General features: G+C 59.7%; 50 protein-coding genes and 4 pseudogenes (1 of these 54 only partly in view). 32 read left to right on the top strand and 22 right to left on the bottom strand.

Annotated features, from left to right (window positions below):
- The 11 genes from AFK24_RS05435 to AFK24_RS05385 form a co-directional block, all read left to right on the top strand.
- On the top strand, positions 1-156 hold the final stretch of the coding sequence (locus tag AFK24_RS05435) for a LysR family transcriptional regulator (RefSeq protein ID WP_065832264.1). The gene continues 750 nt to the left of window position 1, outside the view; only the last 156 of its 906 coding nucleotides appear in the window; the start codon falls outside the window, past its left edge; it ends in the stop codon at positions 154-156.
- 122 nt (positions 157-278) lie between these two features.
- The gene (locus tag AFK24_RS05430) at positions 279-1,175 is read left to right on the top strand and encodes a LysR family transcriptional regulator (protein WP_080482043.1); all 897 of its coding nucleotides are present in this window, start codon (positions 279-281) and stop codon (positions 1,173-1,175) included.
- 3 nt (positions 1,176-1,178) lie between these two features.
- The gene (locus AFK24_RS05425) at positions 1,179-2,081 is read left to right on the top strand and encodes a LysR family transcriptional regulator (protein ID WP_065832263.1); all 903 of its coding nucleotides are present in this window, start codon (positions 1,179-1,181) and stop codon (positions 2,079-2,081) included.
- Between the two features lie 163 nt (positions 2,082-2,244).
- A complete protein-coding gene (locus AFK24_RS05420; RefSeq protein ID WP_065832262.1) occupies positions 2,245-2,874 on the top strand; it encodes a glutathione S-transferase family protein in 630 nt (209 codons plus the stop codon).
- Between the two features lie 52 nt (positions 2,875-2,926).
- A complete protein-coding gene (locus AFK24_RS05415; RefSeq protein ID WP_065832261.1) occupies positions 2,927-4,981 on the top strand; it encodes a pyridoxamine 5'-phosphate oxidase family protein in 2,055 nt (684 codons plus the stop codon).
- Positions 4,982-5,175: 194 nt separating this feature from the next.
- Positions 5,176-8,172, top strand: coding sequence for a xanthine dehydrogenase family protein molybdopterin-binding subunit (locus tag AFK24_RS05410; protein WP_065832260.1), 2,997 nt, complete (start codon positions 5,176-5,178; stop codon positions 8,170-8,172).
- Positions 8,169-8,975, top strand: coding sequence for an FAD binding domain-containing protein (locus AFK24_RS05405; RefSeq protein ID WP_065832259.1), 807 nt, complete (start codon positions 8,169-8,171; stop codon positions 8,973-8,975). The genes AFK24_RS05410 and AFK24_RS05405 overlap by 4 nt, the downstream gene beginning before the upstream one ends.
- A gap of 2 nt (positions 8,976-8,977) precedes the next feature.
- Positions 8,978-9,484 (top strand): (2Fe-2S)-binding protein, encoded by a 507-nt coding sequence (locus AFK24_RS05400; RefSeq protein WP_065832258.1) that lies wholly within the window; start codon positions 8,978-8,980, stop codon positions 9,482-9,484.
- A complete protein-coding gene (locus AFK24_RS05395) occupies positions 9,484-11,022 on the top strand; it encodes an AMP-binding protein (protein WP_065832257.1) in 1,539 nt (512 codons plus the stop codon). The genes AFK24_RS05400 and AFK24_RS05395 overlap by 1 nt, the downstream gene beginning before the upstream one ends.
- Positions 11,023-11,041: 19 nt before the next feature.
- Positions 11,042-11,845 carry an enoyl-CoA hydratase/isomerase family protein gene (locus AFK24_RS05390; RefSeq protein WP_065832256.1) on the top strand — a complete coding sequence of 268 codons (804 nt, stop codon included), beginning with the start codon at positions 11,042-11,044 and terminating at the stop codon, positions 11,843-11,845.
- Between the two features lie 114 nt (positions 11,846-11,959).
- On the top strand, positions 11,960-13,321 hold the full coding sequence (locus tag AFK24_RS05385; RefSeq protein WP_240500336.1) for an MFS transporter: 1,362 nt from the start codon (positions 11,960-11,962) through the stop codon (positions 13,319-13,321).
- Here the strand turns inward: AFK24_RS05385 and AFK24_RS05380 are convergent.
- A complete protein-coding gene (locus AFK24_RS05380) occupies positions 13,314-14,123 on the bottom strand; it encodes an alpha/beta fold hydrolase (protein ID WP_065832255.1) in 810 nt (269 codons plus the stop codon). The genes AFK24_RS05385 and AFK24_RS05380 overlap by 8 nt on opposite strands.
- Positions 14,124-14,401: 278 nt before the next feature.
- Here AFK24_RS05380 and AFK24_RS05375 point away from each other — a divergent pair, with 278 nt between their 5' ends.
- Positions 14,402-15,256, top strand: a complete 855-nt coding sequence (locus AFK24_RS05375) for an AraC family transcriptional regulator (RefSeq protein WP_065832254.1) — start codon at positions 14,402-14,404, stop codon at positions 15,254-15,256.
- A 133-nt stretch (positions 15,257-15,389) separates the two neighbouring features.
- The gene (locus AFK24_RS05370; protein WP_065832253.1) at positions 15,390-16,052 is read left to right on the top strand and encodes an NADPH-dependent F420 reductase; all 663 of its coding nucleotides are present in this window, start codon (positions 15,390-15,392) and stop codon (positions 16,050-16,052) included.
- 57 nt (positions 16,053-16,109) lie between these two features.
- Here AFK24_RS05370 and AFK24_RS05365 read toward each other — a convergent pair whose 3' ends face one another.
- The 12 genes from AFK24_RS05365 to AFK24_RS05310 form a co-directional block, all read right to left on the bottom strand.
- On the bottom strand, positions 16,110-16,541 hold the full coding sequence (locus AFK24_RS05365) for a hypothetical protein (RefSeq protein WP_065832252.1): 432 nt from the start codon (positions 16,539-16,541) through the stop codon (positions 16,110-16,112).
- Positions 16,542-16,676: 135 nt separating this feature from the next.
- Positions 16,677-18,185 carry a sensor domain-containing diguanylate cyclase gene (locus AFK24_RS05360; protein ID WP_065832251.1) on the bottom strand — a complete coding sequence of 503 codons (1,509 nt, stop codon included), beginning with the start codon at positions 18,183-18,185 and terminating at the stop codon, positions 16,677-16,679.
- A 265-nt stretch (positions 18,186-18,450) separates the two neighbouring features.
- A complete protein-coding gene (locus AFK24_RS05355) occupies positions 18,451-19,215 on the bottom strand; it encodes a hypothetical protein (protein ID WP_065832250.1) in 765 nt (254 codons plus the stop codon).
- Between the two features lie 75 nt (positions 19,216-19,290).
- Positions 19,291-20,118, bottom strand: a complete 828-nt coding sequence (locus AFK24_RS05350) for an amidohydrolase family protein (RefSeq protein WP_065832249.1) — start codon at positions 20,116-20,118, stop codon at positions 19,291-19,293.
- The gene (locus AFK24_RS05345; RefSeq protein WP_065832248.1) at positions 20,111-21,139 is read right to left on the bottom strand and encodes an NAD(P)-dependent oxidoreductase; all 1,029 of its coding nucleotides are present in this window, start codon (positions 21,137-21,139) and stop codon (positions 20,111-20,113) included. The genes AFK24_RS05350 and AFK24_RS05345 overlap by 8 nt, the downstream gene beginning before the upstream one ends.
- Before the next feature lie 14 nt (positions 21,140-21,153).
- Complete coding sequence (locus AFK24_RS05340; protein WP_065832247.1) at positions 21,154-22,197, bottom strand: LacI family DNA-binding transcriptional regulator; 1,044 nt, start codon at positions 22,195-22,197, stop codon at positions 21,154-21,156.
- Positions 22,198-22,206: 9 nt separating this feature from the next.
- Positions 22,207-24,150, bottom strand: coding sequence for a TRAP transporter large permease subunit (locus AFK24_RS05335; protein ID WP_139110450.1), 1,944 nt, complete (start codon positions 24,148-24,150; stop codon positions 22,207-22,209).
- 70 nt (positions 24,151-24,220) lie between these two features.
- On the bottom strand, positions 24,221-25,237 hold the full coding sequence (locus AFK24_RS05330; RefSeq protein WP_065832246.1) for a TRAP transporter substrate-binding protein: 1,017 nt from the start codon (positions 25,235-25,237) through the stop codon (positions 24,221-24,223).
- A gap of 419 nt (positions 25,238-25,656) precedes the next feature.
- The gene (locus AFK24_RS05325) at positions 25,657-26,238 is read right to left on the bottom strand and encodes a HupE/UreJ family protein (protein WP_080482042.1); all 582 of its coding nucleotides are present in this window, start codon (positions 26,236-26,238) and stop codon (positions 25,657-25,659) included.
- Positions 26,239-26,311: 73 nt separating this feature from the next.
- Positions 26,312-27,847 (bottom strand): amidase, encoded by a 1,536-nt coding sequence (locus AFK24_RS05320; protein ID WP_065832245.1) that lies wholly within the window; start codon positions 27,845-27,847, stop codon positions 26,312-26,314.
- Between the two features lie 214 nt (positions 27,848-28,061).
- Positions 28,062-28,694 (bottom strand): ANTAR domain-containing response regulator, encoded by a 633-nt coding sequence (locus AFK24_RS05315; protein WP_065832244.1) that lies wholly within the window; start codon positions 28,692-28,694, stop codon positions 28,062-28,064.
- The gene (locus AFK24_RS05310) at positions 28,691-29,839 is read right to left on the bottom strand and encodes a transporter substrate-binding domain-containing protein (RefSeq protein ID WP_065832243.1); all 1,149 of its coding nucleotides are present in this window, start codon (positions 29,837-29,839) and stop codon (positions 28,691-28,693) included. The genes AFK24_RS05315 and AFK24_RS05310 overlap by 4 nt, the downstream gene beginning before the upstream one ends.
- A 687-nt stretch (positions 29,840-30,526) precedes the next feature.
- On the opposite strand from AFK24_RS05310, the gene urtA reads away from it, so the two are divergent.
- From urtA to AFK24_RS05250, 11 genes are all read left to right on the top strand, one after another.
- Positions 30,527-31,708 carry an urea ABC transporter substrate-binding protein gene (gene urtA, locus AFK24_RS05300; protein WP_065832241.1) on the top strand — a complete coding sequence of 394 codons (1,182 nt, stop codon included), beginning with the start codon at positions 30,527-30,529 and terminating at the stop codon, positions 31,706-31,708.
- A gap of 79 nt (positions 31,709-31,787) precedes the next feature.
- The gene (gene urtB, locus AFK24_RS05295; RefSeq protein WP_065832240.1) at positions 31,788-32,690 is read left to right on the top strand and encodes an urea ABC transporter permease subunit UrtB; all 903 of its coding nucleotides are present in this window, start codon (positions 31,788-31,790) and stop codon (positions 32,688-32,690) included.
- A 1-nt stretch (position 32,691) separates the two neighbouring features.
- Positions 32,692-33,831: an urea ABC transporter permease subunit UrtC gene (gene urtC, locus AFK24_RS05290; protein ID WP_065832239.1), complete on the top strand. Its 1,140-nt coding sequence runs from the start codon at positions 32,692-32,694 to the stop codon at positions 33,829-33,831.
- Complete coding sequence (urtD, locus tag AFK24_RS05285; protein ID WP_065832238.1) at positions 33,831-34,568, top strand: urea ABC transporter ATP-binding protein UrtD; 738 nt, start codon at positions 33,831-33,833, stop codon at positions 34,566-34,568. Before urtC ends, urtD begins: the two co-directional genes overlap by 1 nt.
- A 2-nt stretch (positions 34,569-34,570) precedes the next feature.
- Positions 34,571-35,260, top strand: a complete 690-nt coding sequence (gene urtE, locus AFK24_RS05280; protein WP_020292439.1) for an urea ABC transporter ATP-binding subunit UrtE — start codon at positions 34,571-34,573, stop codon at positions 35,258-35,260.
- Between the two features lie 23 nt (positions 35,261-35,283).
- Positions 35,284-35,724 (top strand): urease accessory protein UreE, encoded by a 441-nt coding sequence (gene ureE / locus AFK24_RS05275; RefSeq protein WP_065832237.1) that lies wholly within the window; start codon positions 35,284-35,286, stop codon positions 35,722-35,724.
- Positions 35,721-36,452: an urease accessory protein UreF gene (locus tag AFK24_RS05270; RefSeq protein ID WP_080482041.1), complete on the top strand. Its 732-nt coding sequence runs from the start codon at positions 35,721-35,723 to the stop codon at positions 36,450-36,452. Before ureE ends, AFK24_RS05270 begins: the two co-directional genes overlap by 4 nt.
- Before the next feature lie 42 nt (positions 36,453-36,494).
- Positions 36,495-37,190 (top strand): urease subunit beta, encoded by a 696-nt coding sequence (locus AFK24_RS05265; RefSeq protein WP_065832236.1) that lies wholly within the window; start codon positions 36,495-36,497, stop codon positions 37,188-37,190.
- A 3-nt stretch (positions 37,191-37,193) separates the two neighbouring features.
- Positions 37,194-38,906 carry an urease subunit alpha gene (gene ureC, locus AFK24_RS05260; RefSeq protein WP_065832235.1) on the top strand — a complete coding sequence of 571 codons (1,713 nt, stop codon included), beginning with the start codon at positions 37,194-37,196 and terminating at the stop codon, positions 38,904-38,906.
- 24 nt (positions 38,907-38,930) lie between these two features.
- Entirely contained in the window at positions 38,931-39,590 is a 660-nt protein-coding gene (gene ureG, locus AFK24_RS05255; protein ID WP_065832234.1) for an urease accessory protein UreG, read from the top strand.
- Complete coding sequence (locus tag AFK24_RS05250) at positions 39,587-40,465, top strand: urease accessory protein UreD (protein ID WP_065832233.1); 879 nt, start codon at positions 39,587-39,589, stop codon at positions 40,463-40,465. Before ureG ends, AFK24_RS05250 begins: the two co-directional genes overlap by 4 nt.
- 96 nt (positions 40,466-40,561) lie before the next feature.
- Here AFK24_RS05250 and AFK24_RS05245 read toward each other — a convergent pair.
- Positions 40,562-41,972, bottom strand: a pseudogene (locus AFK24_RS05245) (amidase).
- Positions 41,973-42,073: 101 nt separating this feature from the next.
- Here AFK24_RS05245 and AFK24_RS05240 point away from each other — a divergent pair.
- Positions 42,074-42,652 carry a TetR/AcrR family transcriptional regulator gene (locus tag AFK24_RS05240; RefSeq protein ID WP_065832232.1) on the top strand — a complete coding sequence of 193 codons (579 nt, stop codon included), beginning with the start codon at positions 42,074-42,076 and terminating at the stop codon, positions 42,650-42,652.
- 33 nt (positions 42,653-42,685) lie between these two features.
- Here AFK24_RS05240 and AFK24_RS05235 read toward each other — a convergent pair whose 3' ends face one another.
- Positions 42,686-43,456, bottom strand: a complete 771-nt coding sequence (locus AFK24_RS05235) for a class I SAM-dependent methyltransferase (RefSeq protein WP_065832231.1) — start codon at positions 43,454-43,456, stop codon at positions 42,686-42,688.
- 191 nt (positions 43,457-43,647) lie between these two features.
- Here AFK24_RS05235 and AFK24_RS31955 point away from each other — a divergent pair.
- Both AFK24_RS31955 and AFK24_RS31950 read left to right on the top strand, forming a co-directional pair.
- Positions 43,648-44,448 (top strand): annotated as a pseudogene (locus tag AFK24_RS31955) (MCP four helix bundle domain-containing protein); the annotation flags it as partial.
- Positions 44,443-45,306, top strand: coding sequence for a methyl-accepting chemotaxis protein (locus tag AFK24_RS31950; RefSeq protein ID WP_430962145.1), 864 nt, complete (start codon positions 44,443-44,445; stop codon positions 45,304-45,306). The pseudogene AFK24_RS31955 and the gene AFK24_RS31950, both read left to right, overlap by 6 nt.
- 42 nt (positions 45,307-45,348) lie before the next feature.
- Here AFK24_RS31950 and AFK24_RS05225 read toward each other — a convergent pair whose 3' ends face one another.
- On the bottom strand, positions 45,349-45,717 hold the full coding sequence (locus tag AFK24_RS05225; RefSeq protein WP_240500335.1) for a LysR substrate-binding domain-containing protein: 369 nt from the start codon (positions 45,715-45,717) through the stop codon (positions 45,349-45,351).
- 154 nt (positions 45,718-45,871) lie between these two features.
- Here AFK24_RS05225 and AFK24_RS05220 point away from each other — a divergent pair, with 154 nt between their 5' ends.
- Complete coding sequence (locus AFK24_RS05220; RefSeq protein ID WP_276204937.1) at positions 45,872-47,263, top strand: MFS transporter; 1,392 nt, start codon at positions 45,872-45,874, stop codon at positions 47,261-47,263.
- Between the two features lie 32 nt (positions 47,264-47,295).
- Here AFK24_RS05220 and AFK24_RS05215 read toward each other — a convergent pair whose 3' ends face one another.
- Positions 47,296-48,525, bottom strand: coding sequence for an MFS transporter (locus tag AFK24_RS05215; RefSeq protein ID WP_065832229.1), 1,230 nt, complete (start codon positions 48,523-48,525; stop codon positions 47,296-47,298).
- 237 nt (positions 48,526-48,762) lie between these two features.
- Between AFK24_RS05215 and AFK24_RS05210 the strand changes: the two genes are divergently transcribed.
- From AFK24_RS05210 to AFK24_RS05200, 3 genes are all read left to right on the top strand, one after another.
- Positions 48,763-49,290, top strand: coding sequence for a sigma-70 family RNA polymerase sigma factor (locus AFK24_RS05210; RefSeq protein ID WP_065832228.1), 528 nt, complete (start codon positions 48,763-48,765; stop codon positions 49,288-49,290).
- A 5-nt stretch (positions 49,291-49,295) separates the two neighbouring features.
- Entirely contained in the window at positions 49,296-50,255 is a 960-nt protein-coding gene (locus tag AFK24_RS05205) for a FecR domain-containing protein (protein WP_065832227.1), read from the top strand.
- A 100-nt stretch (positions 50,256-50,355) separates the two neighbouring features.
- Positions 50,356-52,785, top strand: a complete 2,430-nt coding sequence (locus AFK24_RS05200; RefSeq protein ID WP_065832226.1) for a TonB-dependent siderophore receptor — start codon at positions 50,356-50,358, stop codon at positions 52,783-52,785.
- 100 nt (positions 52,786-52,885) lie between these two features.
- On the opposite strand, the gene AFK24_RS05195 is transcribed toward AFK24_RS05200, so the two are convergent.
- Positions 52,886-54,187, bottom strand: a complete 1,302-nt coding sequence (locus AFK24_RS05195) for an Nramp family divalent metal transporter (RefSeq protein WP_065832225.1) — start codon at positions 54,185-54,187, stop codon at positions 52,886-52,888.
- A gap of 311 nt (positions 54,188-54,498) precedes the next feature.
- Between AFK24_RS05195 and AFK24_RS05190 the strand changes: the two genes are divergently transcribed.
- Positions 54,499-54,777, top strand: coding sequence for a hypothetical protein (locus AFK24_RS05190; RefSeq protein WP_065832224.1), 279 nt, complete (start codon positions 54,499-54,501; stop codon positions 54,775-54,777).
- Positions 54,778-54,855: 78 nt separating this feature from the next.
- On the opposite strand, the pseudogene AFK24_RS05185 reads toward AFK24_RS05190, so the two are convergent.
- The 4 genes and pseudogenes from AFK24_RS05185 to AFK24_RS05170 form a co-directional block, all read right to left on the bottom strand.
- A pseudogene (locus AFK24_RS05185) lies at positions 54,856-55,458 on the bottom strand (CoA transferase); the annotation flags it as partial.
- Between the two features lies 1 nt (position 55,459).
- Positions 55,460-55,993, bottom strand: a pseudogene (locus AFK24_RS05180) (FAD binding domain-containing protein); the annotation flags it as partial.
- The gene (locus AFK24_RS05175) at positions 55,993-56,676 is read right to left on the bottom strand and encodes a (2Fe-2S)-binding protein (RefSeq protein ID WP_065832454.1); all 684 of its coding nucleotides are present in this window, start codon (positions 56,674-56,676) and stop codon (positions 55,993-55,995) included. The pseudogene AFK24_RS05180 and the gene AFK24_RS05175, both read right to left, overlap by 1 nt.
- Before the next feature lie 43 nt (positions 56,677-56,719).
- Positions 56,720-57,499 (bottom strand): carboxymuconolactone decarboxylase family protein, encoded by a 780-nt coding sequence (locus AFK24_RS05170; protein WP_065832223.1) that lies wholly within the window; start codon positions 57,497-57,499, stop codon positions 56,720-56,722.
- Between the last annotated feature and the right edge of the window lie 172 nt (positions 57,500-57,671).

Here is a 57,671-nt window from a genome sequence, read left to right as displayed (position 1 = left end):
GATGGCACGCTGATCCGGCTGCTGCCGGGCTGGAAGCTGCCGGATGCCAATGTCGTGGCACTGACCCATCAACGTGAGGGGCTGCCCGCTCGAACCCGCAACTTCTTACGTTTCCTCCAGGACCAATTCGTCCCGCAACCACCCTGGTGGCAATGAGCAGCCACCCCCCCCTCAATCTTTCTAGAGCTGCGAAATGCACACAGTCATCAGCCAGACAAACTAATCTTCTCTTCCTGCTGATGCTTAATGCGGAGATGGCCGTGGACAGGTTCCAGGAAATGAAAGTGCTGTTGGCCGTTACCGAGGCGAAGAGTTTCGGCGGTGGGGGCAAGATTTTGGGCATGTCGCCGTCAAGTGTGACACGCGCCATCGCTGCTTTGGAGAGCCGACTTGGCACGCTGCTGCTCGCACGCAATTCGCGCACGCTTCGGCTAACCGAAGCCGGCCGGCGTTATGTGGAGGACTGCAAGCGCATATTGCTGGAGCTCGAAGAGGCAGAAGAGCTTGCCTCCGGCAGCAGCCTGCGCGCGCGGGGTAGCTTGACGGTTACCGCACCCGTGATGTTCGGCGAGTTGTTCCTGATTCCGCTGATTGCGGAATATCTGACGGCGCACACCGAAGTTGCTGTCAATGCCCTGCTGGTGGATCGCCTGGTGAGCATGGCCGACGAGGGGGTGGATGTCGCCATACGAATCGGACAGCTCCCCGAAGGAAGTTTCCATGCGCTGAAGGTGGGGGAAATTCGCTCGGTAATCTGTGCCGCACCCGCGTTTCTTGATCGCGTCGGCCGCCCCGCTCATCCGCAGGATATGCAGGGCGCGGCGGTTGTCATGTCCTCTGCCAGCAGCTTGCTGACCCACTGGCAGTTCGGCGGCCCGGATGAGGCCATTGTGCTCACTCCGCAACCCCGTCTGGTGGTCAGTTCCAATCAGGCGGCCATCAACGCCGCGCGTTTGGGGTGGGGCTTTACCCGCGTTCTTTCCTATCAGGTAGCGGACGCCGTGGCCAAGGGTGAGCTTGAGATTGTGCTTGCGGAATTTGGTACCCCGCCATTGCCGGTGCATATCCTTTACCAGAGCGGCAGGCAGGTTTCGGCCAGGGTGCGGACCTTTGTCGACCACTGTTACAGCAGGCTTGCGGACGATTCGGCCTTGCAACAACCGGGGACGCCGTAACTGATGAGCCGCTACCGGCAGATAGAAGTCTTCGCCGCAGTGGTCCAGGCGGGCAGCCTGGCATCGGCGGCGCGCAGCCTCGCTTTGTCGCCGGCCACCATCATCCGCACAGTAACAGCACTGGAAACACGCCTGGGAACCATACTGTTGTTGCGCGGCCCCCGTGGGATAAGCCTGAGCCGTGCGGGTGAACAGTTCGCCGCCAGTTGTCGGCTTATCCTGGAGGAAACCGCCGAGGCCGAGCGGTCGGCCGCAGGGCTGCATAGCCGCCCCACCGGCAAGTTGACGGTCGCGTTACCCTTGCTGATGGCCAACCAGGTGTTCACACCATTGGCAGTGGAATACCTGGATACATTCCCCGACGTGCAACTGCTGACCCTCGCCCGCGAAAGCATGCCCAAGCTGCTGGAGGAAGGTATCGATGTCGCGCTGGTGGTCGGTCATCTTCCCGACTCATCCAATTTCGCCGTATCGATCGGCACAGTCAGGCCGATCATCTGCGGCTCGCCTGCCTACCTTGCCCAATGGGGACGACCCGAAACGGCCGATGATCTGCGCACGCATCGGACCATCCTCGCGACATCGACAGGTCACGGGCCCGACTGGCGTTTGCACGGCGACACCTCCATGCACACGGTCAGGACGAGGCAAATTCTTACCTGCACGACTCAGCAGGGCGCGATCCACGCCGCAGCTTGCGGACTGGGGCTGATCCACTGCATGAGCTACGAGGTCCATCAGGAGCTGCAATCCGGGCGGCTTGAACCCGTATTGCAAGCCTTCACGGCGCCCGATCTGCCGGCGCAGCTTATCTACCGTGAAGGACGTAAAGCCAGCGCACGGGTGCGCACCTTCATCGACTTTGCAGTGCCGCGTCTACGCCTTCATCCGGCTTTGCAGGCCTGACAACCGCCAGGCGGCCCCGGGCGTCTTTGTTGCAGAAACTGAAATCATGGATTGCCCGTCATGGTGATTCTGCTCTGCCGCATCCAGGCGCAGCATGCCGTATCAACACAGCCCGACCGGCTTGCTGCGGCAAGCCCCACCCACTGGATACGGAGTTTCCGACATGCCTCAACACGCGATCAAACTGTACCGCCACCCACTTTCCGGTCACGCCCACCGTGTGGAACTGTTGCTCTCGCTGCTTGAGCTGCCGACCGAGCTGGTGTTCGTCGACCTCGCCAAAGGCGCGCACAAGCAAGCCGAGTTCCTCAAACTGAGCCCATTCGGCCAAGTGCCAGTGATCGATGACAACGGTACCGTGCTCAGCGATTCCAACGCGATTCTGGTCTACCTGGCAAAAACCTACGGCGGCGGTCGCTGGCTGCCGGAGGATCCCGTCGCGGCGGCACGGGTGCAACGCTGGCTGTCGGTGGCTGCCGGTCAGGTGGCATTCGGTCCCGCTGCGGCGCGCCTGATCACCGTTTTTGGTGCGTCGCTCAATGCTGAAGAAGTCATCAACCGCGCCCACACTTTGTTCAAGATGATGGAAACGGAGCTGGGCACGGCGAAGTTCCTCACTGGCGAAGCGCCAACCATCGCCGATATCGCCAACTACGCCTATATCGCCCATGCGCCAGAAGGGAATGTATCGCTCCAGGACTACCCGAACCTGCGCGCCTGGCTGGCGAGGGTTGAAGCGCTTCCGGGGTTCGTGCCCATGCAGTCCACCGCCGCTGGCCTGTTGGCGAGCTGAACCCGGATCAAGGCTGCCGGCACGCTCCGGCAGCCACAAGGAGTGCCCGTTCATGGAAACCCTCCCTAAACACCGCCGTTCGCCCTGGCATGCCGGTGAGCGCGCGCTGCAACAAAAGATCGGCGCATCGGACCGCATGGAGGCCGCCGGCCAGAAGTTCATCCGCGATTACCTCCCCGACCAGCATCGGGATTTCTATCACCAGCTGCCTTTCATGATCGTCGGCGCGGTGGATGCCGAGAATCGTCCCTGGGCGACTCTGATCGAGGGACCGGAAGGCTTTGTCTCCACCCCCGATCCGAAACACCTTAGCCTCGATATCGCGCCAGATCCGCAAGACCCGGCCGCATCTGGGCTGCAAACCGGCAATGCCATCGGCATGCTCGGCATCGAGCTGCACACGCGACGCAGAAATCGTATCAACGGGGTAATCACCCAGGCGTCGGAGCGAGGCCTGGAAATCGCCGTCGAACATGCGTTCGGCAACTGCCCGCAGTACATCCAGCGCCGCTCCTATACGCGACTTTCCAGTGTGGCCGTCAAGCCGCCACGCCAGGACCTCGCTTCGCTGGATCTGCGCGCTGTCGAGATGATCAATAACGCCGACACCTTCTTCGTCGCCAGCTACGTGGTGCACGACGACCAGCAGCGCTCGGTCGACGTCTCGCATCGCGGTGGGAGGCCTGGATTTATCAAGGTGCAAGGCAATCGTCTGGTCATCCCTGACTACGCCGGCAACCTGCACTTCAACACTCTGGGCAATCTGCAGCTCAACCCCAAGGCCGGTCTGCTGTTCGTCGACTTCAGCAACGGCGACGTGCTGCAGCTCAGCGGACGTACCGAGTTGATTTTGGAGAGTCCAATGATCAACGCTTTCGAGGGGGCCGAGCGCCTGTGGACCTTCGATGTGGAGCAGGTCGTGCATCGTCCGGGGGCGGTCTCGCTGCGTTGGCAGTTTCAGGAATTTGCGCCCACCAGCCTGATGACCGGCACATGGGCCGATGCCGACCAACGTCTGCGGGAAATCGAGCGACGTCGGCAATGGCATCAATGGCGCGTGGTGCGCGTGGAGCAGGAAGCCACGGACATCCGTTCGCTGTATATCGAAGCACTGGATGGCGCGGCGGTGACCTTTCTCCCTGGGCAACACATCCCGATTCGCATTCAGCCAAACGGCAGTGAAGTGCTGATCAGAACCTATAGCGTGTCCAGCGCCCCTTCCGATAACCATCTGCGCATCAGCGTCAAGGTCCAGGGCCCTGCCTCGCGCTATTTGCATGAGCAGCTGCACGTAGGCGACGTACTGGAAATTCGCCATCCGTTGGGCAGTTTTACCCTGAAGACCGACAGCGAAAGGCCCGTCGTGCTGATCGGCGCCGGCGTAGGTATTACGCCGTTGTTATCCATGGCAAGGGAGCTGGTGGCGCAGATCGACAAGCAGCAGCGGAGTCAGCCCGTCTACCTGTTTCAAGGCGGTAAAAGCCTGCACGACCTGCCCTTTCAAAACGAGCTCCAGCAACTCAAGCAGCGTGCATCAGGCCTCCTGCACCTGTGGCGCGCGTTGAGCAACGCTGGCGAGAGCGCGCAGTTGGGCGTGGATTTCGAGGTGCCGGGGCGCCTGACTCTCAAGCACATCAAAGCTAACCTGCTGCTCGACGACTACGACTTCTACCTGTGCGGCCCGGCAAGTTTTACCCAGGACATGTACGACGGTTTACGCAGCCTGAATATCCCTGACCTGCGTATCCATGCCGAAGCCTTTGGCCCCTCGACACTAGAGCGCCACGGCGATGCACAGCGACCAATCCTGATTCAGCCACCACCCGCCAGCGGGCCGGTGCCAGTGTACTTCGCAACCTCCGCCAAGGAAGCGCGCTGGACCCCGCAAGCCGGCAGTCTCCTGGAACTGGCGGAGAGCCGTGGCCTGAACCCCGACTTCAGTTGTCGCGGCGGGTCGTGCGGCACCTGCAGGACGCGGCGCATCAGCGGCCAGGTCCACTACCCCAACCCGCCGGCAGAACTGCCGGAAGACGATATGGTGCTGATCTGCTGCGCGGTGCCCGCAGAGAGCGAAAGCGGCATCCAGCCTCTGGTTCTGGATCTCTAGTGAGGAAATGACGTTTTGACTTGCCGCTGACGAAGTCCGTACTGACGACTATCAGACTCCAGGGCAAATTTTCCGACTCCCGCGCGGAACTCCGTCAGCCAAGGCAAGGCATTGTGCGGTCCCATTGTTCACACTCGGCTCTAAAGCAATCGCACGTTCAATGACTGCGATGCATAAAAACAAGAGCCCGGAACATGAACAGTCATCCGCCTGATACCCAAGCCAACACCGGTCATATCGGCGCCCGGCAAGCGCGTGTCGAAGATGCCGCCCTGCTGCGCGGTCTGGAGCGATATGCCGACGATGCGGCCATCCCGCCCGGTACCTTGCATGCGGCAATCGTCCGCTCGCCCCATGCCCATGCCCGTATTACCGCCATCGATTTCACCACCGCGCTGACCATGAAAGGCGTCCATGGCGTACTGGTCGGCGAAGACGTCAAACGCTGGGCGCTGCCGTTTCCGGTTGGCGTGCGTCAACCCATGGAGCATTGGTGCATTGCTGTCGACAAGGTGCGGTACGTCGGCGAGCCGGTTGCGGTGGTGATTGCCGAGAATCGTTATCTGGCCGAGGACGCCATCGAAGCGGTGCGCGTTGATTATGAGCCGCTGCCGCCGATCATCGATCCCGAGGCAGCGACCGGTGAACAGGCGCCGTTGCTCCACGAAGCTGTCGGGAGCAACGTTGTCAACGAACGTCATTTTCGCTACGGCGAGCCCGAACAGGCTTTCGAGTCCGCAGCCCATCGAATCTCGCTGAAGATTCAGTATCCGCGCAGCTCCTGTACGCCAATCGAATGTTATGTGGTCCTCGCGCAATTTGAGCGCACCACAGGCGTGTATGACGTCATGGCCAATTTCCAGGGTCCGTACGCGCTGCATACGGTAATGGCCCGAGCCTTGAACGTGCCCGGCAATCGTCTGCGTCTGCGCACCCCCAAGGACTCCGGTGGCAGCTTCGGCATCAAGCAGGGAGTCTTTCCCTATGTGGTGATGATGGGCCTGGCCGCTCGCAAGGTCGGTGCGCCGGTGAAGTGGGTCGAGGATCGTCTGGAACACTTGCAGGGCGCTTCATCTGCCACCAACCGCGTCACTGAAATCGAAGCGGCGGTGGACGCCGATGGTCGGGTGACTGCCTTGCGCTATGACCAGATTGATGACTGCGGAGCCTACCTGCGCGCCCCGGAACCGGCCACGTTCTATCGCATGCACGGCAACCTAACCGGGGCCTACGCCGTACGCAATCTGCTGGTCCGCAACCGGGTGGTACTGACCAACAAAACCCCTACCGGCCTGAACCGTGGTTTCGGTGGGCCACAAGTCTATTTCGCCCTGGAGCGACTGATGCAGCACATCGCCGTGCAGCTCAAGCTCGATCCTCTGGAAGTGATTCGCCGCAATCTGGTGCCTGCCGACGCCTTCCCCTACCGGGCCGCAGCCGGCGCGTTGCTGGATTCCGGCGATTACCAGGCGGGCATCGCCCTGGCGGTCAACGATGGCGGGCTGGCCGAACTGATCCAGCGCCGCGCCAAGGCGCGCGCCGAAGGCCGGATCTACGGCATCGGCTATGCCGCTGTGGTCGAACCGTCGATATCCAACATGGGCTACATCACCACCGCCATGACCGTTGAAGAGCGCGGCAAGGCCGGTCCGAAAAACGGTGCGGTGAGCACCGCCACCATCACGGTCGGGCCGCTGGGTGACGTGACGGTGCATGTGTCCTCCACGCCTCAGGGCCAGGGCCATCAGACCGCCGTCGCACAAGTGGTGGCCGAAGTGCTGGGCGTGACCCTGGAATCGATCATCGTCAACGTCGAGCTCGACACCCAGAAAGACGCCTGGTCGATTGCCTCGGGCAACTACTCCAGTCGCTTTGCCGGGGCCGTGGCCGGCGTGGTGTATCAGGCGGCAATCAAGATCCGTGATCGTCTGGCCAGGCTTGCCGCCGTGCAACTCAAGGTTGACGCCCAGGACGTGCGCTTTGCCGGTGGCAAGGTCTTCGTGGTGGACGGTCCTGGCGCGCCCTTTCACCGGATCGCCGGTGCAGCGCACTGGGCACCGGGCTTGCTGCCTGAGGGTGAGTCCGGCGGCATGCGTGAAACGGCATTCTGGTCGCCGCCGCAGTTGACCGCGCCAGATGACGCGGACCTGGTCAACAGCTCACTGTGCTACGGGTTCGTCTTCGATATCTGCGCCCTGGAAATCGATCCGGTCACCGGCGCCATCCATATCGATCGCTACATCACCAGTCACGACGCCGGACGCATGCTCAACCCCGACCTGGTGGACGGCCAGATCCGTGGCGGTTTCACCCAGGGGCTGGGCGCCGCACTGATGGAAGAATTCGCCTACGGCGCCGATGGCAGTTTCCTGTCCGGCACCTTCGCCGACTATCTGGTGCCCACCGCCCCGGAAGTCATCGAGCCGCTGATCCTGCACATGGAAACGCCCTCGCCCTTCACCCCGTTGGGGGCCAAGGGCGTCGGCGAAGGCAACAACATGAGCACGCCGGTGTGCATCGCCAATGCCGTGGCCGATGCGTTGGGTCGTGACGACATCCGCCTGCCGCTGACACCGTCACGGGTGCGCACCCTGATCGGCATCGACGAGCCACCGCGGCCCGCAGGCATGGAACAGGACGACAGCTTCCCGGCCGAACCCGCCGGTGGCTCGGCCCTGCGCGCCAGCGATTCGGTGGTGATTCCCGCCACGCCGCAACAGGTATTCGACACCCTGCTGGATCCGCAAACCCTCAAGGCGATCATTCCCGGCTGCCATGCACTGGAACTGGAAGGCGAAAACCGCTACAGCGCCGATGTCACGGTGGGCGTCGGCATGATTCGTGCGCGTTTCGAGGCCAAGGTGGCCCTCAGTGATCTGGACCCGCCGCACTCCCTGCGCCTGTCCGGCTCGGGCAACAGCTCGATGGGATCGGCCATCGGCCACGCCAAAGTGCGTTTCGTCGAACTGGAAAATGGCCAGACAAGCCTTGAATACCACTATCAGGTTTCGGTCAGCGGCAAGGTCGCAGCGGTGGGCGGACGCATGCTGCAAGGTGCTTCGAAAGTCATCATCGGTCAGATATTCACCCGTCTTTCCCAGCGGGTCACCGGCCAGGCAATCAGCGACAGCTGGTGGACTCGCTTGAAAGCCACCCTTTCCGCGCTGTTGGGCAAGGGAGGTGCGCAATGAAGCCGGCCTCGTTCGACTACGTACGCGCCAGCAGCCGTAGCGAGGTGCTCGATCTGCTCGCCGAATATGGCCAGGAGGCCCGAATCATTGCCGGCGGCCAGTCGCTGATGGCGGTGCTGAACATGCGCCTGGCCCAGCCAAAACTGCTGATCGACATCAACCACGTGCCAGACCTTAACTTCATCGAGCGGCGCCAGGATTGCCTGGCGGTGGGCGCAGCGGTACGCCAGGCGCAATTGCTGGAGCGCCCGTCATTAACCGATGAAGTGCCGCTGCTGGCCCTGGCCATGCCGTGGATCGGGCATTTCCAGACCCGCAATCGCGGCACCGTCTGCGGGTCCGTCGCCCACGCCGACCCCAGCGCCGAATTGCCGTTGTGTCTGGTCACCCTGGGCGGGGAAATCATTCTGCAATCGAAAAAAGGTCAGCGCAGCGTCAAAGCCAGCGAGTTCTTCCAGGGAATCCTGACTACCGACAAGCGTGCCGACGAGCTGGTGGTCGAGGTGCGCTTCCCCCTCAAGCGTGAAGGAATTACCTACCGTTTCCAGGAAATCGCCATGCGTCACGGTGATTTCGCCATGGTCGCCCTGGCGGCGGCGATAGGTGAGGAACAAGTGGAATTCGGCATCGGTGGCGTCAGCGACCGGCCGCAGCATCGACGCCTGGCCCGTGGCGCGACGCTCAAGGATGCATTGAACGAAGTGGCCTGGTCGCTGGACGCTCAGGACGATGTACACGCCAGCGCTGCCTATCGTCGGCAACTGGTTCGCGAATTGGGGCAGCGCCTCATTGAAGGAGTCTGATCATGCGCGTCAATGCCGACCAAGCCTTTCTCATCAACCTGAAACTCAACGGCCGCGACCGTCAAGCAAGCACCGAACCACGCACCCAATTGTGTGATTTCCTGCGCCACGATCTGGGCGCTACCGGCGTGCACGTGGGCTGTGAACATGGTGTCTGCGGTGCCTGCACTGTGCTGGTGGACGGCGTGGCCATGCGCTCGTGCCTGATGCTGGCGGTGCAGAGCCATGAGCGACGCATTGATACCGTGGAATCGCTGGCCGAGGACGATGTGCTCAGCGATCTGCAGCAGGCATTCCGCCGTCATCACGCCCTGCAGTGCGGCTTTTGCACGGCGGGCATTCTCATGTCCTGCGTGGACTTCCTCGAACGGGTACCCGCCCCCGACGAGACCCAGGTTCGCGACATGCTGTCCGGGCATCTGTGCCGTTGCACCGGCTACACCGGCATGGTCCGGGCTGTTCTTGAAGTGGCATCACAACGTCAAACGAACCAGGAGGTAAAACAATAATGTTCGATCTCGGACGCAGCTTCCTCGCTGCCGTCGAACGCCGTCCCGATGCAGTGGCGGTCAGCGATGCAGCCCTGAAAAAAACCTACCAGCAGTGGTTCATCGATATTCAACGTGCCGCCCACGGCCTGGAACGCCTGGGTCTGAAACGCGGTGACCGGATGCTGGTGGCGATGCAAAACCGCTGGCAGATGGCGACCCTGCACTGGGCTTGCCAATTCGCCGGGATCGTCGTGACCCCGCTGAACTGGCGCTCCACTGGCGAAGAACTGACCCATTGCATCACCGATGCGCAGGTCAAGGCCATCGCCTATGACGACGCCACCGCTGCGGCGCTAGCCGCCTGTCCCTGCGCCACCGCCCTGCCGCGTATTGCCAGTGGCGAGCGTGTGGCAGCGGGTGACCTGAGCTTCGAGGAGCTATGTGCGCAAGCCCCGGCATCCACCATCCTGCGCGCCACGGCCGAGGACTTTTCCCTGCTGCTCTATACCTCCGGGACCACCAGCAAGCCCAAGGGCGTACCACGCCGCCACCGTGCCGAGCGTGCGGCAGCCGTGGCCCATGTAGCGCAGAATCTGTACCGGCATGACGAATGCACGCTGGGCGTGATGCCCCTGTATCACACCATGGGCGTGCGCTCGCTGCTGTCCATGGCCTTGATCGACGGACATTTCGTCTGTGTGCCGCGCTTCGATGCGGAGGCAACCCTGCAAGCCATCGAGCAGCAGCAGGTGAGCAACCTGTACCTGGTGCCGACCCTGTTTCATATGCTCATCGAGCATCCGGGCTTTCGCAAGGAACGGGTCGCCAGCGTGAAAAAAATCGGCTTTGCCGGTGCGCCCATGAGTGACGGATTGATGAAGCGCGTCGAGCAGGCGTTCGAGCCGGAATTGTTCGTCAATCATTACGGCTGTTCGGAAATCTACACTTTCACCATCGACCAGCACGCCCATCACAAACCGGGTTCTTCCGGTCGGGGTGCGCTCAATCAGCGCATCCGCATCGTGCCAATGGATACCACAGATCCGAGCATCGCGACCCGCCAGGGTGAGGAAGGCCAGATCATTGCCGACCTGGCCAGCGACGAAGCCTTCGAGGGCTATCTGAACCGCCCGGATGCCACAGCCAAGGCGCTGCATGATGGCTGGTACTTCACCGGTGATATCGGCTACTTCGATGCAGACGGCGACCTTTTCGTCACTGGCCGGGTCGACGACCTGATCATCACCGGCGGCGAAAATGTCAGCCCGGTGGAAATCGAAAGCCTGCTGTCTCTGCACCCCGCCGTTGAAGAAGTTGTGGTGGTCGGTCTGCCGGACGAGCAGTGGGGCAAGATCATCGCCGCCTTCATCAAGCTGCGCTGCGCCGTCAGCCAGGCCGAACTCGATGCGCACTGCATCGCCTCGGGGCTGGCCAAATTCAAGCGTCCGCGTCATTACCAGTTTATCGATCAAATCCCGAAATCGCCGGTCGGCAAGGTGTTGCGTCGCGTGCTGCTCGAAGAGCATCAGGCAAAAACCTTGAAGACCGCGTGCTAATCCCCAGGAGGACATTCACATGCAACTGCAATCGATCCAGCAATTTCTCGACACCGAGTTCGATGGCTTCCAGGTCGTGGTCGACACGGCCCGGCAGCGCGCCGACATCATTCTCAACCGCCCACCGCTGAACGTGATCGCCATGCCCCAGCGCGATGTGCTACGCCAGGTGTTCGAGGCCCTCGATGAACATCCGGGAGTCCGGGTTATCGTGCTGCGCGCGGAAGGTGAGCACTTTTCCAGTGGCGGTGATATCAAGGGCTTTCTTGAGGCCTCGCCGGAGCATGTCTCCAAGCTGGCCTGGAATGTGGCAGCGCCCGCCCGCTGCGAGAAGCCGGTGATTGTCGCCAATCGCGGCTACACCTTTGGCGTAGGCTTCGAGCTGTCCCTGGCCTGTGATTTCCGCGTCGCCTCGGAGACCACCCGCTACGCACTGCCGGAACAGAACCTGGGGCAGATTCCCGGCTCGGGTGGCTCTGCCCGCCTGCAGAAAATGATCGGCATCACCCGCACCAAGCACATGGTCATGCGTGCCAAGCGCATCAGCGGGCAACAGGCCTACAACTGGGGTATCGCCACAGAATGTGTCCCGGACAACGAGCTGGAAAACACTGTCGACGCTCTGGTGGAAGAACTGTGCCGCTTCTCGCCCCTGGCCCAGCGCACCGCCAAGCGTCTGATCAACGACAACGAAAACTCGCCGCTGACCGTGGCCATCGAGATGGAAGGCCATTGCTACAGCCGCCTGCGCAGCTCCCAGGATTTCAAGGAAGGCGTCGAGGCGTTTCATGGCAAACGAGCGGCCGTGTTCAAGGGCGAATGACAGATCCTGCGCGGGCGATACCGGTGCAGCAGCGAGGCTGCTGCACCGCCCTCTTCACCAGTGCTTGTTTGAGCATGTTTCTCCCTGATAACTATAAAAATCGGAGTCACTGTCATGGCAACAATCGATACCAGCACCACGACGCACTCAACCGCCTCCCCGCCGGACGCTCCCGCCGCAGGCTATCTGCCCGCACGCAAGGCATTGCTGGCAGGCTTCGCTTCGACATTCGGCTGGGCGCTGGACCTGTTTGACCTGTTCATCCTGCTGTACGTAGCGCCCATCATCGGCCGACTGTTTTTCCCGTCGGACACGCCAACCCTTTCCCTGGCCGCCGTCTACGCATCGTTTGCAGTGGCGCTGCTGGTGCGTCCGCTGGGCTCGGCGATCTTTGGTGCCTATGCAGACAAGCACGGGCGCAAGCGCGCGCTGATGGTGTCGATGGTGGGCGTCGGCATTTCCACGGCGCTGTTCGGCGTGCTGCCAACCCTGGCCCAGGTCGGCGTCATTGCGCCGGTGCTGTTTTTGATCCTGCGGATCGTGCAGGGAATTTTCGTCGGCGGCATCGTGGCCTCGACTCACACCATTGGCACCGAATCCATCTCGCCGCGCTACCGGGGCCTGATGTCCGGCCTGATTGGCGGCGCCGGGGCCGGCATGGGTTCGTTGCTGGCATCGTTCGCCTACCTGGTGCTTTCCGAAGTCTTTCCCGGCGCCGAATTCGATGTGTGGGGCTGGCGCTGCATGTTTTTCTGCGGGCTGATCAGCACCGTGTTCGGCCTGCTGATGTTTCGCTTTCTGGAGGAGACGCCGGTATGGCGCCAACTGCAGGAAACGCGCAAGAACTCCCCGGCGAAACCGACGCAGTCTCCGCTCAAGCGCCTGTTCGGCATGGAATACCGCAAGGTCATGCTGATCAACCTGCTGATCACCTTTGGTGGCGGCGCCACCTATTACCTGGCCTGCGGTTACTTGCCGACGCTGCTCAACGTGGTCGCCAAAGTTCCCCACACCGAGACGTCACAACTGTTGATGTACGGCTCGCTGAGCACCATCGTCGGCTCACTCGTGTTCGGCTATGTCAGCGACCTGATAGGTCGAAAAAAGACCTTCATTGTTCTGGGCGTGCTCAATCTTGTCGGCCTGCCGCTGATGTTTCTTCACGTCGCCGAGCCCGGCTCGCTGCTGCGAACCGCGCTGTATTGCTCGGGCATCGCCTTCATGGGTGGGGCGATCATTGCGCCGATCCTGATCTTCCTCAACGAACGCTTTGCGACCGAGCTGCGCGCCAGCGGCACCGGGCTGTCGTGGAATATCGGCTTCGCCCTGGGCGGGACCATGCCGACCTTCGTTTCCCTGGCCAGCAGCAGCCCGGCACAGATTCCTCAGGTGCTGGCGATTTTCGCCGTCGTGCTGTCACTCATCTATCTGGTCGGTAGCCTGGTGGTGCCGGAAACCAAGGGCAACTTCAATTGAAGGCTGGGAAATCCGGCAACGCCAGAACGAAGTCGCTGATCAGCTGCAAGGTCTGCTCGGTGGCTTCGCGCTGGGGAAAGTGCTGGCAATCGTCCAGCAGGACACAGCGACACGCTGCGCCCACATGACGTTCGATGACCGCCAACTGCTCGGCCGTGGCGTATTGATCGTCACGGCCCTGGATAACCAGCAAGGGCCGGGTAATGTCCTTGAGCCGCGCCACCAGCGGGTCAAGGCTGAAATCCGGGTGCAGCCAGCTATCGCTCCAGCCATGGAATGCGCCAGGTGTGTTATCACCATGGTGACGCGTCAGTTGCTCCCGCAACGAGCCTGTATGCCACAGCGCGGTGGTCTGGCGCACGCCCGCGAGGGTTTGCGCTTCGACCAGCACGTGGGGAGCCAGGGCGATGCTGCCCCGCACCCGGGGATCATTGAGCGCGGCGTAAGACAACACAATGGACGCCCCATCGCTATGGCCCAGCAAAACTACATCGTGCAGCGCCAATGCATCCAGCAGACGGGCCAGTTCCGCCGGACCGTCATGGCTCAGATAGTCAAGGCCGCGAGGCAGCGTCACCGGGCTGGATCGACCGTAACCCTGGCGACTGTAGACCAGTACCCCGCAACCGGTGGCGCTGCGCAACCGCTCGGGGAAGTCGCGCCACTGAGCAGCGCAGCCCAGGCCTTCGTGCAGCAGCACCAGAGTCGGTCGTCCGGCAAGGATTCCTGGCAGGTGCCGGTATTCAAGGTAGATCTCGCCGAGCGCAAGGCGGTCGGTATTGGCAACGGATTCACAAGACATGAGGAAACTGACACTGAAAACGAGACCCGAAGATTACCGCAGTCGCTTTGGATCAGGTGAACCGGCATGCAACTTCCGGGCGTGCAGGCCATTGAGCAGAAGATCGCCCTGCCAACCAAATCTGTCTGGACGCGGGCCTTGGTCTACGGGATATTAAACCTTGGCCGAGCTGTAGAACTGCGATGATCAGCGCCACGCCAGACAGAACAACGACTGCCCTACTCCTTCGGTGCAGCCGCAAAATAACAGCCGCTTCGAGCGAGCGAGGGAGTTACCCAATGTCGATTGCCCAACGAGTGTTTCACGGAAAGTTTGGCCGTGTCGCGTTGCTCAACATGGATCGGGCCTTGGTGACTCACACCCATTCCGAATGCCACGTGCTGGTCAAGGTTTCCGGGGAGGACACCTACTTCAATGTCAATGGACGCCGAGTCCCCCTGGCGGACCGCAGCGCAGTGCTGGTCAATGCCTGGGAGCCGCATTTCTATGACCCGCAACCCGGGGCCGGCAATACCCTGATCCTGGCGCTGTACATCGAACCGGCATGGCTGGCCACCGCCCAGCAATCGCTGGCGCTGAGCGCACGGCCGGACTTCTTCCCGCATCCGTGTATCGACCTGTCGCTGCAGATCCGCACCCTGGCCGATATCCTGATTGCCGAGATGCACGGCTACGGGTTGGTGCCCAAGGAGCGCATCGAGTTCCTGCTGTTCGACTTCCTGATCCAGTTGATCGAAGACTTTTCCCAGTGGCGGCAACTATGGCGCCAGGGTGCGCCGAGCCATGGTGAGTTTCGCGACGCACGCATCCGCCGTGGTACGGCTTACTTGCTCGAACATCTTGAAGAACCCGACCTGATCGACAATGCGGCGCGTGCCAGTGGATTGTCCAGAGCGCACTTCTTCGCACTGTTCAAGAAAGATACCGGCATGACGCCGACCCTGATGGTCAACGACGCCCGCATGCGCCGCGCGTTCACCTGGCTGGAGCGCGAGCGTAGCGGCACTCTCGGGCTGCTGTCGGACAGTCTCGGGTTCTCTGAGCAAGGCCATTTCACCCGCTTCTTTCGCCAGCACATCGGCGCTTCACCGAGCCAATACCAGCGCGTGGTGGACAGCTACGCCAGCAGTTGATGTGCCCCGCCCGCTACGATGCGCGATCCAGCATTCAACACTCCTGGTAGCGAGACTCAGTAACCGATGACTATTTATCCATGCCGGGTGGGCAATCATCATCGTTGCTCCTTACCAACAGCGGAGCAACGACATGCGTATCGGAATCATTGGAGCAGGTTTCATCGGGCGTGCAGTGGCGCAATTGGTTATCGCGGCAGGACACGAGGCGATGCTCAGCAACTCCCGTGGGCCACAGACGCTGAGCAGCGTGGTCAGTGACATTCCTGGCAGTCAGGCTGGCACTATCGAGGACGCGGCAAACTTTGGCGAAGTTATACTCGTGGCCATTCCCTTTGAGCACTACAGAAGCATTCCAGCCGACTGGCTAAAAGGCAAAATCGTGCTGGATGCCAACAACTACTACCCGGAACGCGACGGTCATATCGCCGCTCTCGACCGATTCGAAACCACCACCAGCCGCCTGCTCGCCGGGCATCTGCCCCACTCCCGGGTGGTCAAGGTGTTCAATGCGATCCTCGCCGATGACCTACTACAGCACTCACGTCCGAAAGCAGCACCCGACCGCCGCGCATTGCCTGTAGCGGCGGATGATCCGGCGGCGAAGACGCTGGTGATCAAGTTGCTGGACGACCTTGGATTCGACTCGGTAGACGCGGGTAGCCTGGATGAAAGCTGGCGATTCGAACGCGCTAAACCCGCCTACTGCATCCCGCTGAATAAGGAGGGCCTGAAGGTCGCGCTGGCTGCGGCCCAGCGGCAGGTCGAATTGCCCCACGGATCATGGCGCCACTGAAGATCGGACAATCGACTGGATCCAGACAACACCGGGGGCTGACGTAGACATGGCGGACTAGGCCAGTCGCCCCCACGTCTGAACCAGCCCGACAAGATGGGCAACACCGAAAACGATGCAGACCGCCGAGCTGATCACAATGAATCGGCTGCTTCGGCCGGTATCTTTCAGCAGCAAAGGCCCGGCGAAACCGCGTAGCAGATAGATGAGTGTAATGACGCTCAGCGCTGGGCGCAGCAGCGGTAATGGGCGAATCACCGCCGCGCCGGACAAGGCGTAGGCAGCCCAGACCATCAGGACCAGCGCGATTCCAATCGTGATTATTGCCGGAAATGCTCTTCCCGCCTCCGCCGCGCGAATAAAGCGTTTGCCCGCGCCGGCAAGCCGGTACCCGGCAGGGCCCGCAATGACAACCCCCACATGTAAAACGGCAGCCCCGGCGCTAAATGCTGCACTGATGATCAGTGCCAGATTGTATTCGTCGCCCACGTGGTTCTCCTTCCCTGGATAGCCGAGACAGGTGCATCTCGGAAGCGACTCACATCGCCATTAACCCGGGATTGTAGACATCCTCAACCGATGTGCAGCCAGGTCCGAAGCTTTTATTGCGCCTCGCCAGTAGTATCAACCATCAACCATCAACCGATTACGACCGGCTGCCTTCGCTCTATACAGGGCCTGGTCTGCTGCTTCGATCAGTTCAAGTTGTCGGCCCAGGAGCTGCGCCCCCGGCTTGGACGCCACACCAATACTGGCCGTAACCCTTTCGAATGGGCTTTCACCATGCAGAATGTTTAGATCCATTAGCGTCTGCAGAATATGCTCTGCAACAATAATGGCGCCTGTAAGATCAGTGTTTGGCAGGATGACAGCCAGTTCTTCGCCGCCATAACGCGCGACGAAATCCGAAGGGCGCTTCAGGCAACATCTGATTGCCTCGCTTACCGCCTTAATGCACTCATCACCGGCGACATGTCCATAAGTATCATTAAAACGTTTGAAATGATCGATATCAATCATCAACAGCGCAAGCATGCTGCCTTCACGGTGGGCACGATTTGTTTCGGAGGCCAACGTTTCGTCAAAGGTTCTGCGGTTGGCGATGCCTGTCAGTTGATCTCTGGAAGCAAGCACTTTAAGTTGTTTGTTGATTTCAAGAAGCGCCTCACGGGCCTCCGTCAAATCAGATTCAGCCTCGATCCTGCGTTTAATATCTTTAATCAAAAGCCAACCGATGCCGCTTACAGCAAACAGCAAGACCAACACCACTCCAGCTGAAAGTAGAGACTCGCTCCGCCATGCGGTCAGTGCCTCGCTCTTTCCGATTGCCACAGTCGTCACCAGCGGCAGACTCTCATTTCGACGGAATGCATAGAGCCGCTCTACACCATCGAGACTGGAAACATAAGATGCAGTTCCAACCGAACGATCGACCAGGTACCGCGTATATAACGGCGAGGTGGAGAAGTTGCGCTCCATGTCCTGCTCTCTAAATGGATAACGCACCAGCATCTGGCCATCCGTATACGTCAACCCGATGGCACCATCCTGTCCTACATCGATTTTTCCGAACAAGTCCAGGAAGTTTCTGATCCCCAAAGTGACAGCCACTACACCTGCGAACTGACCTTGTCGATTGTCAATGCGTCTGCTGACGGTAATGACCCAGTTATGCGTAGAGCGACTGCGAATGGGCGGACCGATAAAGGCCTCCCTTGATGGGTCATTTTGATGATGGATGAAAAACGCCCGATCACTGCTATTGGCAAACGGTGCCTTTTCTTCACCGGTGGATGCCATGAGCCATTCGCCATTTTGGCCATAAATAGTAATACCATTAACTTGGGCTAGCAGATATTGTTGTTCGCTCACCAACTTGCGAATGCGTTCGATTTGCGCCACATCAATTTTTTCGTTCTCCAAGCGCTCTACCAGGCCAAGCAATAGCATCGAACTCTGTTTGATAACGCTCTCAGAGTAGGTATCCAGAGCCTGGGTCAGGTTGAGGCTATTGACTTTCACCTCATTAAGCGCGCGTTCTCTGGACGCCCATACCGTCCACGCGGTCAGTAACGCCAAGGAGAAACAAACGACAAAAACGAGAGTGACAGCAAGACGGATACCATTTTTCAAGTGCGCACCTGACGGAAAGTTCTACATCCAAGTTGAACCGAGCCTGTTACCCGACCGCAGCCAGGTGAGAGCGCGAGCATATTACGTTACCTGTAGCGGTCCGTTGCTGAAAAATACTACAACTACTGTCGTCCATTAGTTGAAAAGACATGCAACGTGCGAGATGCAGAGACAGTAGCCCATTACGAAGCGCTGATCTCCGGCTTGATTGTGGATGACCACCAAAGTCTGGCGCTTTTTCTTCGGGCTTGATTGCCGCGCCTTGTTACCGTCTAGCCAACAACCTTGCCAACACGAAAGTTGCCACGACAGCCAGCACGACGGCGGTAGTGATAGACGCAAACGCGCCCCACTGCAGAATTGAGCTTTTGAGGGTCAGGTAGAACCCCACCACGCCAACAGCGCCAATGGCGTTGCCTCGGACGATTGCACTCAGTTCGTGGCGCCCGCCCTGGACGTGGGCGAACACTGCAAGCGGCCAGGCGATCACCGGGATCGGCGCCAGCAGCCCACTGAACAGCGGCCCGAGCCACTTTGCGCTTGCGGTAATAGCCAAGAGCAGCAGTGTGGCCGTCAACATTCGCATCGGGATGACCCAACGCGGCACCGGGACATAGGGCGCGGCGCTGGTCTGCGCTTGTTTCGAGGTGGCAACTATTATAAGGATGACTAGCAGCAGCGTAGCAATGACGGACAGTGCCAGCAATCCCAAACGGCTCATCAACAAGGCAGTTGCAGCGTAAAACACCACGGCCGCAATGCAGCCAGGCAACGCCGAAACTCTCAGGGTCACCAGGAGGTAAAACAAATAAGTCGCCTGGATCGCCGCCAGCCCGGCCAATGCCCCTGGTACTGCCGCCGACGCAAATGCCGCTCCCTGCTCAAGGCTGAGAAACAGCATGACCAGCGCCGAAGTGATGGGCAGTCCCGATAGAAGCCCGCCGATTTGCGTGCCCCAACGCTTGGCAGCCAACGAGATAGCCAGCATCAGCGCGGGTGTGATGAATAACTTGAGGTAGAAGGCAGTCATGGAGAGGTACGTCAAAGCTAAAGGTCTGGAGGAGCCTATAGTTTTCAAGCGCTGTTTGCCTGACGAATTGGTTCGCTATAGCGGTTTGAATCCATACAACCTGGCTGGATTGTCCACCAGAATCCGGCGTCGAACGTTGTCATCAAGTGCCCACTCACTGAGCAAATCCAGCATGGCCAGGTCATCGGGCGCGGGGCTGCGGCCCGGATGTGGCCAATTGCTTGCCCAAAGACAGCGTTCAGGAAATGCCTGGACCAATGTTCGCGCCAGCACGCTCACGTCGTCGTAATGCGGCGGTCCTGACTTCGACGTCTCGTAGGGCGCGGACACTTTGACCCAGACCTTGCCCGAATCCAGCAGGCTCAACAGGCTTTTGAATCCTGCGTGATCAATGCCGACCGGCTCGAGAAACTTGCCGGTGTGGTCGATGCTCACCAGACTTGGCAATGCGCGGATACGCGCCTCGAAGTCGTGCAATTGTCGACCGTCGACCTGAAGATTGATCACCCAACCCAGCTCGGCGATCCGCGCGGATATCGGCTCCAGCGCGTCCCAACCCAAGGCTCCCGACGCATCGGGAATCAGCATGAAGCGCACGCCGCGCACGCCCGCGCTGTGGAGCCTGGCCAAGGCTTCGTCGCTGGTTTCGGGCGCAATGACAGCGATTGCCCGCGCAGCGTCCCCCGCTTGCGCCAAGGCATCAAGCAGGCAACCCATATCGAAACCGTAGCCATTGGCCTGGACCAGTAACGCACGCTCCAGACCCAGACGCCGCTGCACATGCTGGTAATCACTCCAGCTCGCGCGGGCGATGCGTTGTTTCAAGGGAAAACGTTCAGGCTCGTAAATATGCACGTGGCAATCGCAAGCGCCCGGCATCGGGCTCAAAGATGATTCACTCATGGGACAGCTCCACGCTTGGGTTGCTTTTCACGCCGAACAGGCGCGAGGCCCGGCTGGCGTGTTCGAGGTTGACTGCATCGGAGGGGACTTTGCCGGCCAGCAATGCCTGGACCTGGCGAACGGTGTCCATCGCCTGATGCTCGCTGGCCTGGGGGGTAAGGCCGCCAATGTGCGGGTTGGCGATGACTTTCGGGTGAGCCGCGATTGCCGGTGTCGGCATCTGATCTTCGGCGCGTCCAACATCCAGCGCGCAACCGGCGATGACCTGCTCGTCGAGGGCGGCGACCAGCGCTTGCTCATCGACCAGTTCGCCACGGGATGCATTGATGAAAAACGCGTGGGGCTGCATGGTCTGGAATGCCCAGCGGCCGAACAGGTTCGCGGTTTCAGGGGTGGCCGGCGCCAGGCAGACGACGTAGTCAGAGGCCGCTGTCACCTCTGCGAACGACGCCTGTCTGATCCCCGGTTCATGGGCCGAGACAAATGGATCGCAGATCAGCACATTCATTTCAAAAGCGCGTGCCATGGTTGCCAGTTTCCTGCCGATAAAACCGTAGCCGACGATGCCCAGGGTCGAGCCGCGCAGTTCCCGGCCCATGGTGACTGCGGGGATCTTGCCTTGCCAGTAACCAGCAGCGGCGCGACTGATACCGCGACTCAGATCGATCATCACGCCCATGACCCATTCGCTTACCGAAGTATCGAAACCGGGGGTGGCGCGGGTCACCAGCACGCCATGGGCACTCGCGGCCTCGACGTCGATATTGCGGATATCCACCGCCACCCGACAAAACGCCGCCAGGCCCGGCAATTGTTCGAACAACTGCGCGGGTGCAGCCGTTTCGCGACTGGACACTATGATCTGGCACCCTTGCGCCGCCTCAATCAACTCGTCAACCTGCAACAGGTGACGCGAAGTATTGAGCTTGACCGTGGCGCACTCGCGTAATTGGTCAAGTGCACGCTTGCTGTAATAGTTTTCCAGGGTTTGAGGTGAGTGCGTCAGGAATATCTTGGTCATGTCATTCAGTCCCTTTACGAATTTGCCGGAGCGGCTACCGACTGCCGGCACACCAGGTCGGGTTGGAAAATCAGGTTGACCGGGGTTTGCTCCATCTGCCGGGAGCGCGCCACCACGCGTTGCACCATGGCATCAGCCATCGCATCGAGCGGCATTGCTACCGAGGTCAGGCCGGGGTTGGTGAACGCCGCGATAGACAAGCCGTCCATGCCCACCACCGAAATATCCTGAGGCACGCGCAGGCCGGCCTGATGCAAGCCAGACATGAGACCGATGGCGAGCAAGTCGTTGACCGTGACAATGCCGGTGGGCATCGGGCGCATGGCTTTGATCTGGCTGGCCATGGCAAAGCCCAGGCTGGCCAGCTCGGAATCGCCGAAGATCTCGGCCACCTGGCCTTCGACCACTTCGCTGCTGTCCTGCAATCCAGCCTCAGCGACTCGTTTGAAAAAACCGGCAATTTTGTTGGAGCGACTCACGGTTTTACCGCTTGGAACCAGAAATGCCAGGCGCGAATGCCCATGAGCGATCAAATGATCTGCGGCGACGTAACCGGCCTGAAAATTATCCGGCGACATGTGATCAACCTGGGAATGCTCGGCCAGGTCAATGCTGCGGTCATAGCTGACCACCGCCAGCCCGCGCGACACCGCATCTTCAAGGTGGCGCTCGTCATCCATCGACGAGACCACAATCACCGACTGCACGCCAAACGAAAGCAAATCTTCGAACATCCGTGCTTCGTGCTGCTTGTCACGATGGGTATTGGCCAACAACAGGCGATACCCGTAACGCTCCTGCGCTGCGGCTTCGATTTTCAGGGCCAGTTGCCCGTACATGGGGTTGGCAGTCGACGGAACCAGCAGGCCAAGCATCGGTGTATGTCCGGTCTTGAGCTGCCGCGCCGCGCGGTTGGGCCGATAATTCAGTTGGCTGATCGCCTCCTCCACTCGGCGATAGGTCTCTGCGCCCAGCTTGTCGGTTCGGCCGCTCAGGACGTTGGACACTGAACTGACCGATACGCCTGCCAGGGCTGCTACATCGTGAATCGTTGCCATCTTTTTGCCTTAACCCATATTAAAAGTGCGTGGCAGCCACAACGAAATCGAGGGCACCAGAACAATCAGAACCAACATCATCGCCAACAGCAGCAAGTACTTGAGCATGCGCCGCGACACGTCTTCGACCTTGGTGCCGGTCATCGCGCAGGTGGCGAACAATCCCAGGCCAAAAGGCGGTGAAAACAGTCCCAGGCCCATGGCAATCACTGACACGGTACCGAAGTGCAACGGATGAATACCAACCTGAACCGCAATCGGCACCAACAACGGGCCGAAAATGATCAGCGCGGGCGCGCCTTCGAGCACCGCACCAAAGACCACCATGATGATGACCGACGCGAAGAGAAACGCCAGCGGGCCATAGTCATGTGCCAGGGCGAGCATGAAATCGGAGATGATCGCCGGGATTTGCAGGATCGTCAGCGCGAACGCCACGCTGGACGCCGCGGCAATAATGAACAGGATGCCGGCGGCCATCGCTGCCGAACGTACGAACAGCGCGGCAATTGCGCGAGGCGTCAGTTCGCGGAAGGTCACGCCGCCGACCAGCAACGCGTAGACCACGGCAAACGCCGACACTTCAGTGGAGGTCGCAACACCGGATGTCACGCCCTTGCCGATCATCGCCACCATGATCAGCGCCACCAATGCGCCGCCCATCAGCCGTAGCAACGGGGTACGCATAGGAAACGCTTCATTGGGGTCGACCTTGCGCCCGAAGATCACCGCCAGGGTCGCCAAACCCATGGCCAGCACCACAGCGGGCACGATCCCGGCCAGGAACAGCCCGCCAATCGAGATGTTCGCGACAAAGCCCATGATGATCATGTTGATGCACGGTGGAATGGTTTCCGCCATCACCCCGGAGGCCGCCAATACGGCTGCGGTTTCGTTGGGATCCTGACGCGTGCGACGTACGGCGGGGACGACGATGCCGCCAACAGCGGCGATATCCGCCAGCTTCGAGCCGGATACGCCGGAAAAGAACGCCGTCGCCAGAATGGTGATCAGGTTCATCGAGCCGCGCACGCGTCCAAATACCCTGACGAGTAACTCGATCAGGCGCGCGGACATCCCGTTGACCTCCATCACCAGGCCCGCCAGGACGAAGAATGGAATGGCCAGCAACACGAAGTGATCCATGCCCGCCATGACTTGCTGGGAATAGATGACCATCGGCAACGACGGGTCGCCCATGAAATACAGCAGCGCACACATGGCCAGGACAAAGGCGATTGGCACGCCGACCAGTAATCCACCGACGAAACCCAACAGCAGCAGCGTCCAGGGTTGCAAGGCGAAGGCTTCAAACTGGGTGTTCCAGCCCCAGACTGCGGCGCTGACGACGATGCACCCCAGCAGGCTCAGCCACGTACTGCGCGTTGCGCCGTTAATGGCATTGGCAACGCCGACGACGGTCATCAGCAGCGCGCCGACGAACACCGGCAATACATTCAGCCATTGCGGAAGCCCCATCGGCGTCGAAACATTGGCCGAGTCCTCAAGCAGCAACCAGGAAGAGAAAGCCAGTCCCGCTGCTGTTCCCGCGACCGCCCAGCCGCCGATCTGCAGCGCCACTTGCTGCCAGCCAGCCGGTAACAAGGCGCGAAAGAAATCGACATGCACGTGCTTGCCTCGGGCGAGCACCGTGGCACCGCCGAGGAACACCAGCATGACCATCAGGCCGCGTGCGACCTCCTCCGCCCAATCCACCGGCTGGTGGACGAAGTAACGCAGGATCACCGAGGCGAACACCACGGCCACGTCAACGGCCAACACCACAGCGCACAGGCGTTCGGTGAAGGTACACAGCGTAGCGAGCAGTCGACCGCTGGCCGCCTGGTTGTTGAATCCCCACTCCTGAGTGGGTGCGAGCAGGCCCGCAGCGTCCAGCGGGCTTTCGTGCCCAGGTGGATCCGCGGCAACGGTTACGCTCAAGGATGGGTTCATCACGGGTATCTCTGATTGTTATTGTCGATAGCTGCGCAATTGAAGTCGCGGCACCCTGAATGAGCCGCGATCAACTCCGTGACGCTTCGATAGCAGCCAGCACCGGGGCAGTGACAGGATTACTCTGCGTGAACGGTACCCAGAGCTTTTCGCGCATCAGCTGCCGAGTGGCGTCTCGCTCGTTGTCCGCCATCGGGAAAAAGGTCATGCCCGCCTTGGCTAGGGCGGCGACCGCTTCAACGCCCTTGATTTTCGCGGTTTCGCGCTGATGGATGCTGGCGTCCCGGGCAGCCGCGATAAACACGGGTTGAAGGTCAGCAGGAATCTTGGCCAGGCCACGCTTGCCGATCACTGCAATGCACGGGCTGAACAGGTGATTGGTCTGCCAGCAATTGCGCACGACTTCATCGAGTTTGTTGGCGAGCACGCTGGCGGCATCGTGTTCGAAGCCTTCCACGACGCCCGTCTGCACTGCGGTATAAACCTCGTTGAACGCAATCGGGGTGGGAATTGCGCCCAGCAACTTGAACGTTTCGATAAACGCCTGAGTCGGCAACACCCGCAACTTGACGTTCTTCATGGCTGCCAGATCCTTGATCGGCGGCTTGGTGTAGACACTGCGCGCGCTGAAATGCGAGCCCCAGCCGATGACCGAACAACCGGTCCGTTCCTGCAGCAACTTGTTGTAGATATCGCCGACGCCGTTATCCACTGCCTTGGCCACATGGGCATAGCTGTCGAACAGGAAACCCAGGTCGAGCAGTGCCAGTTCGGGCAACGCCGTCGCCCAGATCGAGCTGCCGGTGACCATCATGTCGATCGATCCCAGACGCACCTGCTGCACCACATCGGCTTCCTTGCCCAACTGACCATTGGCAAAAAAATCGATGCGCACTTTGTCGCCCAAGGCTTGTTGGAGATTCTCGGCAAAGCGTTGGTAAAACAGGAAATGCGCCGAGTTCTGATCGGACGGCATGGTGGAAGACAGTCGCAACACGGGAGTCGCAGCACGGCTGAAGGTTGGCAGAGACAAAGCAGCAGCGCCCAGGGCTGCCGACTGAACGAAACGACGGCGGGTCAGATTCATAATGTTCTCGATGGTTTTCTTATTTTGAGTAAAACGTTTTACTAAATCGTTTTACAGAGAGTAGTCCTCATGCAGATTTTTTCAATAAAAAATTTTATTATTCACGCAAAGGTGGGAATTCGCTGGAACGCGCCATGGTGTTCCAGAACTACGCGCTGTACCCGCACATGACCGTCGCGCAAAACCTCGGTTTCAGCTTGCACCTGCGCAAGGATTCGCCTGAACGTATTTAAAAAGCGGTGCAGGAAACAACGACCAAGATTTATCTGCGCGAGTCGTTTCTGATTGAACAACTTAGGCCTGAATCCAGCATTGACCACGCTCGAATGAATATCGAGCCTGAGGTTACGCCTTCCCTGGCAGCACCCGTCGGTCGCGCCGCATGTCCCTGCATGTGTTCGCAAGAACGCATCGCACGTTTATCCAGCCAGTAACAGACCGCCAACTCCAGCCGAAACCAGGCCGATGCTGCGAATGACTGGCACGCCAGCGACAGGAGTCCAGCGCGACAGGGCATAGCCGGCGGCGTGCAAGGCGGATGTCGCGATGACAAAGCCTGCGGCAAATCCCATGGGGCTGCTCATCTCCGGTAATTCCAGGCCATGGGCAATTCCATGGATCACTCCGAACAGTCCGGTGATCACGATACTCACGGCCAGCGGCGGACGTGCAGCCACTGCCACCAGCAAACCCAAGGCAAGTACCGAGGCCGCAATGCCGGTTTCCAGATACGCCACCGCAAAGCCGTTAAATCCCAGTAATCCGCCCAGCAGCATGCAGCCGACAAACGCCGCAGGAAGCATCCAGCGAGCGTTCGCCTGCTGTTGCGCAGCCCACAGGCCTACCGCAAACATCGCCAACAGGTGATCCATCCCGCTCAATGGATGAACCACGCCAGCCAGCAGTCCTGATTCATCATGTCCGGGATGGGCAAATGCAAACATCGGTAGCACTGACAGTACGCAGCACAGGGCCACGCGGGTAGCTCGAGTCATCAGCATGGAAGGCTCCTATATTCTGAGTCGACGCAAGCGCCAGCGAACCTGTCGCCAGCGCCACGTCCGGGGTATTCGCTTACGCGCGCGGTGGTTTAGGGAATGCGCCGCGGGCCTGTTCGTAGGCTTGCGCAACTCGCAACGCCAGGGCGTCCTTGAAACGCGGTGCGACAATCATCATCGCGACCGGCAGGCCGTCTGCCAGACCGGCAGGAATCGACGTCGCCGGGTGTCCGCTCAGGTCGAACGGTGCCGTGTTGGCAAGCATGTTCAGGGCGCCGTGGACGTACTCTTCCACAGGCGCATCCGGCGCGGTAAGCGGGGTTGCCACAAAGGGCATGGTCGGCATCACCAGCACGTCGAACTCTTTGAGCGCTTCGTCATACTGGCGGGTCAATTCCGGCACCAGCATCCGCGCTTTGGCATAGTAGGCGCCATGCAGGTTTTTCAGACTGTAGTGACCGGTCAACGCGACGGCACGCACACTGCTGGACAGTGCATCGGCGTGTTCGCGACGCTTCTCGCCGAAATAGCTCATGATGTCCGGATCGTAATAACCATCGACGTTCATGCCATAGCCGTTGCCTTGCAGCATCTGATAGGCCGCACCGTCAGTGGCAATCACGTTCCACAGATCCATGGCAACCCCTGAGTGCCATGGGGCACTGGCTTCACCAACGGTGGCGCCGAGTTTTTCCAGTTGCTCAACGGCAGCCTTGACCAGCGCATCAACCTGCGGTTCAGACATGCCGGGAATGGCGAAACCTTCACGCAACAAGCCGATTTTCAGGCCGGCCACGCCTTCATCCAGGGACGCAACGCAGCTGATTGCAGGCGGATTTTTTTGCCGTGAATCAAGACCGTCGGCACCGGCGATGACGTCAAGCATCACGGCTACATCGCGGACGTTATTAGCCATCGGGCCGACGTGATCAATGGTCCGTTCAATCGGGAAAGCGCCGGTGTAGGGCACCAGGCCGTAGGTCGGTTTGTGGCCGACAATTCCGCTCCAGGCCGAAGGCATGCGGATCGAGCCGCCCTGATCGCCGCCAATGGCCATATCGACTTCTTCAAGCGCAACCAACACCGCACTGCCGCTGGACGAACCGCCGGCATTACGCGTCAGGTCCCATGGATTTTTCACCGGACCGCTGGCTGAGGTGAAACTGGCGCCGGAGAAACACAGGTCTTCACAGACCGACTTGCCGACCACCGTTGCGCCCGCTGCCAGCAGGCGCTTGACCACCGTGGCATCCTCGGACGGCACGTAGCCGTCCAGACTCAGCGAACCGTTGGCCATAGGCACGCCCGCCACCGAGACGTTGTCCTTGATCACCACCGTCCTGCCAGCCAATGGGCCTTGCGCCGCACCGGCGATATGCGTTTTTACGTACCACGCGCCGTGCAAATTGTCGGCGTCCGCCGCCTTGCTGTATTCGCGCTTTGGCGGTTGCTGCGCGACGTTGGCGGCATACAGCGCGTCGATGGCTTCGTAAGAGTTCAGGGTTTCGTCGGCCAGATTGAGGAAGGACTCCATCTGGCTATCGGAAAGATGGTAGCCATGGTCTTCAGCGGCGATCAGAAAGTCGGCTTTGCTGGGGCGTTTTACGGACATGGTGTTCTCCAGATAACGTTAAGGACTGCCCGGAATCGGGCGATCATTGACTCGAACCGGCCGTGCTCGATGCACAGGCTGCGGCTCGCTCCGGAGGACTTCGTTGTCCACGCCGGTCGCCACGCGGTGTTCCATACCTGCCGGGTAAGGGCGTATGGCAAACGTCCACGCAGAAGAGGACCAAGCCGCCTAAGGCTTGATGCTCAAAGGCTGTTCAGGAACAGGCTCGTTGAAACAGTTCATGGGCTTTGACCAGGGCCTCGGCAATTTTCTCGACAGGTTCGCGCTTGGCCATGGCTTGATCACGCAAAGCGTTATAGGCGTCGATTTCCGACATGCCCTTGGTTTCAATCAGGATGATTTTCGCCTGCTGCACGGTGCGCATGACCGCCATGCGCCCTTCCAGACGCTTGACGTGTTTCTCACGCTCGCGTGCCTTGCGCGACTGGCTCAAGGTAATCGCCAGCGCCGTCAGCAGGCCGAAGGATTTCACGGGTGACGGGATCACCGAGCAGGCATTCAGCTGTACCAGCGCTTCGACGATGATCGGGTTCTCGTAGGCAATCACCGGAATGATTGGCGGCGTGCTGGCGTGCAGCAGCCACGGTGTATTGGTCGAAAGGCTTTCCGGCGACACCGCCAACACGATCACGTCCGCCTCGATAGCCAGGCGTTCCGGGATCGGCCACTGCACGCGCACCTGACAACCGATGCGTTGCAACTGCTCGATCAGGTTGCGGCCGTCTTCGTCATCCGGATGCATCACCAGCACACTGACATCGCGCAAATCCTTGATGCCGCTGCCGCTGTCGTTGCGCAGGCGTTTTTTGGCGGCACGCAAGGTCATGGTCGACTCCCGGCAGAGCTGGACCAATCATTGAAATTGGGCGCGATGGCATATGGGTCGGGCTTGAGGGCGCTCTGGCTCTCGTAAAGGATGTCGAACTGGCCCTCGGCGTTGGCTCGGCCGATGCGCGAAAACAGGTAGGTGTGGTGGTTGTCCGCGTCGACCCGGATGCACCCTTGAGGTGCTTCGAATTCCAGGCCGCGCATGGCTTGCAATACGTCTTCCACTTCGGTGCTGCCAGCCCGCACGATTGCCTTGGCCAACAGATGGACCTGAAAGTAAGCGGCCTCCCAGCATCGGTCGGTGACTTGATGCTGACCGAACAGCTCGCGGTACTGAGCGATGCATTGGCGATTGTTCGGCGTGTCGACCGACTGGAAATAAGTCGCCGCCGAGATGTGCCCGGCGCCCAGATGAGCGCCCATTTGCTGGATATCTGTTTCGCTGGTCGTCAGGCTGGCAATTGGCATCACTGCGGGGTCAAAACCCGCGTCGGCGTAGGCTTGATACAGATGCCCCATGGTTTCACCGACCACCGTCGAGAAGATAAACGACGGCTTCAGCTCCTTGGCCTTGACCATCAACTTGGCGAAATCTTCCGGCCGGGCGTTTTTCAGCGGCAGGTAATATTCGCCCAGTTTGGTGCCGCCGCGCTCGTACAGCAGGTCGCTCATCAGGCGGTTGGTTTCGTAGGGATAGACGTATTCCGAGCCGATCATCAACACGCGATTGCCGAAGTTATCCAGCATGTAGTTGCCCAGCGGCAACGCGTTATGGTTTGGGGTCGCGCCGGTATAAATGATATTGCGTGAATATTCGAAACCTTCGTAATAGACCGGATACAGCAGCAGCGCGTCATAGCGCTCGACGATGGGCAATGCGGCCTTGCGCGCGGCAGAGGTGTAGCAACCGAAGAAGAACCGCAGGTGCTCCTCGCGGATCAGTGACTCGATGTGCATGGCATAAAGCGCAGGCGTCGAATCGGGGTTGCGGGTGATCAGCTCCAGAAGCCGGCCATTGACGCCGCCCGCGGCGTTGATCTGCTGGATGGCGAATTGCGCGCCGCGCATTGTTGAGCACTCGGCAGCAGCGGTGACGCCGGTGTCGGAAAACAGACCGCCTATGCGGATCGACTGGTCAGCCATGCCTATAAACCTTGTTCAACGTGAGATGAGACGCCCGCTCAAGGCTGGGGGTCTGAAAGTCAGTGCAAAGAATAACTGAGCGAAACACCGTGTAGTGCAACGGTTGCTCTCAGGCCGATTGTGCCTGGGGCTGGCGCGACAACGCTGTCGGGGCCAGTCATGCGAGGGGCCTTCCACACTTGCCGAGGATGGGCGTGTGACAAGGAACCCTGCGAGGGTGTCATGCGAGCTTCATGCAGATAGCGGGCCATGCGCCCTTTTGTTCAACTCCTGAGCGCTCGTCCCCAAGCGCTCGCGGCCATCGGTCGAAAATCGCGAAGCAGGAACAGTCCCGCAGCGCTGTCTGACTGACCTCGAAAATGTTCACGATTTTGGTGCATTCGCCGATCTGTCGCGCCAAAGCAGCGCAACCAATGACAAAGGTGCAATAGATGCAGAGAACTTCCACGCACCCTCCTCCAACCACCATGAAACAGACTTTGCAGACATTGGCACCGCCCTTGCTATAAACCTTCTGAGACACCGCACCAGCTGTTTGCCCTACGCCCCTCTTGGCAGGTAGGGAAACACCTGGCGTACGACTGGATCGGACACTGTTGTCCCGCCAGATTCGGCACAAGAAGCCTGACCTCCCGGTTATTCATTTGACCGGGACGTCGGGCTTTTTTTATTTCTGGAGAGAAGTGAATGCACAACGACAAACGCCGTTTGATCAAGCATGCCCTGATGCTGGGTGCCTTCAGCCTGCTGCCGTTTTCGCTGACCAGTCAGGTGCAGGCAGCCGAAACCGTCAAGGTCGGCATCATCCACTCGCTGACCGGCACCATGGCCATGAGTGAAGCGTCGGTAGTGGACGCGGAAAAACTCGCCATCGACGAAATCAATGCCAGCGGTGGTGTGCTGGGCAAGACCATCGAACCGATCGTCGAGGACGGCGCCAGTGATTGGCCGACCTTCGCTGAGAAGGCGCGCAAGCTACTGGAGAACGATCACGTGGTCGCAACGTTCGGCGCCTATACCTCGGCGTCGCGCAAGGCCGTGTTGCCGGTGTTCGAGCGCAACAAGGGCTTGCTCTATTACCCGACCTTCTACGAGGGTCTGGAGAAGTCCCCGGCAATCATTTACACCGGTGCCGAAGCCTCACAACAAACTCTGGCAGCGGTCAGCTGGTTGATGGCCAACAAGGGCAAGAGCGTGTATCTGGTGGGTTCGGACTACATCTGGCCACGCACGACCAACAAGCTCGCGCGGGCATCGGTGACCAAGCAAGGCGGCTCGATTGTCGGTGAGGATTACCTGCCACTGGGCAATATCGAGTTCTCCTCGGTGATCAACAAGATCAAGGCCGCCAAGCCGGACATCGTTCTTTCGACCATCGTCGGCGGTTCCAACGTGGCGTTCTACAAACAGCTCAAGGCTGCAGGCATCGACAGCAGCAACCAGACGCTGATGGCTCTGGCTGTGACTGAAGAGGAAGTCACTGGCATTGGCGCGGAAAACCTTACGGGTTTCCTGACCTGCATGAGTTATTTCCAGAGCCTGAAGAACCCGGTCAACGAGAAATTCGTTGCGGCTTTCAAGGCGCGTTACGGCGAAAAACGCGTGGTCGGCGACCCGATGGCGGCAGCCTACACCGCGGTTTACCTGTGGAAGAAAGCGGTGGAAAAAGCGGGCAGCTTCGATGTGCCGGCAGTGATCGCGGCATCTTCCGAACTGACCCTCGACGCGCCTGAAGGCGAGATCAAGATTCACAAGGACAACCATCACCTGTGGAAGCGTGCCCGCATCGGCACCATCAATGCCCAGGGCCAGGTCGACGTGATCTATGAGTCCGCGCCTATCGAGCCGAATCCTTTTCCAAAACTGTGATGCAGGGTCGGGCGCGATTGGTTGCGCGCCCTTTTCCACCCACGTGGCCCGCCAACGTGCAACAACAGGTAGCGACGCAATGACTTTCGATATTTTGGTGATGCAGGTCTTCAGCGGGTTCTCGCTGTTCTCGGTGTTGGTGCTGATGGCGCTCGGGCTGACCATCGTCTTCGGCCTGATGGGCGTGATCAACATGGCTCACGGCGAACTGATGGCGATGGGGTCGTACATGACCTACGTCACTTCGCTGGTATTCCAACGCTATTTTCCCGAATTCATGGGCTGGTATTTCATCGTCGGCATCGGCGTCGCCTTTGTGGTGACGTTCGCCTTTGGTTTCCTGCTCGAACGCTGCTTCATCCGCTTCATGTACAACCGCCCACTGGACACGCTGCTGGCGACCTGGGGTTTGTCCATCGTGCTGCAACAATTGTTTCGCCAGGTGTTTGGCCCCAAGGAAGTCAGCGTGCCTACGGTGCAATGGCTACAAGGCGCCTGGAAGATCAGTGAAGGACTTGAACTGCCCCTCAACCGCATTTTCATCATCGGCCTGACGCTGGTCATTGCCGCTGCAGTGTTTCTGTTTCTTTATCGCAGCCGCTGGGGCCTGCGCATTCGTGCGGTGACTCAGAACCGCGCCATGGCCGGTGCTGCCGGGATCAATACCGCGCGCGTCGATGCGGTGACGTTTGCCCTGGGCTGCGGCCTGGCCGGGATCGCCGGCAGTTCGTTCACCATGCTGGCTTCCACCGGTCCCGTCAGCGGCCAGCAGTACCTGGTCGACACCTTCATCGTGGTTGTGTTTGGCGGTGTCGAGAGTCTCCTGGGCACGTTCCTGTCGGCCTTCGCCATTGGCCAGACGCAGATCTCCCTTGAATACCTCACCACCGGTTCCATGGCCAAAGCCATCACGCTGCTGGTGGTGATCGTGCTGCTGTTCTTCCGCCCCAACGGCTTGTTTGCCGCGAAAGTGAGACGTTGAGATGAATGACATGACTGAAAAGCCCTTTACCCGTCCCGAGATTGCGGCTCGGGTTCCGCGCTGGCTGAAGGGCGGCTGGCTATCGATGATCGAGCGCTACAGCCTGATCTGGCTATCAATCCTGCTGTTGGTGGTGCTGCCGTTGAGCCTTGGCGACTTCCGTCTGGGGTTGGCAGGCAAATACCTGAGCCTGGCGTTCTGCGCCGTGGGCATGGTGATGATCTGGGGTTACGGCGGGATTCTCAGCCTCGGCCAAGGGATCTTCTTCGGTCTGGGCAGCTACATGATGGCGATGTACCTCAAGCTCGAAGCAACGGCCACCGATGAAGCCGCCAGCGCCCTCGCCGCTTTCTACGGCTCCGCGTTACCGGACTTCATGATCTGGAACAGTGTTGACGCGCTGCCCTGGTGGTGGAAGCCGTTCGAGTCGGCGACCTTTACCTTTGCCGCGATCATCATCCTTCCGGCGCTTCTGGCATTCCTGTTCAGCTATGCGTATTTCAAGAAACGCGTGGGCGGCGTGTATTTCTCGATCATCACGTTGTCGCTGGCGGCGATCATGTCGATCATGATCATCGGTCAACAGGGCTATACCGGAGGCGTCAACGGTCTGACTGACTTCAAGACCGCATTCGGCCTGAGCCTGCAAACCCCGCAAACGCCCTGGATTCTCTACCTGATCACTGCGCTGATGCTGCTGGCCTGCGTGGCGCTGTGTGGATTCATCCTGCGCAGCCGCTTGGGCAAGGTGGTGGTGGCGATCCGTGACCGCGAAGACCGTGTGCGCTTTTCCGGCTACAACACCGCGCTGTTCAAGGCGTTCATCTTTGCCGTGGCCGCGCTGATTTCCGCTCTGGGCGGGGTGATGTTCACGCTGCAAGTGGGCCTGGCGTCGCCGTCGCTGGTCGGGATCATCCCCTCGACCGAAATCGTCATCTATGCCGCGCTGGGCGGCCGTCTTTCACTGGTCGGTGCAGTGTATGGCACGTTGCTGATCGGTGTCGCGAAAACCTACCTGTCCGAGAACTTCGTCAATTTCTGGCAGTACTTCATCGGCTTCCTGTTCATGGGTGTGGTGCTGTTTTTGCCCACGGGCCTTGCCGGTTTGCTGCAACGCTTGAGCAAAAAGGAGGTGCAGTGATGAGCGCCATATTGCTGAGTGTCGAAGACCTGACCGTGTCGTTCGATGGTTTCAAAGCGGTGGACAGCCTCAATTTCTATGTCGAGGAAAACCAGGTGCACGTGGTGATTGGCCCCAATGGCGCGGGAAAGACCACGCTGCTCGACATGATCTGCGGCAAGACCCGGCCCAGCGCTGGCAGCATCCGCTTCAAGGATCTGCAACTGGCCAACATGATCGAGTACCAGATCACCCGCGCCGGCGTGGGCCGCAAGTTTCAGAACCCGTCGGTGTACGAAGACCTCACTGTACGCGAGAACCTCGACATTTCTTCTCCGGATAAACGCGGGATCTTCAATTGCCTGTTTGCCCGCAAGGACAAGACGCTTCAGGCAGAGATCGAGCAGACCGCCGAGATGATTTTTCTTCAGGACCAACTGGGGCGCAAGGCCGGACTGCTGTCCCACGGCCAGAAGCAGTGGCTGGAGATCGGCATGTTGCTGATGCAGCGCCCGGAGCTGTTATTGCTGGATGAACCGGTGGCGGGCATGAGCGCAGGCGAGCGGGAGAAAACCGCTGGTCTGCTCAAACGCATCGCCAAGGGCCGCGCCATGGTGATCATTGAACACGACATGGAATTCGTGAAATCGGTGGCCGACAAGGTCACCGTTCTGCACCAGGGCAAGACCCTGGCCTATGGCTCGATGGATCAGGTGCAAAACGATCCTCGTGTCATTGACGTCTATCTGGGGCACTGAGCATGCTGACCGTCAATCAACTCAACGTGTATTACGGCGACAGCCATGTGCTGCGCAACCTCGACCTGGAACTGGCACCCGCCGAATCCCTGGCGATCATGGGCCGCAACGGCATGGGCAAGACCACGCTGCTGAAAAGCCTGGTCGGCATGCTGCCGGCGCGCAGCGGCAGTATCAATCTGGCCGGAGAAGAACTGACATCGCGCAAGAGCTACGACCGGGTCGCGGCAGGCGTCGGGTTCGTGCCTCAGGGCCGGATGATCTTCCCGTACCTCAGCGTCGAAGAAAACATCCTCACCGGGATGCAAGGGGCACCTGCCGCGCCCATCCCCGATTACATTTTCGAATACTTCCCGGTGCTGTTTGAAATGCGCCGGCGCAAGGGCGGCAACCTCTCCGGCGGGCAGCAACAACAGCTCGCCATCGCCCGTGCGCTGGTTTCCAACCCAAAGGTATTGATCCTCGACGAACCTACCGAAGGCATTCAGCCGTCGATCATCAAGGACATCGCCAAAGCCTTGAATTTGCTGAAAAAAGAGCGCGGTTTCTCGCTGATTGTGTCCGAGCAGGTGCTGTCGTTCGCCATGGCGGTAGCGGATCGCTATCTGATCATCGAGAAAGGCGAGTTCGTGCACAGCGAGGTCCACGCAACCGTCGACCGCGAACGCATCCTGCGTTATCTGACCATCTGAACCCGGCCACAGGAGACATCGCCATGTTGATACTCGACCGCATTGTCGGCCAGGCCAGTGACCCGGCCCTTGCCGATCGCCTGCACGACCTGAGCCACGCCGGCCAGGTAGAAATCCTTAGCCTGTCGGCCAGCGATATCCAGCGCCATCGCCTGCGCCTGGCCAGTGATCGTGGCACCGACTGCGCCATTCGCCTGGAGCGCCATCAACACTTACGCAATGGATCGGTGCTGATGCTTGACGGCCAGCGGGCCATCGTCGTGCAGATGGAGGACATTCGCTACCTTGATCTGCAACCCCGCGATGCTGCAGCAGCACTGGAGCTGGGCTATTTCGCCGGCAACATGCACTGGGCCGTGCGTTTTGCCGGCGACAGATTGCAGATCCCGCTCAACGGCCCCGACGCCGATTACCTCGAACGCCTGGCGCCGATGTTGCTGGACGGTCGGGTGCAGCGCCTATGAACGAACTGGCCAGCAGCCTGCTGGCACTGCAGCAGGCCGACAGTTTTTTCCCTGGCGGTGCCGTGGCCTGGTCATGGGGGCTGGAGACGCTGGTGGCCGATGGGCACCTGGGCCTGACCGACGTGACCACCCTCAAGCGTCGGCAACGGGGGGTTCATCGTGACCGTAGCGCTCCGGTGCGCACATTCGTCGAAGGCCAGCTGCGCCATCGCTGGAACAGTTTTGACAGGGCGTTTCTATGCGCCGCCTGGCAGGCCGCCAATGACCTGCCCACGCTCGTCGACCTGGACCACCAGATTGAAGCACTGACCCTGGCCGAAGAGCTGCGCCAGGGCTCGCGTCGCGTGGGCCAGTCGTTGCTGGGGGTGCATGTCGCCCTAGGCACGCCGGGCGCCTGCGCTTACCAGCAACAGGTGCTGACCGCGCAAACCCCAGGGCACCTGCCCGTGGTGCAGGGCTTGCTTTGGCAGCGATTGGGCATGCAACGCGATCATTGCCAACTCGCCGCCGCCCACGGTCTGTGTACCGGGTTGGTCAGCGCCGCTGTGCGCCTGGGCGTTATGGGTCATGTGGACGCGCAACGGGTGCTCACTGGCATCCAGCCACTGCTCCTGGAACTGCTCGCCCAGGCACCGCCTGAACCCGACGCTGCCAGCGGTTTTACGCCCATGGCCGAGATTGCGGTGATGCGCCATGAAACCCAGGCCCTACGTCTTTTTGCCAATTGAGCCGGCCGACCAAAAGCCAGCCGTCTCCACAGGAGCTTCACTATGCTGCTGACCCCCACTGAACTGGAGCGGCTCACGCTGTACACCGCCGCGGAGATATCGCGCAAACGTCGCGCCAAAGGCCTGCGCCTGAACTTCCCGGAAGCGTCGGCACTGATTGCCGACGAAATTCTCGAAGGTGCGCGCGAAGGCCGCAGTGTGGCTGAGCTGATTGGCTTTGGTTCAACCATTCTCAATACCGACGACGTGATGCCTGGCGTCGCCGATTTACTGCCGGTACTGCAAGTGGAAGGCACCTTCCCCGACGGCACCAAGCTGGTGACGGTGCACCAACCGATACGCCCCGGCCTGCTGCTTGTGACAGAGCTGTCCACACCCGGTGAAATCATCTCGCCGGACAGCGACATCCAGCTCAACACGGGGCGGCCAACCACCACCCTGCGGGCCATCAACACCGGCGACCGACCGGTTCAGATCGGCAGTCACTACCACTTTTTCGAAGTCAACAAAGCCCTGGATTTCCCGCGTGAGATCGCATTCGGCATGCACCTGGACATTCCGGCCGGCACTGCCGTGCGCTTTGAACCGGGCGAACTGCGCGAAGTGCAACTGGTGCAGTTTGGCGGCACTGGCGACATTCACGGTTTCAGCGGTTTGACCAACGGCAACCTGCACGATCCGGCCTGCAAGGCCATCGCGCTCGAGCGTGCCCGCGCGCAATTCTTCAAGGGAGCCTGATTCATGGCAACGATGACACGCAAGGAATACGCGGCGATGTATGGCCCAACCACCGGTGATGCCGTGCGCCTGGGCGATACCTCCCTGTTGGCGGAAGTCGAGTTCGACCATTCGGTGCCCGGCGATGAGTGCCTGCACGGTGGTGGCAAAACCCTGCGCGACGGCATGGGTCTGATGCCCGGTCACGACAGCGCAGACGGTGCCCTGGACATGCTGATCTGCAACGCGCTGATCATCGACCCGGTGATCGGCATCGTCAAAGGTGACATTGGCATCAAGGACGGCAAGATCGTCGCCATTGGCAAGGCCGGCAATCCCCAAGTCATGGACGGCGTGCATCCGCAGTTGATCTGTGGCGTGGCGACTACCGTGCGCGACGCCGAAGGCCTCATCGTCACCCCCGGCGGTATTGACGTGCATGTGCATTTTGATTCCGCTCAGCTGTGCGACCACGCCCTGGCAGCGGGCCTGACCACACTGATCGGCGGTTCACTCGGCCCGATCACCGTGGGCATCGACTGCGGCGGTGAATGGAATGTCGGCAAGATGCTGCAGGCCGCTGAAGCCTGGCCGATCAACTTCGGTTTTCTGGGACGCGGCAACTCCAGCAAGCCTGAATCGTTGCTCGGCCAACTGCGCGGCGGCTGCCTGGGCCTGAAGATTCATGAAGACTGGGGCGCCATGCCCGCAGTGATCGACACTTGCCTGAAAGTCGCGGACGAGTACGACTTCCAGGTCCAACTGCACACCGACACGCTCAATGAATCGGGTTTCCTCGAAGACACCCTGGCCGCCATCGGCGACCGAACCATCCACATGTACCACACCGAGGGCGCGGGCGGTGGCCATGCTCCCGACATCATCAGTGTGGCGGGCAAATCCAACTGCATCCCCTCCTCCACCAACCCGACCAACCCCTACACCGTCAACACCTTCGATGAACACCTGGACATGATCATGGTCTGCCACCACCTCAATCCGGACGTCCCGGAAGACGTCGCCTTCGCCGAATCACGGGTGCGTCCGCAGACGATTGCCGCCGAAGATATTCTTCACGACACCGGCGCGATTTCCATTCTCGGTTCCGACAGCCAAGGCATGGGCCGCATCAATGAGGTGATCTGTCGCACCTGGCAACTGGCGTCAAAGATGAAAGATCAACGCGGTCGCCTGCCGGAAGAAAGCACTGCCCTTGGCGACAACGAACGCATCAAGCGCTACATCGCCAAATACACCATCAACGCCGCCAGGGTGTTCGGCATCGACAGCTACATTGGTTCACTGGAACCGGGCAAGATCGCCGATCTGGTGCTGTGGCGCCCGGCGTTCTTCGGCATCAAACCGGAGCTGGTGGTCAAAGGTGGCTTCATCGTGCATGGCGTGATGGGCGACTCCGCAGCCTCGTTGTACACCTGCGAGCCGCTGATCATACGCCCGCAATGGGGTGCATTCGGCGAGGCCAAGCAAGCGTTGTCGGTGAATTTCGTCAACCGTCTGGCCGTGGAGGCCGACACGGCTGCAAAGCTGGGCCTGAAGAAAGCCTTGCTGCCGGCCTTCGGCACCCGAACGCTGCGTAAATCCGACATGTTGCACAACGATGCCTGCCCGGACATCCGCGTCGACCCGCAGACCTTTGATGTGTACGCCGATGGCGAGTGCCTGACCTGCGAGCCCGTCAGCGAAGTACCCCTGGCCCAGCGCTACATGCTGCGCTGAACCCAGTTGCCCGAGGACTCCGACATGAGCATACCTGCGACCGCAATGCCCCTCTCAGTACCACAGCCCCATCCCGGCGCCGCGCGGGTCGGAATCGGTGGACCGGTCGGGTCAGGCAAGACCCGCCTGCTGGAACAACTGATCCCACGCTTTCTCTCTCGGGGCACTGAGTTGGCGATCATCACCAACGATCTGGCCACCCGTGAAGACGCCGAACGCGTGCGCCGAAGCGGCCTTATCGACCCGCAGCGGGTTTGCGCAGTGGAAACCGGCGCCTGCCCGCACACCGCGATCCGCGAAGACCCGACGTTGAACCTGCAAATGGCCGACGAGCTGGAAGCACGCTTCGCCAACCTGGACCTGATCCTGATCGAGTCCGGCGGCGACAACCTGGCTTCGACCTTCTCACTGGATCTGGTGGACTACTGGATCTTCGTCATCGATGTGGCGGGAGGCGATGATATCCCGCGTAAACGGGGGCCGGGGGTGTTGAGCTGTGATCTGCTGGTGGTCAACAAATATGATCTGGCGCCGTATGTGGGTGTTGATCTGCCGCGCATGCGTCGCGAATCCGCCGAAGCCCGCAACGGACGACCCGTCCTGTTCACCAACTGCTCCACCGGTGATGGGGTCGATGCAGTGGTCGAAGCCATCAGCCGCGCCGTGTTGTTTGACCAACCATGAACGCGCCGCAGGAGCTGTTTCGACCCTTGATTGTTCCGCCTCAGGAGCCGTCGCGCTTACAGGCGCGGATTGCCTTCAGCACAGCACCGTCCGGGGCCAGCTATATCAGCGCGCAGCACGTGGGTTATCCCTTTCACTTGGGCCGAACCCTGAAACTGCCGGATGATCCGCACGGCATGGCGGCCGTCTATTTGCAGTCATGCTCAGGCGGAATTTTTGCCGGGGAGGATTTGCAGGTGCAGTTGCATGCCGGGCCGGACAGCCAGGTCCATGTCAGCACCGGGGCGGCGACCGTCGCCCACAGCATGCTTGAGCAATCGGCGCGGCAGACCGTCACTCTCACTGCTGAAAACGGAGCGTTGCTGGAGTACCTGCCGATGGCGACGATCCTGTTCCCCCAGGCCAAACTGCACAGTCAGGTGAAGGTGACGTTGCATCCCGGGGCCAGAGTGATGCTCTGTGATGCATTTTGTCTGCACGCTCCGCAGGACAACAACGGCATCTTCGACTTCTACCACGCGGACCTGGAAGTGCGCTGCCCATCTGGTCGGCTGTTGGCCGGAGATCGCCTCGCGCTGTGTGGGCAGGACATGTTGCGACAATTACCGGGCGTCAGTGATCGCTACCAGGCGCTGGCGACCTTCATGTTTGTCGGTCAGGGCTTGCCCGTCGAGCAACTGAAAGCCACCCTGCGCAATGCCTTGACCGCCCTGCCCGACAGTTATTTAGGGATAAGTGCATTGCCCAACGATTGTGGGATTTCAGTGCGAATCATGGCCGTCGACGCCGTAGCGTTACGCAACAACCTCCATACCGCCTGGGCGTGCATGCGCGAACAGCTCACCGGCATCGCACCGCGTGTGCGTCGCAAATGAACAAGCGGCCCACGCCCACGGTGTGATAGCCGGGGAAAAGCGTCTGCTGGAGCGCCGATCATTATGCAATCGCCGCTCTCAGGCCTGGCAAACCTGTCAGAGGTTACCGGCCCAAACGACTGGATGCCGATCTGCCCAAGGCAACTCGCGCTCCAACTGCCCGGCCAAGCCCAGCAATAGGCCTTCAGCGCCGAACTTGCCCATGAACTGCATGCCAATGGGCAATCCGCTCTGCGGGTCGTGGGCCAATGGCACCGACATCGCCGGAGCGCCGACAACGTTTGCCAGCGCGGTGAAGGGTGACTGATTGAACACCTGGTTCATCCAGCCACGCCCGTCGAGATGCTCCTGCCCGGCATTGTAGGTACCGATCAGCGGCGCCAGCCCCGGCAAGGTCGGCGACAGCAGCAGGTCGTAATGTTCGAAAAAACCGCCCATTTTTCGGGCAACGATATTGCGTTCGAACAATGCGCCCAATAGTTCGGTGGCACGCAACGTCTTCCCTAGCCGATAGAGCGCCAGCGTCGCCGGCTCCAGGTATTCGGAGTCGATACTGCGCCCCGTCGCGGCGGCAATGGCATCGATCCAGGCGGCCATATTTGAGGACCAGAAGCGTCCATTGAGCTCGACAAACGCATCCCAACTCAGGCCGATGTCCGGCTGCACTTCTTCGACCCGGTGGCCCAGCAGCTCAAGATTGCGCACCGTCTGCATCAAGGCGGCCTCTACCGCAGGATGCAGCGCTTGACCGTCCAGCGGGCGAGTCTGCAAGCCGATGCGCAATGCACCGGGCTGACGCCGGGATTGCTCCAGGAAAGTGGTTTCCGGGGACGGAATGCGGAACGGGTCACCTGGTGCGTAGCCATGGATGGCGTCGAGCAATGCAGCACTGTCACGCACCGAGCGCGTCAGCACGCCATGAACGGCAAGGCCGCTCCACACTTCATCGACATCCGGCCCCATTGGCACCCGCCCGCGACTGGGCTTCAAGCCGAACAGGCCACACATGGACGCCGGCACACGGATCGAGCCGCCGCCATCCGTGGCGTGGGCTACCGGCACCATCCCTGCCGCGACTGCCGCTCCCGAGCCGCCACTGGAACCCCCGGCGCTGCGACCGGTATCCCAAGGATTGCGTGTAGGTCCACACAGCCGACTTTCGGTGGTGGTGCTCGCCGCGAACTCCGGTGTGGTGGTTCGGCCCAGCGGCAACAGCCCGGCAAGGCGCAAACGGCTCATCAGCTCCGAGTCGGCTGGCGCGGTACAGTCGAGTGCCAAGGCACTGCCCAATTCATTGCGACGTCCGGCAGCGGTGATACCCAGATCCTTGATCAGGACCGGCACGCCATGAAACGCACCGGATTTCCACCAGCGCGTTGACCTGCGGATTGAGTGTTTCAATAGCCTGCAAAGCCGTAGAACGAACCTCTTCGGCGCTGACCCGCTTGTCGCGGATCAGTTGTGCCAGACCCGTCGCATCTTGGACGGAGTATTCGGACAGGTGCATGATTTTCTCCAGATAGGTATGATCGATACTATTCGGTATCGAACGATACCGTTAAGTATCATGCGATACTTACCAGTATCGCTGTCAAGCGGAGTTTATCCATGCGTCCGGAACGGACACCCCAGTTGCCGCCTCGCGAGCGAATTGTTGAAGCTGCGCAGGCTTTGTTCATGGAACAAGGCATCACCCGCGTCAGCGTGGACGCCATCGCGGCGCGCGCAACATCGACGAAAATGACGGTATATCGCCATTTCGAAAACAAGGATTCGCTGGTTCTGGAATGGCTCGAACGATTGACCGAAAGCTACAGCGATGTGCTCGACAGACTGGCTTTGCAACATCCCGAATCCCCTCGCGAGCAGCTGCTGGGTTTTCTCGATTTCATCGTTCAAGACCTGGATCGCGCAGGGTATCGCGGTTGCCCGTTCACCAATGCACTGGCCGAACTGCCAGACGCTGAGCACCCGGCCCGGAAGCTGATTCAAACCCATAAACAGCGGCAGTTTCGTCGGCTAGTCGCCCTTTGCACTCAGCTGGAACTGAACGAGCCGGAGCAGATTGCCGAAGAACTTACCCTGTTGATGGAAGGCGCCCAGGTGGTGGCGCAAAACAAGGGGGTCGAGCAGGTAGGCGAACGCCTGACCCGGATGGTACAGCGACGGCTGGAGACCGCCGCTTGAACGGCAAGGCTTTGCTCCTCGAAACGAGTTGATTCAGTCCAGCCGACGACAGAGATAAGCCTGGGTTTGGTAAGGGAACTCAATGGTTTCACGCCCGCGCAGTGCTGGATGAGTGCGGATCAACGTCCGCAACTGATCAGCCACCGCCTCTTTATCTGCAGAAGGCAGGGCTGCGATAAAACTCACCGACAGAAAACGATCCAGGATGACGGCTTCGGGCGGGCCGGTATGGGTGTAATTGAAGCAGGTCAGTTCGGGCGCCGAGAAATAGCGCCCCTTGAACGGCAGTCGCCAGTTTCCGGTATGAAAACGAGGGGTATCGCCTTCGTAGGGAGTGATGATTTTGGTGATGGCTGCCACCCAGTCCACCGACTCATCACGCACATTCCAGATCAGTCCGAGCCGGCCACCCGGTTTAAGCACTCGATGAATCTCGCTGAGCGCCGTTTCATTGGCAAACCAGTGGAACGCCTGGGCACATACCAACGCCTGCGCCGCGCCAGCCTCGAGTGGAATAGCTTCAGCCGTTCCCGGCAGAATCCTGGTATCCGGCAGGTGTTTGGCAAACTCGGTTCGCATGGCTTCGACCGGCTCGACGGCAATGACCTCAATTTCCATTGAGTCCAGCAGACGCGTGAGCTTCCCGGTACCGGCGCCTAAATCAATAACCGTTGAGCCAGGGCTGATACCCAAGGTATCTCTCAGCCATGAATGTATTTCGCCTGGATAGTCCGGGCGCCCTTGGGTATAGGTACTCGCTTCTTTTGAGAAACCTACCTGAGCAGCCTTATGCACAACTGTCATTTCCAGCGATCCTCCAAGTGAATGAGTGATACACAGCCTGCGCGGCAACCGCCCCAAAAGGCCCATTCCAGAGCCATCACAAGCGTCAAACATTTCCAGCAACACTAAAGTCATTGACAGTATGGCCGATAGAGAAATTGGCAACTAGCCGCCTCTCGTCGAGAGACAGCTCAGTTTCCTCTCCCCTAAATATGTCAGCAGGATGCCCGATGAGCTGGATCAATGACGCAAAACTCTCGACCAAACTGATCACGGCCTTTGTGCTGTGCGCATTCATTACTCTGGGCGTCGGCGTCCTGGGCAGCCAGGGAGTTTCCAGGCTTTCAGAGAACCTGAAACAGGTGTTCACCAACAATCTGGTCTCTGTCTCCAACACCGCGCAAACCAAAACCAAGGCGGTCGGACAAAGCCGCGATCTGTACAGGTTGTACCTGGCCACTGCCGCAGGTTTGCCGCAAAGCGTGAAAGATGAATTCATTGCATCGATGAATGCCAACCAGCTGGCCAGCGAGAAAGCATTCGCCGACTACCGAAAAACCCCGCTTGCCGACGACGAACGTGCCGCCGGCGACAAAATGCAAAAAGACTGGCCCGTTTATCAGGCGATGGTACAAAAGTTCGTCAGCCTGATGCAGGCCGGCGATCTGGAGAATGGCCGCGTTCTGCTTCTGGGCGACCTGCAAAAGACTTATCGCACGGTCATGGACGAACTGACCGTGATGGTCGATTCCAACGACCGGCAAGTGGGTGAAGGCGCTGAAGATGCAAGCCGGTTGGAGTCATCATCGAAGACTTCGCTGTATGTCGGCATCGCAGTGGCATTCATCGCCGCAATCCTGCTCGGACTGTTTATCAGCCGCCTGATCAGCCGCCCCATTGCCAATGCCGTCGCGAGCGCTCGCAGCATTGCCGAGGGTGATCTGACCCAGCACATCATCAGTACCGGCCGCGATGAGGCGGGCCAGTTGTTGACGGCTCTGGCGGACATGCAGAGCAGCCTGAAAAACACGATTCAACAGATCGCCAGCGCATCGGACCAACTGGCGTCGGCTGCAGAGGAGCTGACCGCCGTCACTGACAATGGCAGCCGTGGTCTGGTCCGCCAGAACGACGAGATCCAGCAGGCGGCAACCGCCGTCACGGAAATGACCTCGGCCGTCGAAGAAGTCGCACGCAATGCCGTCTCCACTTCCGAAGCGTCCAGAACCACCAGCGAGCAAGCCAGCAATGGTCGCGACCAGGCCCGCAGCGCTGTCGCCGCGATCAACAGCGCAACCACTGAAATTGCCGCATCCACCGACATGGTCAAGGATCTCGCCGTCCAGGTGCGCGACATCGGCAAAGTGTTGGACGTGATCCGCGGGATCGCCGAACAAACCAACCTGCTGGCACTGAACGCCGCCATCGAAGCCGCAAGGGCGGGCGAACAGGGGCGTGGCTTTGCCGTGGTAGCCGATGAAGTTCGTGCCCTGGCAGCCCGTACTCAAGCCTCGACTGGTGAGATCGAAGGGATGATCAACAGCGTGCAAGCCAGTGCGGACCAAGCGGTAAGCGCCATGGGCAAAAGCCAGTCGCTGGTAACCGATACCCAATCGCTGGCCTTGGCCACAGGCGAGGCGCTGGAGCTGATTGCCGAAGGCATTTCGCAGATCAACGATCGCAACCTGGTCATCGCCACAGCCTCCGAAGAGCAGGCCAACGTCGCCCGGGAAGTTGATCGCAATCTGGTCAACATCCAGGATCTATCAACCCAGACAGCGGCTGGCGCCCATCAGACCAACGCCTCGACCCAGGAGCTTTCCAACCTGGCAATTTCATTCAATACGCTGGTCGGCCGCTTCCGACTGTGAGGCCGGCGGCAACGTCGTAGCTAAAAAAAGCTGGATGATTTTCTAACCCCAACCATGAGCCTCGTCGATGAAGTGAAGCACTGCACTGGAGCGCTCATCGATGCGCGAAATCAGCGACAGCTCACTGACCATTCCCGCCTGGGTCAGCGGTGTGAACCGCACCCCAGGCATGGTCAATCGGGTCATCGCCCCAGGCACGATGCTTAAACCGACACCCGCCGCCACCAATCCCGGGATGCTCATCAACGAAGGCACATGCATGATGTTCTCGGGATGCAGTAGATTTTGCCGACAGGCCTGAAGCGTATGTGAGGTCAGACCGATGCCGGCCGGGTCCTGGAGAAAGACGAACTTCTCGTGCCGCAGCATCGCCAGTTCGCCGGTAAAGCTATCCACCAGCTCAAGTCTCAACCACTAACCCCAATGGATTGATCGGGCCTGGCCGGTTAGTGGTCGCAGCAAGGCCCGCTCTCTGCTAAAAGAACAGCCATCTCTCTCAGCGCTTTAAAGGACGTCGACGGTGATTCCTCCGGTTCAAGAGTCAACGGCGAACGTCGGAGCGGGCATCAGCTTGCAGACCCGATTCATCGCCATTGTCGTCGCAGTCACGTTCTTCATGGAGAATCTGGACGCCACTGTCATTGCGACCGCGCTGCCGAAAATGGCGGCTGATTTTGATGTGAGCCCAGTCGACATGAATGTCGGGATTACGGCGTACCTGCTCGCTGTCGCAATCTTCATACCCCTGTCAGGCTGGGTGGCGGATCGGTTTGGCGCCCGCCGAGTCTTCACCGCAGCCATCGTGACATTTACGTTCGCGTCGCTGCTTTGCGCCATGAGTACAAGCTTCGAGGCCTTCGTCGCATCCCGCGTGCTGCAAGGCATTGGCGGGGCGTTAATGGTGCCGGTTGGACGTCTTGCGGTGCTGCGCAATACAGACAAGAAAGACCTGGTCAAGATGATCGCGGTGATTACCTGGCCCGGCCTTGTCGCGCCGATTCTCGGGCCGGTAGCGGGTGGTTTGATCGTCACCCATTTCGACTGGCCATGGATTTTCTATCTCAATTTGCCCCTGGGACTGCTGGCCTTGATTGCCGCGCTATGGCTGGTGCCCGCAGGCAAAGAGGAAAATGTGCGCAAGTTTGACGGCAGAGGATTCGTGCTGCTGTCAGGCGCCTGCGCAACGATTCTTGGGGGGCTGGAGTGGCTCGGCGGTCATAGCGGCAGTGGGTTATGGGTTGGAGCGGGAGTTCTGGCGTTTGGAATGGCGGTTGCCGCTCTGGCAATACATCACTGTCGTACCCACGCGAACCCACTCCTTGCGCTCGACACTCTGTCCATCCAGACCTTCAGGGTCAGCGTCTTCGGCGGATCGATGTTCAGGATGGCGATCAGCGCCTTACCCTTCCTGCTCCCGCTGCTGTTTCAGATTGCCTTTGGTCTATCTCCCGTTGAAGCCGGAACCCTGGTGCTGGCCGTCTTCGCCGGCAACCTGGCAATGAAGCCGTTCACTACCGCCATCATGCAGCGCTATGGTTTTCGTCGGGTGCTGTTGCTCAACGGGATCATCGGCGTCATGTCCATAGCGGCGTGTGCGTGCTTCACGGCTACCACACCATTCTGGCTGATTGCTGTCATCCTGTTTGTTGGCGGGCTGTCCCGATCAATGCAGTTCACCTGCTACAACTCTATCGGCTTCGCCGATGTAGAAAAAAGTCGTATGAGTGAAGCCTCTGCACTGTTCAGCATGTTCTTCCAACTGGCGATGGGAATCGGCGTGACAGTGGCCGCATTGCTGCTGCGTATCTCCATGTCCCTGCGAGGTGGGGAAATCTACGCTCAGACGTTCGACTTTCGCGTTGCGTTTCTGGGCATCGCCGCCTTGGGGCTTCTGGGGTTGGTCGATGTCGTGCGGCTGCCCGCGAATGCCGGCGACAGCGTTCTGCTGAAGAGATGAGGTGATCGACTCGACCCGTTTTTGACGCTGCGTTATCGATCTTTGATGGCTGAGTCCGCGTTCAGCTCGCCGACCTGCAAGGGAACCGTCTTGCCTGAGAACAGCAGTAACGCCATCGCACCCAGCAATGCAGTCAGCGCGGCGAGAATCAGAATCACCCGCGGCGTACCCAACGTGGCCGCCAGCACTGCGACCAGCAGTCCCGCCAGCGGCTGCGACAGATTGTTAAGCAACGTGATAACGCCGACCGTCTTGCCGAAATCCTGGGCGGGAATCACCCGCTGGCGAATGCTGCGCATGTAGACGTTGAACATTTTGTCGAAGCCCACAATCAGCAGGAAGCCCAACACATAGCCCCCCAGGTTGGGACTCAAGGCACTGATAAACGCCCCCACGGCAATCATCACGTATGCAACGCTGCCCAGGACCCGCAACGGCAGAATCCATCGCGCGAGGAACAACAGAATCAGGATTGTGGTCACCGCGCCCGCCATCTGCAGGCCTGCGTAAGTGGCCTTGTCGGCGGCAAATTCGCCAATGATCATCGCTGCGGAAGTCGCCGCCGTGACACCCACGATCAGGTTCACCCCCACGGCCAGGGTGATGATTTTTTTCAGCTCCGTCAGCTTGAAGATGTGCCCGACCGCGATCTTGAACGGACGCCACCAGATATCGCCGTGCTGCGGGTGGATTTCCAGGGTGAATCGGCAGTTGCGCTGCCACACCAGCATGGCCAGATCTGCCAGCAAAAACAGGCCCGCGCTGCACAAAACTACCCAATACCACGCCCAGACTTCCAGTAGCAGAGCGGCAACCAGAGGACCGAGCACCAAGCCAGTCTGGTCGGCGATCTGCGAGTACGACAGGGTCTTGGTGTAGCTGTAGCGCTGGAAGATATGCGGCAACAGAACTTCACGGGCCATGATGCCCTGAGTGGTCAACACACCGCACAAGGCCGAAAGCGCGACAAGCCAGAAAATACCGCCAAAAACAGCGTGCAGAATCACCGCCAGCACACAGATCAGCGCTCGATACACCTGGCTGATGTGCAGGATTCTGATCGGGGAGAACCTGTCGCACAGCGCGCCGCAGACCGGAAACGCCAGAAAGCGCGGCAGCGATTCGACGAAGAACGCCAAACCGGCCCAGGCGGCGCTATTGGTGGTCTGAAATACAACCAATGGCACGATGAACAACAGAATCTGATCCGCCAGCCGCGACAGGAACAAGGAAGTGAAAAACGCCAGGTAATCCTTTTGCACGCAAAACTCCTGTTGGCGTGGGTAGAGGGTGAGGATCGTATCGACGAACCGCGAGCCCGATACGCCGCGCGAAGGATACGTCTAAAGGTCTGCCAATGCATGAGCGGCGGTGGATTGCGCCTGTGAAGACGCTGAATCACGATGAATCCCGGCAAGGCGCTCGCTACAGGCTTGCAGAACAAACACCGCCAACCATAGAATGATAATCAATCCTAATTGCATTATTGATTTGCCCCTATGCCCACCCCTTCCCCTTTCAAACAGCAGGTCAGCGTTTTTTATCGCGATCATCATCGCTGGCTATTTGGCTGGTTACGCCCGCGCGTCGAGTGCCGTGATCTGGCTGCCGATCTGGTGCAGGACGTTTTCATCCGGGTGCTGACCGCCAAGGATGCCGCTGCCCAGCTTGAAGCCGTGCGTGAGCCAAAGGGCTATCTGGCGACTATCGCCCGCAGGCTGATGATTGATCATTTCCGCCGCGCTCGCCTTGAGCGGGCCTGGTTGCAGGCCCTGGCCGAACAACCGGAAGCCGTGACCATCAGCGAAGAATCCAGAGCAATTCTGCTCGAAAGCCTTTATGAACTGGATGCAATGCTCGCGGGGCTGGGCGCCAATGTTCGGCGCGCGTTTCTACTTTCCCAGCCCGATGGCATGAACTACAAGGCCATTGCTGCCCAATTGGGCGTCTCCGTCGTGACCATCAACCGCTACATCGCCAAAGCGACGCAGCATTGCATGCTCTACAGCCTGGGCGTGGAGCGCTGATCACGATGACCACCCTGAACCCTCAGCAGCGAGTGGCGCTTCAGCAAGCCGCACACTGGTTCACCAAGCTGCAAAGCGAGGATGTTACCTGTGCGGATCAAGGTGCCTGGGGCGAATGGCTGGCCAGCTGCGCAGAAAACCGCTGGGCCTGGGAACAGGCGCAGCAATTGCAGCAGCGCCTGCACGGTCTACCAACGGGCGTGACGGGACGCGCATTCAGCCTGGCCGATCAACCGGAACAAAGCGGTCGCCGCACGTTACTCAAAGGCCTGGTCCTGGCGGTCGGTGGCGGCATGCTCAGCTATGGCGGATATCGACAAGCGCACACCGCGGGCTGGACCGCGGATTATCGTACGGCGACCGGCGAACAACGCAGAATCGTATTGGCGGATGGCACCCAACTGCAGCTCAACACCGCAAGCGCGGTGGATGTCGCGTACGACGCCGACAGCCGCCGACTGGTGCTGCGCGAAGGCGAGATTCTGGTCACCACCGCCCCGGATCCTGCTGGCCGACCGTTTTTCGTGCAAACCCCGCAAGGTATCGTCCAGGCGCTCGGCACACGATTCTCGGTGCGCAGGGACGACGGCGGTGCACGCGTTGCGGTATTCGAGCATCAGGTTCGCATTACTCCGCTCGCCGGCTCGCCGCTGGTAGTGGAGGCCGGGATGCAGTGCGCGTTCGACAGCCGCCAGGCGCAATCCCCCTCCCCCGTGACACCGGGTCAGGATGCCTGGAGCAAGGGCGTGCTGGTCGCCAACGAGCAACGTCTCGACAGCTTTCTCGCGGAACTGGGCCGCTACCGCTCGGGCTGGCTGCGCTGTGATCCTGCCATTGCCAGCCTGCGCATCAGCGGGGCCTTTGCCTTGAACGACACTGATCAGGCCTTGCAGGCGCTGACCACGAGCTTGCCCGTGCGGATAGAAGAAAAGACCCGCTACTGGGTAACCGTCTTGCCGCGTTAAAAAAAACGCTGTGGATGATAGGTTTTCTCATTCTCGTTCGACTCATTGAGCAATGGGGTACATAGCCCACCCGCCAATCAAGACGACGAGACATCCAGAGATGAAAATACCCTTCAAGACCGGCCGCCTCACAGCGAGTCTTCGCGGCGCCCTGCTTTGCTCTACGTTGCTGGGGATCGGCACTTCATTATCGGCTTATGCCAACGAGGGCAGCGTGCGCGAGTACCACATCGGCGCGGGCGACCTGGGGACGGCCCTGACCCGCTTTGCAGCCGAGGCAGGCGTTGTCTTGTCGTTTGATCCGGCACTCACACGAGGACTGAGTTCTACCGGGCTGAACGGAAAATACGCAATGAGCGAAGGCCTTGAGCGTTTGCTGGCGGGTTCAGGCTTGCGGGCGATCCAGGAGAGTGACGGACGCTATTCCCTGCGCCCCGGAAACTCTCAGACCTCGGCAATAGAACTGGGCCGCACGGATATCATCTCCAACGAACTGGGGACCATCACCGAGGGATCTGGATCCTATACGCCGGGCACCATCGCCACCTCGACACGCCTGGTCCTTTCTCCGCGCGAGACACCGCAATCGATCACCGTCGTCACGCGTCAGCACATGAATGACTTCGGTCTGAACACTGTCGACGATGTGATGCGCCATACACCGGGTATCACGGTGTCGGCGTTCGACACCGAGCGCAGCAACTACTACGCCCGCGGTTTTTCGATCAATAACTTCCAGTACGACGGTATTCCGTCCACATCCCGCAACGTGGCGTATTCCGCAGGCAATACCCTGAGCGACATGGCCATTTACGACCGCGTCGAGGTGCTCAAGGGCGCGACCGGGCTGTTGACGGGCGCCGGATCGCTCGGCGCCACCATCAACCTGGTGCGCAAGAAGCCCACCGCCGAGTTTCAGGGGCATGCCAGCCTGGGTGTCGGTTCCTGGGACAACTATCGCAGTGAGCTGGAAGTGAGTGGTCCCCTGACCGAAACCGGCAATGTACGCGGCCGCGCCGTCGCCGCCTATCAGGACAAGAACTCGTTCATGGACCGCTATTCGCGCAAGAGCCCGGTGTACTACGGGATCATGGAATTCGACCTGTCGCCGGACACCATGCTTACGGTCGGCGGCGACTACCAGGACAGCCTGCCCAAGGCGTCCACGTGGTCGGGAAGTTTCCCGCTGATTGATGCCAACGGTGATCGCAATCACGTCTCGCGATCGTTCAACAACGGTGCCGACTGGAGCAGCTGGGAGCAATACACGCGCACCGTATTCGCCATGCTCGAGCACAACTTCGATAACGGTTGGGTCGGCAAACTGCAGCTGGATCACAAGATCAATGGTTACCACGCCCTCATGGGGTCCATTCAGGGCAGCACGCCAAACGCCGATGGCACTTCATCCATCACACCCGGCAAATACACCGGCGAAACCGTCAGCGACTCGGCCGACCTGTACGTCACCGGACCGTTCAGTCTGCTGGGTCGGGAGCACGAACTGGTATTGGGCGGCTCCATTGCCACTTCCACCTGGAAAGGCAAAGGTTTCTGGGACTACACCACCTACGGCCCCAATGTCGTCGATTTCAACAATTGGCACGGCAACTTCCGCGAACCTGATTGGGGCTCGCAGACGCAATGGATCGACGACACCGTCCGCCAGACAGGTGCCTACGTCACCACACGCCTGAACATCACCGACGACTTGAAGGTGTTGCTCGGCGGGCGCGTAGTCAACTACCAGCTGACCGGTATCACCCCGTCCTACAAGGAAACCGGGCGCTTCGTGCCTTACGTCGGCGCGGTCTATGACCTGAACGACACCTATTCGGTGTACGCCAGCTACACGGACATTTTCATGCCGCAGGAAAACTACAACCGCGACCGTGACAACAAAATCCTTGATCCGGACGAAGGCCAGAACTATGAACTTGGCATCAAGGCCGAGTTCTTCGACAAGCGATTGAACGCCAGCGCCGCCTACTTCGAGATTCGTGAAGACAATCGTTCGGTGTCCGACGATGACTACAACAATCGTCAGCCCACCCCTTCCAACTATGCGTTCAAAGGCACCAAAGCCGTCACCAAGGGCTATGAAGTCGAAATGTCCGGTGAGCTTTCGCCTGGCTGGCAGTTGCAGGCCGGCTACACGCACAAGATCGTGCGTGACGATAACGACATCAAAATCTCCACCTTCGAGCCCGAAGATCAAATCAGCCTGTATACCTCTTACAAGCTGAAAGGCAGTCTCGACAGGCTCACCATCGGCGGTGGCACGCGCTGGCAGAGCGTTGCGTGGCAGGACATCTACAACTCCCCGCATGGCCGCTACGAGGAATTTTCACAGAAAGCCTATTGGCTGGTGGACGCAATGGCCCGTTATCAGTTCAGTGACAATCTCTCGACAACGCTGAACGCCAATAACATCTTTGATAAGTCTTACTACACCAACATTGGTTTCTACAATTCTGCGGCGTACGGCGAACCGCGCAACTTCATGCTCACTACCCGCTGGGACTTCTGAACATTTAACGCTGACCCGTTCGCGTTTCAAATGCCAGAACCGCGCCAGCCGCAACGAACAGGTGTTGTCCGTTGCGACCGGCGAACGACTGAATGATCGATCAGGTGAACAGATCAACACCTAACTGGAACGCGACCCACAGCGCAAGACCTGTCGCGAACAGTAAAGCGATGTTCTCAAACAGGTTGTTGCGGTACTTCTTGTCCAGCAGCGATTTCTGGTTGGACATGATCAGCAAGCCCAGCGAAATAACCGGCAGCCCGATAATGTTCAAGGCACTGACGCCAATGGTCAGTGTCACAAAATCCGGCATGCCTGGAAGGGACCAAACCAACGGGGTTACGAGAATGAACAGCATGAACCACTTGTGCATCGGGTCATGATGGAATTCCTTACCGTAACGTTCGCGGCGTTTCGGGCTGACATGCTGGAAGGCGTCGGTGATCAGCATCGGGAAAGCGGTGGTCTTGCCGGAGATACTGGCAAACAGCGTCGCAAATACACCGATGAAGAATACATACCAGCCAATCGGGCCGAAGACGATTTCCAGAGCCTTGCCCAGGTCGCTCAAGGTTTTAACTTCAATCCCGTTCGGCCGCAGGATTTCCGCGCCCACGATCCAGATCGCCAGGTTAATGATGATGCCGATAAATACTGCGAACAGTAGATCGTTACGCTGAACACGCTTATGTTCGGGTCCGGTCCAGCCCTTCTGCCGCATGACATACGGGTGAACAAAGTTGGCGACCGAGCCGGCAACCGCACCGATAACCGAAACGGCGACCAGCAGCGCGCCATGCACACCTTCATCCGGGGGAATGCTGAAACCGATCGTGCCTTTGACAATGCCGATGACATCCGGTCCGGACATCACCGCCAGAGCGATGAACGCCAACGTCATGATCGCCAGCAGCACCTTCATGACGCCTTCGATCATCGAGTAAATATTACGACCGACCAGCATCCAGACCGCCAGCACTACGGCTACAGAACACAACAGTGGGTAATCAACCTTCAATAGCATGGCCAGGGCTTCGCCAGCGCCCTTGATCATGTAGGCATTCATCAAATGCCCCATGAGCAATGCATACACCAGCAAGAACCAGCCGAAAAACGGGTTCAGCTGGGCATAACCTTGCAGGATCGTCATGCCCTGGTTATTGCAGAGCTGGAAGCGCGCGATGATGTTGACGATCAAATATCTCAAGAGCAGAGATACTGCCAACACCCACATCATTGCGTATCCGTAATTCGCCCCTGCCACCGACGAAGTGATCAAGTCACCCGCGCCCAGCCAGGAAAGAACGGCGATGATTCCGGGACCTAGAAGTTTAAGTACTCGTGTGATGGGACTTTGCGAAGGCGCAGCAACCTGCGCTTCAGCGGAAGGAGTGCTCGGCATGTGTGGATCTCCGTTATTTTTTTTGTAGGAACCGGCGCAGTCCAACACAGTAGGTACGACGTCGTACAACCATTATTGAAGTGAAGTATTTGAAAATGTTTCAGTTGCCTGATGGTCGCCCCGGGACCCGGTGCCTCTATCCAGAAACTCTCTGAATCAGAGCATTTTCAAAGCAGACGTAATCGAAGCCCACTGTTTGAGGCGCAAAATAGCCGCGCAGCTTTTAGCAATCGCCTTGGCGGCACAACTCGGTCTAACCTGCATAACACGGCCCTAAAAACGCTTCGGCCTCTTGATGCACAGGAAATGGAATGATTGGTATCACCAAGCGCCGCTGTTCGTCATGGGCCCTACCCTGCTTGCTCGCCATCAACCTGGCGCTGATCGCGGGATGCTCAGGTACCACGCCGACCCAGGGTTCGAACTGCTACGCAAAAGCCTTGCCCACGGCGGGCACAGGTGGCCTGGCCTGGGGCTCTACTTTGAATATGGCGCGCAAAAAATCCCTGGATAATTGCAAGCGCTATGCCGGGCGATCCGGTGGTACGCCCAGTACCTGCGAAGTGGTGTTGGCCAAGTGCAAAAGATAATGAAGCGACAACGAAGCGGGCCGTTCTGCCGTCGGACGATCACCTGCCTGATCACCCGTTGAATGTCGCGTATGGGCCTCAGCCCTCAACCACACCAGCATCGTATAGCGCTTGAATCTCCTCGTCGGAATAACCCATCTGGGTCAGCAGCTCACTGGAATGGCTGCCGAGTTCGGGAACGTTCAGACGTGTGCCGAAACGCTGGCCATCCATTTCGAAGGGCAACATGGGCACCTTTACGTTTTCGCCATCCGGCAGCGTCAGCGCTGCCATGCCACCCGAGGCATTCAAGTGGCGGTCTTCGAACAGATCCTCCGGGCGCTGGATCGGCGAGAATGGCAGCCCTGCCGCTTCGCAGCGCGCCATGACCTCAACCTTGCTCATGCCACCGAGACGCTGGCTGACAAACGGCAGGATCTGATCACGGGCCTGCACCCGCTGGTTGTTTTGCACCAGAGTGGGGTCGACAGCCCAGTCGCTGAAGTCAAAGGCCTTGCAGAAGCTTTGCCATTGACCGTCGCTTACCACGCCCAGAAACACCTGCTCGTCATCGGCCGTCGTGAACACGTCATAAATGGCCCAGGCCGACACGCGATTGGGCATCGGCGCGGCGGCCTTGCCGGTCACGACTTTCTGCATCATGTGTTGCGCGACGAGGAAGGCTGAGTTTTCGAACAGACCGGGTCACCTGCGCGCCAATCGCCGCCATGGCAACGCACATATCCGAAGGATGGGTGGCGATGCAATGATTACTGGTGCCCAATACCGCGTGAACACTCCGATTCAAACCACCGATGGCCGCGCAACCCGAACCCGGCTGGCGTTTGTTGCAAGGTGAAATGCCGTCACGGTAATAGTTGCAACGCACACGCTGCATGACATTACCCGCCGTGGTGGCCTTGTTGCGTAGCTGAGTGGTGGCACCGGCAAGCAGCTCCTGGGAGAGCACCGGATACCGTTCGCGAACCAGCGGATGACGGGCCAGGTCGGTATTGCTGACCAGCGCACCAATGCGCAGGCGACCGTCCGGCAAGGCCTCGATCTGCTTGAGCGACAGGCGATTGATGTCCACCAGTTGATCCGGCTGCATGACGTCCAGCTTGACCAGATCCAGCAACGTGGTGCCCCCGGCCAGATAGAAACGCTGTCCCTGGCCGGAGCTGATGTTCACGGCCTGTGCGGGCGAATCGGCCCGTGCATAATCGAACGTACGCATCAGACTGTCCCTCGCATTTTCGAGCGCGCGGACTGCACCGCCGCCAGGATGTTCTTGTAAGCACCACAACGGCAGATATTGCCGCTCATGGCCTCGCGCACACTGGCATCATCAGTGGGCATATTCGGGTCATTGAGAATCGCTACGGCGCTCATGATCTGCCCAGGGGTGCAATATCCGCACTGGTAAGCGTCATGATCCCAAAAAGCTTCCTGCACCGGATGCAGCTCGTCACCCTGGGCGAGGCCTTCGATGGTGGTGATGCTTTGGCCGTCGTGCTGCACAGCGATGGACAGGCATGAATTGATCGCCACACCGTCCACCAACAACGTGCAGGCGCCACATTGCCCGTGATCACAGCCCTTCTTGGTGCCGGTCAGCTGCAAGCGGTCGCGCAGCACATCAAGCAGGATGGCGCTGGCGGGTACATTGAGCGTGTGCGTCTGGCCGTTGACCATCAGGCGGATGCGCTGTTCACCAACGCCTGGTGTGTCCGGGTCTTCAATCACGGCCAGCGGCGCGCCCTGCGCGGCCACCACACTTTCCGGTATCCAGGTTGAAAGGGTCGCAGCGGCGATGCCCGACGCTCCGAACTTGAGAAAACTGCGACGCGTAGGCCTTGCCTCGACAAGCGGAGCATCTACTTCAGGCACTGTCTGCTGCAGTGTTTTTGGGTCTGTCATCAGGATCACCATGAGCGGAAATATCAAGTTCAGCGAGCCGGGTTCAGCCTTGACTGCGGCGCGACTCAAGCACGGTTTTCAATACCGGCACTGCCAACACCGCCTTTGGCCACCCGACGTAAAACGCCAGGTGGGTCACTACCTCGGCGGCCTGGCTTTCGGTCAGACCGTTGTCCATCGCTCGGTTCAAGTGGAATGGCAATTGGGCGGCCTGCCCTTGAGTAACGAGCGCGGCTACCGTAATCAAGCTGCGGTCGCGAGCCGTCAGATCGGTCTGTCGCCATAGCTTGGCGAACAACACTTCGTTGGTGTAGCGCCCGAGCGCAGGCGCCACCTCCCCGGTCGCGGCCTCGACAGCCGCCTTGCGCTTGACCTCGCTGGCGGGATCAAGCGTCAACGGCTCGGTGGGTGGCGGGACGATCTGCTCGGTCGGTATGCCTCGTTCAGTAAAGACTTTTTTTGCCACGCCGACTGCCGACATCGCGTTGGGCCAGCCCGCATAAAACGCCAGGTGAGTAATCAGGGCGCTGATTTCGCTGGGCTTGAGGCCATTGTCCAGGCCGAGATTGAGATGTCCGGTCATCTGCGCGGTTTGCCCGGCACTCACCAGCGCTGCGAGGGTGATCAGGCTACGATCGCGGGGTGCCAGCTCCTGGCGCTTCCAGACTTCGCCAAACAGCAGTTCAGTGGTGTACTGATACAACTGCGGCGTGACCGCAAGAACATCGGGCGAAGGCTTGGGATCAGGTTTGCCACCGCCCTGATTGCCCTCGGCACAAGCGGCAAAAAATAAAGTGGCGAGCGCGGCTCCGGCTAGTTTCATGTTTGACACCTGGGCTCGATAAACAAACGAAGGCCCGACGGTATCCTAGCCTCTTAAACGTAACTATATGGTCCAGACTGCATAGAGTTATGAGGTGAAATCATCAATTGCAATGACGGCAGCAAACTCGGGCGCCTGGTTATGCTTGCTCGACTGGAGGATACATTTAGCA

This window comes from Pseudomonas syringae, from assembly GCF_001698815.1.
GTDB classification, from domain to species: domain Bacteria; phylum Pseudomonadota; class Gammaproteobacteria; order Pseudomonadales; family Pseudomonadaceae; genus Aquipseudomonas; species Aquipseudomonas syringae_A.
The sequence above is the reverse complement of the archived record's forward strand: the minus strand, read 5'-3'. Positions and strand labels throughout refer to the sequence as shown.

Excerpts from the sequence above, each read along its gene's own strand:
- AFK24_RS05175 (WP_065832454.1), bottom strand. The coding sequence starts at position 56,676 with ATGACAGACCCAAAAACACTGCAGCAGACAGTGCCTGAAGTAGATGCT.
- AFK24_RS05170 (WP_065832223.1), bottom strand. The coding sequence starts at position 57,499 with ATGAAACTAGCCGGAGCCGCGCTCGCCACTTTATTTTTTGCCGCTTGT.
- AFK24_RS05240 (WP_065832232.1), top strand. The coding sequence starts at position 42,074 with ATGCGTCCGGAACGGACACCCCAGTTGCCGCCTCGCGAGCGAATTGTT.
- AFK24_RS05205 (WP_065832227.1), top strand. The coding sequence starts at position 49,296 with ATGACCACCCTGAACCCTCAGCAGCGAGTGGCGCTTCAGCAAGCCGCA.
- AFK24_RS05350 (WP_065832249.1), bottom strand. The coding sequence starts at position 20,118 with ATGAGTGAATCATCTTTGAGCCCGATGCCGGGCGCTTGCGATTGCCAC.
- AFK24_RS05310 (WP_065832243.1), bottom strand. The coding sequence starts at position 29,839 with ATGGCTGACCAGTCGATCCGCATAGGCGGTCTGTTTTCCGACACCGGC.
- urtD (WP_065832238.1), top strand. The coding sequence starts at position 33,831 with ATGAGCGCCATATTGCTGAGTGTCGAAGACCTGACCGTGTCGTTCGAT.
- AFK24_RS05415 (WP_065832261.1), top strand. The coding sequence starts at position 2,927 with ATGGAAACCCTCCCTAAACACCGCCGTTCGCCCTGGCATGCCGGTGAG.
- AFK24_RS05390 (WP_065832256.1), top strand. The coding sequence starts at position 11,042 with ATGCAACTGCAATCGATCCAGCAATTTCTCGACACCGAGTTCGATGGC.
- AFK24_RS05315 (WP_065832244.1), bottom strand. The coding sequence starts at position 28,694 with ATGACCTTGCGTGCCGCCAAAAAACGCCTGCGCAACGACAGCGGCAGC.
- AFK24_RS05420 (WP_065832262.1), top strand. The coding sequence starts at position 2,245 with ATGCCTCAACACGCGATCAAACTGTACCGCCACCCACTTTCCGGTCAC.
- AFK24_RS05200 (WP_065832226.1), top strand. The coding sequence starts at position 50,356 with ATGAAAATACCCTTCAAGACCGGCCGCCTCACAGCGAGTCTTCGCGGC.
- urtE (WP_020292439.1), top strand. The coding sequence starts at position 34,571 with ATGCTGACCGTCAATCAACTCAACGTGTATTACGGCGACAGCCATGTG.
- urtB (WP_065832240.1), top strand. The coding sequence starts at position 31,788 with ATGACTTTCGATATTTTGGTGATGCAGGTCTTCAGCGGGTTCTCGCTG.
- AFK24_RS05320 (WP_065832245.1), bottom strand. The coding sequence starts at position 27,847 with ATGTCCGTAAAACGCCCCAGCAAAGCCGACTTTCTGATCGCCGCTGAA.
- AFK24_RS05325 (WP_080482042.1), bottom strand. The coding sequence starts at position 26,238 with ATGCTGATGACTCGAGCTACCCGCGTGGCCCTGTGCTGCGTACTGTCA.
- AFK24_RS05335 (WP_139110450.1), bottom strand. The coding sequence starts at position 24,150 with ATGAACCCATCCTTGAGCGTAACCGTTGCCGCGGATCCACCTGGGCAC.
- urtC (WP_065832239.1), top strand. The coding sequence starts at position 32,692 with ATGAATGACATGACTGAAAAGCCCTTTACCCGTCCCGAGATTGCGGCT.
- AFK24_RS31950 (WP_430962145.1), top strand. The coding sequence starts at position 44,443 with ATGCAGAGCAGCCTGAAAAACACGATTCAACAGATCGCCAGCGCATCG.
- ureE (WP_065832237.1), top strand. The coding sequence starts at position 35,284 with ATGTTGATACTCGACCGCATTGTCGGCCAGGCCAGTGACCCGGCCCTT.
- AFK24_RS05380 (WP_065832255.1), bottom strand. The coding sequence starts at position 14,123 with ATGTCTTGTGAATCCGTTGCCAATACCGACCGCCTTGCGCTCGGCGAG.
- urtA (WP_065832241.1), top strand. The coding sequence starts at position 30,527 with ATGCACAACGACAAACGCCGTTTGATCAAGCATGCCCTGATGCTGGGT.
- AFK24_RS05430 (WP_080482043.1), top strand. The coding sequence starts at position 279 with ATGAAAGTGCTGTTGGCCGTTACCGAGGCGAAGAGTTTCGGCGGTGGG.
- AFK24_RS05235 (WP_065832231.1), bottom strand. The coding sequence starts at position 43,456 with ATGACAGTTGTGCATAAGGCTGCTCAGGTAGGTTTCTCAAAAGAAGCG.
- ureG (WP_065832234.1), top strand. The coding sequence starts at position 38,931 with ATGAGCATACCTGCGACCGCAATGCCCCTCTCAGTACCACAGCCCCAT.
- ureC (WP_065832235.1), top strand. The coding sequence starts at position 37,194 with ATGGCAACGATGACACGCAAGGAATACGCGGCGATGTATGGCCCAACC.
- AFK24_RS05270 (WP_080482041.1), top strand. The coding sequence starts at position 35,721 with ATGAACGAACTGGCCAGCAGCCTGCTGGCACTGCAGCAGGCCGACAGT.
- AFK24_RS05195 (WP_065832225.1), bottom strand. The coding sequence starts at position 54,187 with ATGCCGAGCACTCCTTCCGCTGAAGCGCAGGTTGCTGCGCCTTCGCAA.
- AFK24_RS05265 (WP_065832236.1), top strand. The coding sequence starts at position 36,495 with ATGCTGCTGACCCCCACTGAACTGGAGCGGCTCACGCTGTACACCGCC.
- AFK24_RS05330 (WP_065832246.1), bottom strand. The coding sequence starts at position 25,237 with ATGAATCTGACCCGCCGTCGTTTCGTTCAGTCGGCAGCCCTGGGCGCT.
- AFK24_RS05400 (WP_065832258.1), top strand. The coding sequence starts at position 8,978 with ATGCGCGTCAATGCCGACCAAGCCTTTCTCATCAACCTGAAACTCAAC.
- AFK24_RS05345 (WP_065832248.1), bottom strand. The coding sequence starts at position 21,139 with ATGACCAAGATATTCCTGACGCACTCACCTCAAACCCTGGAAAACTAT.
- AFK24_RS05355 (WP_065832250.1), bottom strand. The coding sequence starts at position 19,215 with ATGACTGCCTTCTACCTCAAGTTATTCATCACACCCGCGCTGATGCTG.
- AFK24_RS05370 (WP_065832253.1), top strand. The coding sequence starts at position 15,390 with ATGCGTATCGGAATCATTGGAGCAGGTTTCATCGGGCGTGCAGTGGCG.
- AFK24_RS05405 (WP_065832259.1), top strand. The coding sequence starts at position 8,169 with ATGAAGCCGGCCTCGTTCGACTACGTACGCGCCAGCAGCCGTAGCGAG.
- AFK24_RS05425 (WP_065832263.1), top strand. The coding sequence starts at position 1,179 with ATGAGCCGCTACCGGCAGATAGAAGTCTTCGCCGCAGTGGTCCAGGCG.
- AFK24_RS05190 (WP_065832224.1), top strand. The coding sequence starts at position 54,499 with ATGATTGGTATCACCAAGCGCCGCTGTTCGTCATGGGCCCTACCCTGC.
- AFK24_RS05210 (WP_065832228.1), top strand. The coding sequence starts at position 48,763 with ATGCCCACCCCTTCCCCTTTCAAACAGCAGGTCAGCGTTTTTTATCGC.
- AFK24_RS05410 (WP_065832260.1), top strand. The coding sequence starts at position 5,176 with ATGAACAGTCATCCGCCTGATACCCAAGCCAACACCGGTCATATCGGC.
- AFK24_RS05340 (WP_065832247.1), bottom strand. The coding sequence starts at position 22,197 with ATGGCAACGATTCACGATGTAGCAGCCCTGGCAGGCGTATCGGTCAGT.
- AFK24_RS05375 (WP_065832254.1), top strand. The coding sequence starts at position 14,402 with ATGTCGATTGCCCAACGAGTGTTTCACGGAAAGTTTGGCCGTGTCGCG.
- AFK24_RS05395 (WP_065832257.1), top strand. The coding sequence starts at position 9,484 with ATGTTCGATCTCGGACGCAGCTTCCTCGCTGCCGTCGAACGCCGTCCC.
- AFK24_RS05250 (WP_065832233.1), top strand. The coding sequence starts at position 39,587 with ATGAACGCGCCGCAGGAGCTGTTTCGACCCTTGATTGTTCCGCCTCAG.
- AFK24_RS05385 (WP_240500336.1), top strand. The coding sequence starts at position 11,960 with ATGGCAACAATCGATACCAGCACCACGACGCACTCAACCGCCTCCCCG.